Below are 56871 nucleotides of genomic sequence, written 5' to 3' on the forward strand. Positions count from 1 at the left end.
AATGCGCCATTTTTGATAAAAAGAACGCGGGGATTGTTGAGGGTTGATCGCGAGGGGTTGTAAGCATTGCTCCGCAATGCTCGCCATGACACTATGGCCCAGTCGGGTTCTTGCTGCGCTGATACCCGACTTGCCGACCTCAATACGTCCAGAGGTGGCCCCTAGGAAAGTCATGCCTTCAGTCACAATTCGCAGGACTTCCTCCGTATTCACACTGCGATAAAGTGACAGGGCGATCACATACCAAGCCATCACATGGGCGGGCAAATCACGCGTTCGTTGGTCGTGCCGCGCATGTAAGTCTAACGCATTATCAATCGTTGCTATGGGGATAAGGCGTGCCAACAGCCCCACACTTAAGTAGTCAGATATTCGAATCGAATCTTCCAAATGTGCAGCTCTGCTCGCCATACTTCATGATTAATGAAAAAAAGAAATTATCTATCAATTATCCATCATTTGACTATAAAGTGAACAGCATTGCCCTCAATCCCCCTTTTACTAAGGGGGAGGCTAAAGCCGAAGCGATGCTTAAAGTTGTGCAGATCCTTATGCTTGGCCTTCTCCGTGTAACTCTGTGGTTCAAGATTTAGGTTTCTGCGTGAGCAATCGCCCTCACCTGCAATGCTATGGTTCCTTTCCCCGCTCCCGCCCCGTAAACTGCAGCTCCTTTGCCTTTGATTGCCCCGCTCATGAGTAAACGCCGTACTTCCCCCCTACCGCACCGCGATGGCATTGCCCCGAGTTTTTTACAGCTGCCTGCCGGGCAATGGCCAGATTTGCTGACGTTTTTAATCACGCGCTTTCCGCATATGCCGGCCGAAATATTGCGCGGGCGTTTGGAGCGTGGCGAGATTGTTGACCATCAGGGCGAGGTATTGAATGTAGCCAGCAGCTTTCAGCCCAATGGCCGCATCTGGTATTACCGCGAAGTGCCCGAAGAAACGCCGGTGCCCTTTGCCGAGCACATTATTTATCAGGATGAGCGCTTGCTGGTGGCAGATAAGCCGCATTTTCTGGCCTGTATTCCGGCCGGGCGTTATTTGCAGGAAACGCTGCTGACCCGACTACGTAAGTCGCTGGGCGCGCCCGACATTGCGCCGATCCATCGTCTGGATAGAGAAACAGCAGGGATTATGCTGTTCAGCCTCGATCCCGCCTGCCGCGCTGGCTACCATGCGCTGTTTTCTGAGCGGGATGTGGCGAAAGAATACGAGGCGATTGCACCTTTTAGGGCTGATTTAGAGCTACCCCGCGTGCACCGCAGCTTTATGCAGGAGCAGCAGGGCATGTTTACCATGGAAGAAGCACCAGGCGAGCCTAATAGCGAAACCTATATCGAGCTGATCGAGCAGCGTGGTGAATGGGCACGCTATCGCCTCAAACCGCACACCGGCAAAAAACACCAGCTGCGCACCCATTTAAGCGCGCTTGGCGTGCCGATTTTAAATGATCCCTGGTATCCCGAATTGTTGCCCGAAAAAGGCGATGACTTCAGCCGCCCCTTGCAATTATTAGCCAGGGCGATTGAGTTTGTTGATCCGTTTACGGGTGAAAGCAGGCGTTTTGAAAGCCAACGGGAACTGTGCTGGCCTGAATAAAGTCATATCTGATGATTATTCAATGACAGGCAGAACATGTACGAATCCAGACATCATCCTCCGCTGCCATGGGCAAAATTTTGTACCCGGCTGTTGTGGCATGTTGCAGGCGCTTTACTGCTCATTTTGCTCTCCCTGTTTTTAGGGGCGGCAGGCCATGTCTATTTTGAGCTGCACAGCTGGCACGATGGCTTTTTAAATGGCGCAATGATGCTGGGAGGAATGGGGCCGCTGACTCCACCAGTGAGCAATGCCGGCAAATTATTTGTGGGCCTGTATGCGCTCTACGCGGGTTTAGTTTTTGTTGCAGCTATCGGCATGATGCTTGCCCCAGTGGCCCACAGGGTTTTGCATTTATTTCACAGGGAAGGCCACAAAACATAGCGAAAGGCGCATCAGACACTGCGCCTTTCAATCTGATCACTTACTTCTTTACTGGCCGCTGCCAGCCATAAATCGTTACCTGCTTGGCCCGCGCTACGGTCAGCTCGCCAGCCGGTGCATTCTTGCCAATCACCGATCCTGCACCAGTAGTTGCACCTTCACCGATGGTAACGGGTGCAACCAGCACATTATTCGAGCCAATACGTACTTCGTCTTCAATCACGGTACGGAATTTATTCACGCCATCGTAATTGGCCGTAATCGTCCCCGCGCCCACATTCACCTTGCTGCCCATGGTGGTGTCGCCGATATAGCTCAGATGATTTACTTTTGAGCCTTTGCCGATGGTCGCTTTTTTGACTTCCACAAAGTTGCCGATATGCACATCGTCGGCCAGCTCGGCACCGGGGCGCAGACGGGCAAACGGGCCGATCAGATTGCCCTTGCCTACTACAGCGTCTTCCAGATGGCTGAATGGGTGAATGATGGTGTCATCATTGATCGTTACATTCTTTAAAACACAATTTGCGCCGATGCTTACGTTTTCGCCCAGAACAACATCACCCTCAAACACGCAATTCACATCGATAACCACATCCATGCCATGGCGCAGCGTGCCGCGTACATCGATACGTGCCGGATCAATCAGGCTAACGCCAGACAATAACAGTGACTGCGCAATCTCCGCCTGATGAATGCGCTCCAGCTGGGCCAGTTGCACCTTATTATTAATGCCTTCGGCTTCCCAGTGATCCTGAGGATGCACGGTGGCCACTTCAACGCCATCACGCACCGCCAGAGCGATCAGATCGGTGGCGTAATATTCGCCCTGGGCATTGTCATTTTTAAGCTCGGAAAGCCAGCCCGCCAGTTTTGCTGTGGGCAGAGCCAGAATGCCTGTGTTCATTTCTTTAATTGCCGCTTGCTCAGGGCTGGCGTCTTTTTGCTCAACAATGCACGTTACCTTGCCCGCAGCATCGCGGACTATGCGGCCATAGCCCGTGGCATCGTCCAGAATATCCGTCAGAATCCCTAACTTCCCCTGGCTGCTGGCTGCTAACAGCGCCTGCAGCGTGGCTAAGCGGGTTAAAGGCACATCGCCATACAACATCAGCGTGGTTTCACCCTGTAAATGTGGCAAAGCCTGCGCGAGCGCGTGACCCGTTCCCAGCTGCTCGGCCTGATGCGCCCATGTCAGATCAGTGCTGCCGAGTAATTCTTCCTGTACCTGCTTGCCACCATGGCCATAAACCACAACCAGCTTACCGGGCTGCAGCTGTCTTGCCGTATCCAACACATGCCCCAGCAAGGGTTTCCCCGCCAGGCGATGCAAAACCTTAGGCATTTTGGAGTACATACGCTTGCCCTGGCCGGCAGCGAGGACAACAACATCAAGCAAAGCGCTCATGCGACAAGACCTAGTAACTGTAAATGTGGCAAAGCCTGCGCGAGCGCGTGACCCGTTCCCAGCTGCTCGGCCTGATGCGCCCATGTCAGATCAGTGCTGCCGAGTAATTCTTCCTGTACCTGCTTGCCACCATGGCCATAAACCACAACCAGCTTACCGGGCTGCAGCTGTCTTGCCGTATCCAACACATGCCCCAGCAAGGGTTTCCCCGCCAGGCGATGCAAAACCTTAGGCATTTTGGAGTACATACGCTTGCCCTGGCCGGCAGCGAGGACAACAACATCAAGCAAAGCGCTCATGCGACAAGACCTAGTAAGCTAAAAGGCATTATTTTAACCCTTTTTACGCTACAAACCAGCGGCTAAATGTAATGTAAACAATGCAAAGAGGGTGAAGCATATGGCATTTAATTGATTAGCCACTCTGCACCAATCCGGATAAAAAGCCATACTGGCCGGTATCGCCTTGCGATGGCGGGTTGCGCCAAAAAACAAGCTAACCCGCCCTGAATTTCCCGGCCTGATTAAGCCAGATACCGCTGTTCTAAATGCTTGCGGAAATGAGCCGGGTTAAGCGCCTCGCCTGTGGCACGGCTAACCAGTTCACCCGTTTCCCACTGGCTGGCCTGGCTCCAGATATTGGCGTTCAGCCAATTAAATATCGGAGCTAAATCACCAGCCGCAATACGCTCGTCCAGATCCGGATGCAGCTTGCGTATCGTTGCAAAATATTGCGCGGCATACATTGCGCCCAGTGTGTAGCTTGGGAAATAGCCAAACGCGCCATCCGTCCAGTGGATATCCTGCAGGCAGCCATTTTTAAAATTGCCCCTGGTATCCACGCCCAGATAGGCCTGCATTTTTTCATCCCACAAGGCTGGCACATCGTCAGCTTCGATTTCGCCATCAATCAGGGCGCGTTCAATTTCGTAACGCAAAATCACATGGGCCGGGTAAGTCAGCTCATCGGCGTCCACACGAATAAAATCCGGGTGCACACGGGTGTACATTTTGGCCAGATTGGCCGCCTCAAATGCGGGCTGATCACCCAAATGCTTTTTAACCAGCGGGCTGATCAGGGCTAAAAATGCCGGATTGCGGCCTAATTGCATTTCAAACGACAAGCTCTGGCTTTCATGTATGCCCATAGAGCGGGCACGCCCTACCGGCAGGGCAACCGTTTCGCGCGGCAGGCTTTGCTCATAACGGGCGTGGCCGGTTTCATGCACAATGCCCATCATGCTTTGCATAAAATCATCTTCGCGATAGCGGGTAGTGATACGCACGTCTTCGGGCACACCGCCGCAAAATGGGTGATTCGATACATCAAGGCGGCCAGCTTCAAAATCAAAACCCAGTAAAGCCATGACATCCAAACCAAGCGCACGTTGTTTTTCAACGGCAAACGGGCCAGTCGCAGCAATTACCAGCTCTGTTGCTTGCTTCTCCATTGCCTGACGAATCAGCCCTGGCAGCCAGCTTTTCACATCGCCAAAAATACGGTCGAGCTCAGCACAGCTCATACCAGGCTCGTATTTATTGAGCAGCGATTCGTAAGGCGAAAGACCTGTTTCTTTCGCCAAAAGCTGCGCTTCTTCGCGGGATAAGCGCACTACTTCACGGAAATTAGCCAAAAAACCCTGCCAGTCATTATTCTGCCGCTGTGTACGCCACTCATGCGAGCAATGCGATCCCACAAGCGTTTTGGCTTCTACCAGGCTGGCGGGCAATAAATTGGCGTGTTCCCACTGGCGTTTAATCTCGCGCAGGCTGGCTTGCTCTGCCGCGCTTAAATCTTCAGCCTCTGCTGCTTTGATCAGCTCAGCTAATGCCGGATCGGTCAGCGTGTTATGAATCAGCACACCCAGCTCGGCCATCGCCGCACCGCGTGCATCATTGCCTTTTGCAGGCATCATGGCAGCCTGATCCCAGCCTGCCAGCGAGCCCAGATGCTCATAACGATAAATACGGGTAAACGTTGCAACAACAGCTTGGTAGGCGTTTTGGCTCATTGAAATAGGATCTCTGTAGGTAAGAATACTTATCATGCCAGCTTGGATAACAAGTGCAATTGCTTTGAACCCTGGCACTAGTCAGCTAAGCCACATACGTGTTTAAGCAAGGTATAACAGCAGGTAAGCCAGACGCCAGCTAATCTGTATGCAGGGAATAAATTGAGACAACTGGCATGCGGGATCTTAAAATTATCTGGAAAATAATGCTGCCTGCAGGATTACTTACATTGGTTACCCTGGGTATTGTATTACTCTCGCTGCACGCCATCGCATCGATCAGCGGCCTTGCATCATATGCTTTAGATGAAAACGCCCGCAGAGTTTTTCTAGCTAATCAGGCCGCGTTTTACATCACAAGCACCACCACCGACGACCGAAATCAAATCCATGCATGGACAACGCAAATGGAAGCAGCGGCCGAAAAGCAATTTCAGTTAAATCTGGATAAAGGACGCGACGCTTTAAATCGTTTATATGCAATTGAAAAAGACGCCAGCCGCAGAGCCATCATCGATCAGGCACGAAGCCAGCTTCTGCAATTTGAAAAAATTGATAAAGAAGCCTTTAAGCTGACACGGCTGGGGCAGCCCACCGAGGCGTATGCGCTCATAAATGGTGATGCCTACCATGCATATAAAGCTGCAATGAGCCATCTGAGCCAGTTAGTGAAACTGGAAGAAAACGATATTGCTATCGCCCGCAAGCAGATCGATATAAGGGGTAAAAACACCTTCTGGACCGTGCTAATGATTGCCGTTGTCGGGTTTTTAATCAGTCTTGCTGCAGTCTGGCTGAGTACCCAGCAAATTTTGCGGCAGCTGGGTGGCGAGCCGGCTTACGCGGCAAGCGTAGCCCGGCAAGTGGCTGCCGGCGATCTTAGCCTGGATGTGATGGTGCACGCTGAAGATCAAAACAGTCTCTTATTTGCCATGCGCCAGATGGTAGAAAAACTAAGCTCTATTGTCATCAGTCTGCGAGACGCAACAGAGGCGACTTACAACTCATCTTCAGAAGTAGCAAGTGCCGCACAACTGGTCTGCAAGAACACCAGCATCAATGCCGACATACTGAGAGAAAGCAGCATATCGATTGATAACCTCAGTATTCATACCAGCCAGAACACGTATACCGCGCACATCACCGACTCGATGGCACGCCAGTCCACATTGGATGCACGCAGCAGCTGTGAGTCAGTACAAAAAACCACCTCAGCCATGCGAAAAATTGCTAAGGAGATTCAAATCATTGACGATATTGCCTACCAAACTAATTTACTGGCCTTAAATGCAGCCATTGAAGCGGCCCGGGCAGGCACAAATGGTAAAAGCTTTGCTGTGGTCGCGGCTGAAGTCAGAAAACTGGCCGAGCGCTGCCAGCTGGCCGCGCAAAAGATTGGCGACTTATCCCAGAGCAGCGTACAGCTTGCTGAAGCCGCTGGCGAACAGCTCAACAAAATAGAGCCATCCATTAGAAAAACCGCCGGCCTGGTTCAGGAAATCGCCGCCAACAGCCACGAACAGAGCCATGAGCTTGAGCTGATCAACCAGAATATCGGCGAAGTATCACAGCGCGTAGCAACCAACGCAGCTGCATCTGAGCAGCTGTCTGCCACAGCCGAACAACTAAGCAATCAGGCCCGCCAGGTGCAAACGATGCTGGCATTTTTTAAGATTAAACAATCTTAATCAGCCATTGCCAAACAAGCAGCTTACTCACAGCCCCCAACCGGGCATGTGACTTAATCTTCAAACGTAAAAAAGGCAGCCGAAGCTGCCTTTTTTATCACCACACTAAAGCTTAGTGACCACGCTTTTTGAGCTTGTCGATCACGGCAAGTTTTGCTACCGCTTCCACCAGCTCGGCCTGAGCCATCGCAAAGTCCATCGATGAGCCGTGGTTCTTTAATGCTTCTTCGGCGCGGCGTTTGGCGTCCAGCGCCTTGGCTTCGTCGATGTCTTTACCGCGAATGGCAGTATCTGCCAGCACGGTAACCACATGAGGCTGCACTTCTAACATGCCGCCTGAAACATAAAGAATCACTTCTTCATCGCTATTGGCAACTTTGATGCGCACCGCTCCGGGCCTCACACGAGTGAGTAGTGGGGCGTGACGCGGCAGAATACCAATTTCACCTTTTTCGGCGGGTGCCGAGATAAACTCAGCCACGCCGGAGTAAATCAGTGCTTCTGCGCTTACCACGTCCACATGCATTGTCATTGCCATGGCACTAATCCTTATTGCATGGTCTTGGCTTTTTCAACCGCTTCTTCGATGCTGCCTACCATGTAGAAGGCTTGCTCCGGAAGATGGTCGTAATCGCCATTAAGAATGCCCTTGAAGCCCTTGAGGGTTTCTTTCAGTGGCACGTATTTGCCTGGAGAACCAGTAAATACTTCGGCCACATGGAAAGGCTGTGACAAGAAACGTTGGATCTTACGTGCGCGGGATACCGACAATTTGTCTTCAGGAGACAATTCATCCATACCCAGAATCGCAATAATATCCTGCAGTTCTTTGTACTTTTGCAGTGTTTGCTGCACACCACGGGCAACAGCGTAATGCTCTTCACCCACAACTTGCGGATCAAGCTGACGCGATGTTGAATCGAGTGGATCAACCGCAGGGTAGATACCCAGGGAGGCGATGTCACGCGAAAGAACAACGGTTGCGTCCAAGTGAGCAAATGTTGTTGCTGGCGAAGGATCGGTCAAGTCATCCGCAGGCACGTAAACGGCCTGAATCGATGTGATCGAACCAGTCTTGGTCGAAGTAATACGCTCTTGCAGAGCACCCATTTCTTCAGCCAGAGTAGGTTGATAACCCACGGCAGAAGGCATACGGCCCAACAGCGCAGAAACTTCAGTACCGGCCAGTGTATAGCGGTAGATGTTATCTACGAAGAACAGAATGTCACGACCTTCATCACGGAAGTGCTCGGCCATAGTCAGACCAGTCAGCGCTACGCGCAGACGGTTACCTGGTGGCTCGTTCATCTGACCGTAAACCATCGCCACTTTATCAAGAACGTTAGAGTCCTTCATTTCGTGGTAGAAGTCGTTACCTTCACGGGTACGCTCACCTACACCAGCAAACACGGACAGACCCGAGTGTGCCTTAGCGATGTTGTTGATCAGTTCCATCATGTTAACGGTCTTACCCACACCCGCACCGCCGAACAGACCAACCTTACCACCCTTAGCAAACGGGCAAATCAAGTCAATAACCTTGATACCTGTTTCTAACAGATCAATAGATTGGTTCAGTTCATCGAACTTAGGTGCAAGTTGGTGAATAGCGCGCTTGCTTTCGCTTTTCACTTCACCGGCTTCATCAATCGGGTTACCGAGCACATCCATGATGCGGCCCAGTGTAGCGTTACCTACTGGCACCGAAATCGGTGCGCCAGTGCCGCTCACCAACATGCCGCGCTTCAGGCCGTCAGTAGTACCCATTGCAATCGCACGCACTACGCCGTCGCCGAGCTGTTGCTGTACTTCCAGCGTCAGGTCGATTGCGTCGAGCTTGATTGCGTCATACACCTTGGGCAGGCTGTCGTGTGGGAATTCCACGTCAACAACCGGGCCAATGATTTGTACGATTTTACCTTGGCTCATCGTTATTCCTAAATCCCAGTTAATCCGTTGTGCGTCAGGGCCTTACACCGCTGCCGCGCCAGAAACGATTTCGGAGAGTTCCTTCGTAATCGCTGCTTGACGGGTTTTGTTGTAAAGGAGCTGCAGATCGCCGATCACATTGTCTGCGTTATCAGTCGCCGCTTTCATCGCCACCATACGGGCCGCTTGCTCGGAAGAAATGTTTTCCGCTACGGCCTGGTAAACCAGTGCCTCAATGTAACGGCTCATTAATTCGTCGATCACAGTCTTCGCATCCGGCTCAAACAGGTATTCCCAGTTGTAGCCTTTTTTAGGCTCGCCAAATGCGTTGTCTGATAACGGCAGCAGCTGTTCAATCACTGGCTCTTGCTTCATGGTATTCACGAAGCGGGTGTAAACGAGGTGTACTTCGTCTACTTCACCAGCAACAAAGGCGTCGATCATTACTTTGATCGGGCCAATCAGCTGCTCAAGGTGCGGGGTATCGCCGAGTCCGTGCGCAGAGGATAAAACCTTTGCGCCGTAACGGTTCATAAACCCGATACCCTTGTTACCGATTGCGGTTACAGAGGTTTCTACGCCGTCCTGATGCCAATCCTTCATACGGTTCACGGCCAGACGCAGGGAGTTGGTGTTTAAGCCACCACACAGCCCCTTGTCTGAAGTAATCGTAATCAGGCCCGCACGCTTAACAACGTCGCGCTTTTGCAAATAAGGATGCGTGTAATCAACAAAGGCAGCGCTCAGGTGGGCAGCCACATTACGGATTTTTTCACCGTAAGGACGTGCCGCTTTCATGCGTTCCTGAGCCTTGCGCATTTTTGATGTCGCAACCATTTCCATAGCACGGGTGATCTTTTGCGTATTTTTTACGCTCTTGATCTTTGTCCGAATTTCTTTACCGCTTGCCATGATTTGATCCTTGTCTCAACGTATCAAATCAATACGCGGCGCTGGCCTTGAAGCCTTCCACTGCTTTAACGATCACTTTTTCGTCATCAGAAGCCAGGTCACCCTTGTCTTCGATACGAGCCAGTACGTCTGCGTGGTTAGCCTTGAGGTCAGCCAAGAATGCAGCTTCAAACGCCAGTGCTTTTTCAACTTTGATGTCATCAAACACACCTTTGTTGATCAGCAGCAGCGTGATCGACAGCTCAGACACTTTCAACGGGCTGTATTGAGCCTGTTTCATCAGTTCTGTAACCATCTTGCCGCGCTCAAGTTGCTTACGTGTTGCTTCGTCCAGATCAGAAGCAAACTGCGCGAACGCAGCCAGTTCACGATACTGAGCCAGAGCCAGACGTACACCACCACCGAGCTTTTTAATCACTTTGGTCTGCGCTGCACCACCAACACGAGAAACCGAAATACCAGCATTCATCGCCGGGCGAATACCCGCGTTGAACAAGTCAGTTTCCAAGAAAATCTGACCGTCAGTAATCGAAATCACGTTAGTAGGAACGAATGCAGAAACGTCACCCGCCTGGGTTTCAATGATAGGCAGAGCGGTTAAAGAACCGGTTTTGCCTTTCACTGCACCGTTAGTCAGTTTTTCTACTTCTGCTTCGTTAATGCGGGAAGCACGTTCCAGCAGACGCGAGTGCAGGTAGAACACATCGCCCGGATACGCTTCACGGCCCGGAGGACGGCGCAGTAACAGGGAGATTTGACGGTAAGCTACAGCTTGCTTGGACAAATCGTCATAAACGATCAGAGCGTCTTCGCCGCGGTCGCGGAAGTATTCACCCATCGTGCAACCGGAGTATGCAGCGATGTATTGCAGAGCAGCAGCTTCAGAAGCAGCAGCAGCAACCACAATGGTGTGACCCATTGCGCCGTGCTCTTCCAGCTTGCGCACTACGTTGGCAATCGAAGAAGCCTTTTGGCCAATCGCAACATAAATACATGTCACGCCTGTGCCTTTCTGGTTGATGATCGCGTCCAGAGCAACGGCAGTTTTACCGGTCTGACGGTCACCAATGATCAGCTCGCGCTGACCACGACCTACTGGCACCATAGTATCAATCGATTTGATACCGGTTTGCAGTGGTTGCGACACAGATTGGCGGGCAATAACGCCCGGCGCAATTTTTTCGATTGGTGCAGATTCTGTTGTACCCAATGGGCCCTTGCCGTCGATAGGCTGGCCAAGAGAGTTAACAACACGACCAATCAATTCACGGCCGACTGGAACTTCCAGAATACGGCCGGTACATTTGACTTCGTCGCCTTCTTGAATGTGCTTGTAATCACCAAGCACAACGGCACCAACAGAATCACGCTCTAAGTTGAGCGCAAGACCGAAGGTATTACCCGGGAATTCCAGCATTTCGCCCTGCATAGCCTCTGACAGGCCGTGCACACGAACGATACCGTCTGTTACGGAAACTACAGTACCTGTGGTACGTGTTTCTGCTGCAGTCGATAAATTCTGGATCCGAGCTTTAATCAGTTCACTGATTTCGGACGGATTAAGTTGCATGATTTCTCCTAACTCTTCAGGCTCGAGGCGAGAGCGGTTAGCTTGCCGCGGACAGATGCGTCTACGACCAGATCACCTACCGTCACCTTCACGCCCCCGATGAGTTCCGGGTTAACGCTGACTTGGGCCGTGACCTTGCGGTGCAGCTGTTGGGATAAAGTTGCCGATAATTCAGCAACCTGGGTATCGGTCAAAGCAAAAGCAGATTCGATGCTGGCTTCAACTTCGCCTGCATCTGCTGCCTTGTACTCTTCAAATAGCTCTGCCACCGCCGGTAGGACGGTGAAGCGGCGATTTTCAAGTACAGCATCGATGAAGTTTTGTACTTCAGCGCTTTGCTGACCGCCCAATAATCCAAGCAACAGCTCCTTAACCTGAGCCACGGAAAACTTTGGATTAGCTACTACTTCCAGCGCCAGCTCGTTGCCTGCAATCAGGGCGAGCTGAGCCAGCACATCAGACCATAAAGGTAAGGTGCCGGTTTCTTTGGCCAGACGAAAAATAGCTACGGCGTAGGGTCTTGCGACGGTAATGAGTTCTGCCATGACGCTCTTACAGTTCCGCTTTGATGGATGCTAACAACTCGGCATGGGCATTTGCATCAACTTCGCGGCGCAGAATTTGTTCAGTACCTTGTAGTACCAAACCTGCTACCTGCTGACGCAAGGCTTCTTTTACCTGTTGAATTTGCTGGTCAATTTCCGCTTGAGCGCCGGCAACAAGGCGTTCGCCCTCTGCCTTTGCATGGCCCTTGGCTTCTTCAACCAATTGCGCGCCACGCTTTTCAGCTTGCGCAATGATTTCGGCTGCGTGCTGCTTTGCTTCGCGAAGCTTGTCAGCCGCTGCTTTCTCGGCCAGTTCAAGATCTTGCTTGGCACGATCAGCAGAAGCTAAACCGTCGGCGATACGCTTAGCACGCTCGTCCATAATCTGGGTCAGCGGAGGCCACACGAATTTCATCGTGAAGATGACCAAGATCGCAAATGTGATCATTTGGCCAAAAAGCGACAGATTAATATCCACGCTGATGTCCTCCTAAAAGACGGGCTAGATTACTTAGCAACGAGGCTCAGCAGCGGAGTCAGGAACGGGTTGTTGAATGTGTAAAGCATAGCAACACCAACGCCGATCATCGAGATAGCATCTAACAGACCAGCAATAATGAACAGCTTAGTTTGCAGAACCGGGATCATTTCTGGCTGACGGGCAGCAGATTCTAAGAACTTACCGCCAAGCAGAGCAAAACCAAGTGCAGTGCCGATAGCAGCTAAACCGATGATGATCGCGGCAGCGATTACAGTCATGCCTTGAACGCTAGCAATTACTTCTGGTGCAACCATTTCTAATATCTCCAAGAGGAAGGTTGGGTAAAACAAGGGGAAAGCAAAACACTGACAACAGCCAGCCTGAGCTGGCCGAAAGTAGTTTTAGTGATCTTCAACCGCAAGGCTGAGATAAACAATCGTCAACATCATAAATACGAAGGCTTGCAGGGTCACCACCAGGATGTGGAAAATAGCCCATGGTGTACCCAGAACCCACTGCGCCCAGAATGGCAGCAGTGCGATCAGAATAAAGATCAGCTCACCGGCATACATATTGCCGAACAAACGCAGAGCCAGAGAAATTGGCTTAGCAACCAGCTCAACCATCTGGAAAGCAAAGTTAACTGGAGCTAACAACACAGTCATCACCAGGCCTTCAGCATGGAATGGCGCTGTAAATAACTCTTTCAGCCAGCCAACAAGCCCCTTGGCTTTAATTGAAAAGCCAATAATGAGCAGCATCACCGCTAATGACATTGCAAAAGTCTGGTTTACGTCTGCAGTAGGCACAACACGCAGCTTTTCAATCCCAAATACGTGCTGACCAATCCATGGCAACAGATCAACCGGCAAGAAATCCATTGAGTTCATTAAGAACACCCAGCAGAAAATCGTCAGGCTTAATGGACCAATCACTTTTGATTTGCCGTGAAATGCATCTTTGATCTGGCTATCCACCATCTCAACGATCATTTCTACGAAGTTTTGCAAAGGGCCTGGCACGCCAGCGGTCGCTTTACGTGCGGCAAATGCGAAAATACCGACAAACAGGAAGCCTAAAACAAGAGCCACCCAGAATGTATCCAGGTGGAAACCATTGGCGGCCTGATTAAAGGACAAATGGTGCTGGATATACTCGGTAGCGTTAGCGGGTGCGTGATGTTCAGTCATGTTATTTTTTGCCGTCAAATTTTATCAAAAGCCCAAACCAAAAGGCACTGGTGGTGGCAAGATAACCCACAAACGTCCATGGCCAATCTGCCTTTCGGTACAAAATGAACAACGCCGCAAAAGCGACGAGTGTACAAACCAACTTGCACATTTCTGCAGCAAAGTGCTGCTTGAGAAGTACTGCTGGCGGAGCGAGTTCAATGCGATATGCGATGGCTGCGTATAAAACACTGCCCAGCACCGCAATAAATCCGCCCAGTAAACTTGAAATTGCCGGATTTTGTCCCAAGATCAAGAAGAGGAGGAGAGCCGTACTGATGGCGATTCCAATCTTTAGCCGGATGATGCCCCGAACCTGTGCTTTCCCGATCATTACTTCACCACTGGGGAAAAACCCCGCGATTATACTGACCTGATTTGTGTTGCGTCAATTTTACCTATTGATCTTTTTAGTAAAATTTACTTGTCATTCAATTTGTGCAAGAGTATTGGCGGGATAAGCTTTCGCCAAACTTGGTGCATTCTAGTCAGAACTTTGTTACATCTTGCTAAGCAAGCCATCCAATTGTTCCGGGCTGTTGTATTCGATTGTAATCCGGCCACTTCCCTGCTTTCCGGCCCTGATAGACACCCTGGCGCCTACCCTTGTTGATAATTCTGCGGCTAATTCAGAAAGCCGTGGGTCTGCTTGCTTTACTGGCTTTTCTGGTACGGCTTCTTGTTGTTTTTTGACCAAAGCCTCGGTTTCTCTTACCGACAAGCTCTTCAGAATGACCATCCTTGCCGTATCCAGCTGCAATAAATCATCCAAAGGCAGCAAGGCGCGAGCATGCCCCATACTTAGCTGATCGGCCATTAGCATCTTCCGCAGTGGCTCGGACAAACTTAATAGTCTTAATAAGTTTGAAACGCTGGCGCGTGATTTGCCTACTGCTGTGGCTGCCGCTTCATGCGTCATGCCAAATTCTTCGATCAGGCGCGAAATGCCTAATGCTTCTTCAAGCGGATTTAAATTTTCACGCTGGATATTTTCAATCAGGGCCATTGCCAAAGCAGCTTCATCGGCAATTTCACGCACTAATGCGGGTATTTCTACTAAGCCAGCTTTAATCGATGCACGCCAGCGGCGCTCCCCGGCAATAATTTCGTACTTGTCCAGCCCGATTGGCCGTACCAGCACAGGCTGCATCAGCCCTTGGGCACGAATCGAATCAGCAAGTTCCTCTAAAGCCGTTTCATCCATCTGCAAGCGGGGCTGATACTTACCCGGCTGCAAAGAAGTAATCGGCAAATTTTGCAAGGAATCCTGACTATCCCCCATCAGCGCATCTAAACCGCGTCCAAGTCCTTTCATTTTCATGCTGTGGGAGTCTCTTCAAGCAGGTTGTGACGAGCCAGCAACTCTTCGGCAAGCTGAAGATACGCCAGTGCGCCTTTGGAGTTTTTGTCGTAGGACAAGATTGGGCGACCATAAGACGGCGCCTCAGCCAGACGAATATTGCGTGGAATAACCGTATGGTAAAGTTTACTGGTGTAATGCTTAATGAGCTGATCTGACACTTGCTGGGCCAAAGTTGAGCGCGGGTCAAACATGGTTCGCAAGAGGCCTTCGATTTCAATTTTACGATTCATCGATTGCTTTACGCGCTTTAGCGTATTCACCAGATCAGACAGGCCTTCCAGCGCGTAATACTCGCACTGCATCGGAATCAGTACCGCATCCGCAGCCACAAGACCATTCAGCGTAAGTAAGGTCAGAGCGGGCGGGCAATCTAAAATAATGTAATCGTACTGATCAGCAACTTGCGCTAAAGCATCTTTCAGCCGCGACTCTCTGTGTTCCTGGTTGACCAGTTCAACTTCAGCACCCGCCAGATTGCGATTAGCTGGCAGCACATCAATGCCAGCAGATTCTGAGCGCAAAATAATGTCCTGAATCGGTGTGGCGGCCAGCAAAAGGTTATAAACCGAGCTGCTTAATTTTGCCTTATCAATCCCCACGCCCATAGTGGCATTGCCCTGCGGGTCCAGATCAACCAGCAGCACTTTTCTGCCAAGATGCGCCAGACTTGCAGCCAAATTAACGGCTGTAGTGGTCTTACCTACTCCGCCTTTTTGATTGGCAATCGCCAGAATTTTCATTATTTAGCCCTTAAGTAGCCCAGCAAAATGGCGTGCGTCACCCGCCATACGATTACACCTTAACCACATGCACTAAATGGCGTTCTGCATCGATTCCCGGCACTTTTAAATGATCCACAGCCGTTACTTTTACTGTTTCTGGTAAGTGTGCAATTTCTTCAAAAGGGTAAACCCCTTTCAAAGCAGCCCACTCCCCTTCCGGCGCTAACAGGTGCTGAGTCAGTTTTACAAACTCGGCCAATTCAGCAAAAGCGCGTGAGGTAATAATCTGGAATGGCGCTTCTGGTTTATAAAGCTCTACACGCTCGGTAAGCACCGTAACATTGGTGAGTTTTAACTCAGCAATCACCTGACGCAAAAACGTCGTTTTTTTATGATTTGAATCGAGCAAAAACAACTGCCAGTCTGGCCGCACAATGGCCAATGGAATGCCTGGCGTACCAAAACCCGAACCTACATCCAGAATACGAATCTTATCTTTAGCCTCGCCCTTAAAATGAGGCAAAGGCGCAAGTGAATCCAAAAGATGATGCGAAACCATGCGCTCCGGCTCGCGAATTGCCGTCAGGCTGTAGGTTTTATTCCACTTCGCAATCAGCGCCACATAGGCCAGCAGGCTGACCGATTGTGCTGTTGATAAATCAATTTTTAGCTCGGCAAGGCCAGTGGCCAGCTCAGAAAACATGGAATCAGTAGCAGTCATTCTTTACCTTTTTCAAGCATTTGCTTTTTCTTTAAATGAACCAGCATTAAAGCGATGGCCGCTGGGGTAATACCGGAAATTCTGGAGGCCTGGCCCATGGTTTCCGGCTTATGTTTAATCAGCTTTTGCTGCACTTCTTTGGATAAGCCCGATACATCGGTGAAATCCAGATCTGCGGGCAGCAGGAATTCTTCCAGATTATCGCGGTTAGCCACTTCAGATTGTTGCCGCTCGATATAACCCTGATATTTCAGCTGAATCTCTACCTGCTCGGCCACCAGTGGGTCTTCTACTGCAGGTTTGGCGATTTCCATAGTCATCAGGCTATCGTAAGAGACCTGCGGGCGGCGTAGTAAATCGGCCAGCGTGTATTCACGCTCAATCGCTTTACCCAACACACGCTCTGCATCGCTTACCGCAAGAATACGTGGATTTACCCATGTCGTGCGCAAGCGTTCCAATTCTAAATCAATTGCATCGCGTTTTTTGCAGAAAGCGTCCCACTGCGCATCGCCAATCAGGCCCAGCTCGCGGCCTTTTTCAGTCAGGCGTAAATCGGCATTATCTTCACGCAATTGCAGGCGGTATTCGGCGCGGCTGGTAAACATGCGGTAAGGCTCGGTCACCCCATTGGTCACCAGATCATCGGCCAGCACGCCAAGGTATGCTTCATTGCGTTTTGGCGTCCACGCGTCTTTTTCACGCACATAGAGACCCGCATTTAAGCCTGCCAGCAAGCCTTGTGCGGCGGCTTCTTCGTAGCCTGTGGTGCCATTAATTTGCCCGGCAAAAAATAAACCGGCAATGCTTTTGGTTTCAAAGCTGGCTTTTAAATTACGCGGATCGTAGTAATCGTATTCGATGGCGTAGCCCGGACGCAAAATATGCGCGTTTTCCATACCTGCAATCGAGCGCACGGCGGCCAGCTGAATATCAAACGGCAAGCTGGTTGAAATACCGTTTGGATAATATTCGTGTGTATCTAAGCCTTCTGGCTCTAAGAAAATCTGATGGCTGTCTTTGTCGGCAAAGCGATTAATTTTATCTTCGATACTTGGGCAATAGCGCGGGCCAACACCTTCAATTTTGCCGGTAAACATCGGGCTGCGATCAAAACCGCTGCGAATAATCTCATGTGTTTTAAGATTGGTATGCGCCATCCAGCAAGGCAATTGCTTGGGGTGCATGCCCACATTACCGCGCACCGAAAACACCGGCTCTGGCGTATCCCCGTATTGGGCTTCTAATACCGAGAAATCAATCGATCGGCCATCAATCCGTGGCGGCGTGCCGGTTTTCAGGCGGCCAACGGGTAGATTTAAATCGCGCAAGCGAGCAGCAAGCGTTACCGAAGCAGGATCCCCGGCACGGCCACCAACGTGGTTTTCCAAGCCGACGTGAATTTTACCAGAAAGGAAAGTTCCGGCAGTCAGCACCACCGCACCTGCTTCAAAACGAATGCCGATTTGGGTAATCACACCCGTGACACGATCGCCATCTAAAGTCAGATCATCCACAGCCTGCTGGAATAAATCCAGATTCGGCTGGTTTTCCAGCATATGGCGCACCGCCGCTTTATAGCGAATACGGTCGGCCTGCGCGCGCGTGGCGCGAACTGCAGGGCCTTTGCTGGAATTGAGCGTTTTAAACTGAATGCCGCCAAAATCGGTGGCCAGCGCCATTGCGCCGCCTAAAGCATCCACTTCTTTGACCAAATGCCCCTTGCCAATCCCGCCAATCGACGGGTTGCAGGACATCTGGCCAAGGGTTTCAATATTGTGCGTCAGCAGCAGGGTTTTGTTACCCATGCGGGCGGCCGCCAACGCAGCCTCAGTCCCGGCGTGTCCGCCGCCGACAACAATCACGTCGTATCGAGTAGGATAAAGCATAGCGTTGAGCATCCAGCAAGCAAAGGGGCAAGATTTTACGCCGTATTAGCCCTGACGACTATCGCGAAGCGATGAGTGCCTGTGCAAAAACACCTCAGCACATTGAGGCAATACCCCGGAAGACGTTTCTGCCAGCACTTAAAACACAAACGCCCCGATTTTACGGGGCGTTTCACGTGGAACAATTACAAGCCTAAAATCTGCCCTGTGGATAAAGCACAATTAACTTCAACAAAGTAAATATTGGCTGCATATCATTTTGAATGAATATGCGCCTTTAGCACCACCACCGGCCAGTCTTTACAACACACCAAACTCACGAGCCGCCTCTAAAGCCGCCCCTACAATACCCGCATCATTTTTAAGCTCTGCAGGCACCACAGGGAAACGTAAATCGGTAAGCTCCGGAATAAATTTCTCGTGCTTTTTGCTGATGCCTCCGCCAATAATCAATAAATCAGGCGATAACAGTAATTGTAAATGCTGAACATATTCATTTAAACGCTGGCTGTATTCTTTCCATTTTAAATTTAAATCGTCTTTTACTTTTCCCGAACAGTATTTTTCGGCAATTTCATTATTTTTAAAAATCAAATGGCCGAATTCTGTATTGCTGATTAATTTACCATCAACAATTAAAGCGCTGCCAATACCTGTCCCTAAAGTAATAACCAGTACTTTGCCCGCCTTCCCTTTGGCAGCACCAAAAATCCCTTCAGCGAGGCCAGCCGCATCCGCGTCATTAATAAGCTTTAAAGGTAAACCTGTCACCTGAGATAAAATATCCTGAGCTGGCGCATTAAGCCATGAAGCATCGACATTTGCCGCCGACAGGGTTACGCCGTTGTGCACAATGGCCGGGAAAGTACAGCCAATCGGGCCTTGCCAGTTAAACTGATCAACCAGCTGCTTAACTACAGCGCCCACGGCTTCTGGTGTGGCTGGCTGCGGGGTATCAATACGCACCCGCTCGCACAATAACTCTCCCGTTTCCACATTAACCGGAGCACCTTTAATTCCTGTACCGCCAATATCAATACCCAGAACAATTTTTGCGGATGCTGTTTGCTCAGTCATTTTTCACTCTTTTTTAGATCTGTTTATTTTAGCAGATGAATAAGAACAGAATTTCTATTCAAATATTATTTAGATGATTTCAGCTCTAAAAGACGCTTTTTATCTTCTTCAGCCTTGGCTTTAATATTTTCAATATCCTTCTTTTTATTTCTGTTATCTTCCTCAATATCAAAAACTTCTTTTTGTACGGAAACCAAATCTGCAGCCAGATCAGCAGGCACAACACGATTTGCTTTTTTATGGCGGGCAATTTGTGTTTCTATCCGGGTTTTACGCGGAGTAGCATTTTGCATTCGGATTGCATTCGCCGCGATGGCAGATTCCACCACGCCTATCCGCCTGTCTCTGATGAGATCAATTTCTTCAGGCTTAGAAAAAGACTGCAGCAAAGCCCGGTCTTTTCTCTGCTGCTCTTTTTGCTGAGCCTGCTCATTTTGAATTTTATCTTTCTCTTCCCTGCTCAGCGCAGGAGCGGGCGTGGTCTTAACGATGCCGGATTTATTCAGCTCAGTCACACCGCTTGTGGGAGTGGTAACAGGCGGCTTATCACTGTATTGCACCCGTCCAGTCTCATCCACCCAGCGATAAAGCTTGGCAGAGGCGGAAGCAGTTAATAAAGCCAATATAAAAAAAGTACTAAGACCACGCAGCATCAGATAAACCTTTTAAATTCCGTATTGATTACGGTAAGCACTTACTTTAGCCAGCTTCTCATCCATACCAGCCTGAGCACCCAAATATCCCAGTAAATCGTCCAGTGAGGCGATAGGAATCACTGGAATACCAAACTGTTGTTCTACTTCTTGTACTGCTGATAATGCCCCCTGGCCACGCTCCATACGATCCAGCGCAATCAGAACACCTGCTGGCTCTGCACCTGCAGCACGAATCATATTCACCGATTCACGCACGGATGTGCCTGCAGAAATCACATCATCGATAATCATCACACGGCCTTTAAGCGGCGCGCCGACTAACACACCGCCTTCACCATGATCTTTTGCTTCTTTGCGATTAAACACAAAGGGCACATTCCGGCCTTGAGCAGCTAAAGCAACGGCACTGGCCGATGCCAGCACAATTCCTTTATAGGCGGGCCCGAATAACACATCAAACTCTACACCTGACGCTTGTACCGCCTGTGCATAAAATTGCGCCAGAGCGCCTACCGACGCGCCATCGCTAAATAAGCCCGCATTAAAAAAGTACGGCGATTGACGGCCAGCCTTAGTGATAAAATCTCCAAAACACAGCACATTTTGCTCTACAGCAAAAGAAATAAAGTCGCGGCGAAAATCACTCATGCTGCATTTTCCTCATTTATTGATCTCAATAAAGCGAAGCATAACATTTCTTACAAAAGGACACCGAATGCGCATTATCAGTGCTAATTTAAACGGCATTCGCTCAGCTGCAAATAAGGGCTTTTTTGAGTGGCTGGCAAAACAGGACGCCGATGTGGTGGCCTTGCAAGAACTTAAAGCACAAGAGGCTGATATTTCCCAGCAAATGAAAGAGCCTGCGGGGCTAAAAGGCTTTTTTCATTATGCAGAAAAGAAGGGTTATAGCGGCGTAGGCCTTTATTGCCGCCGCGAGCCTGATCGTGTCATTACCGGCCTTGGCATTGCCGATATCGATTTTGAAGGCCGTTATTTACAAGCCGATTTTGGCAATCTTTCGGTCGTTTCACTTTATCTGCCATCGGGCTCTTCATCAGAAGAGCGTCAGCAAGTGAAATTCTCCTTTCTGGAGCGCTTTCGCCCGCACTTAGAGCAACTGGCCGCCAGTGGCCGCGAAGTGGTTCTGCTTGGCGACTGGAATATCGCCCACAATGAGATTGATCTGAAAAACTGGAAAGGCAATCTGAAAAACTCAGGTTTCTTGCCGGAAGAGCGCAGCTGGCTGGGTAAGCTATTTACCGAACTGAACTTTGTAGACGTCTGGCGCAAGCTTTACCCGGAAATCCCCGGTTATACATGGTGGAGCAACCGCGGCCAGGCCTATGCTAAAGATGTAGGCTGGCGCATCGACTACCACATTACCACCCCCGGTATTGCGGCCACGGCACAGAGTGCATCCATCTATAAGGATGAAAAATTCTCTGACCACGCACCGCTGATTGTGGATTACGACTACCAAGTTAGTTGATACTTGCCACTAAACCCACACCTTTAACCACGGAGAGCACAGAGGACACGGAGTTTCACGGAGAAAATCAAAACTATTTAGCGAGATGCCAGCTTTAGGATGCAAATGTATTCATTCATAGAGAATGTAAACAAAAGCCAATTTATCGTAACTTAGTTTTCTCCGTGAAACTCCGTGTCCTCCGTGGTTCACGATTTAGGTTTTTTCCATTCTTGCATCATTGCTGTACTTTAAAATTTGGGTGTTGATTTTTCTGAATTCCACGGTGCTACTTTAAACAGCAGCAGCATTCCCGGAATCGCCAGCGCGGTGCAAAGGAAGAAAAAACTAATCCAGCCCATTTGCTCAACCAGCCAGCCGGTGCTGGCATTGATAAAGGTGCGGGGCACTGCTGCTAGGCTGGTAAACAAGGCAAACTGGGTTGCGGTATAGCGCGGATCGGTGGTTCTGGCGATATAGGCCGTAAATGCAGCCGTTCCCAGCCCAACGCCCAGGGCTTCAAACGCAATCACCATGGCCAGCGCTACTTTATCTGCCCCCACGGTTGCCAGCCATGCAAAACCTAAAATGGATACAACCTGCACCACGCCAAATACCCACAGGGCGCGGTTAATGCCCAGCTTTAACATCCATACACCGCCCACAATACCGCCAAACACCGCAGGCCATAGCCCTGCATTTTTAGCGATCACGCCAATTTCTGTTTTACTAAAACCCAGCTCTAAATAAAACGGCGTAGCCAGTGCGGTGGCCATGCTGTCGCCTAATTTATATAAAAAGATAAAGGCCAGAATCCACATCGCATTCCGCCAGCCGTGGCGGGTCATAAACTCGTGGAAAGGCTCGACCACCGCTTCACGCAGTGTTTTAGGCGGGCGGACTAATTGTGGCTCGCTTACTAGGAGTGTCATCACAATACCCGGCAGCATAAACAAACCGGTAATCATAAACACCTGCGCCCACGGCAAATGATCAGCAAGAATCAGAGAAAACGCGCCGGGAATCAGGCTGGCAATGCGATAGGCATTCACGTGTACCGATGTACCAAGCCCCAATTCTTCATCACTTAAAATTTCACGACGATAAGCGTCGAGCACAATATCTTGGCTGGCGCTAAAGAAGGCTAAAGCCATGGCCAAGTAAGCAATCGACCATAAATCCAGCTTGGGGTTAAATAGGCCAAATGAGGCGATTAAAACCAGCAAGGCGACTTGGGTAAGCAGCATCCAGCCCCGCCGCCGCCCCAGCCCCGGCACCGCATAGCGGTCCAACAAAGGGGCCCAGATAAATTTCCATGTAAATGGAAATTGAATCAGAGCAAAAAAGCCAATCGCTTTTAAATTAACACCTTCGCTTTTTAACCACGCAGGGACTAAGTTAATCAGGATATACAGAGGTAAACCCGAGGCAAATCCGGTAAACACACAGATCAGCATGCGCCGGGAGAACAAGAGCGATTTCCAGTGAGTAGTAGTCATAGTAGCTGGCGGTAAAAAAGAGGCATTACCTTACCTTAAATTCAACATTTCAAGGCCATAGCTTCGCGCATTATTAAAAAATACACAGGCTATTTTTACCAAAATGGTAAGCAAAAACGCCATCTCAGGCTCTCTGCTGGTAAACCCCAATAGGACAAGCAAGAGAAATCAGGCTAATGTTAATTCAAACAATCGTTTAGAAACGCCACAATTTCGGCCTGAACGCAGCTATTAAGCTCCAAGAAAAAAGATAAATCAGCTTGATTTTTAATCAATATAATTGCTGGGAAATATTCCGATGTCGACCTTTACACAGCTATTAAGCCCCCTCGATCTGGGCTTTACCACCCTTAAAAACCGCGTCCTGATGGGATCAATGCATACGGGGCTTGAAGAAGCCGCCGATGGCCCGGAACGCATGGCGGCCTTTTATGCCGAGCGGGCAAAAGGTGGCGTAGGGCTGATTGTAACGGGCGGCATTGCGCCCAATGCAGCAGGCCGTATTTATGAAGACGCCGCCATGCTGGCCGACGAGGCTGATATCCCCCGCCATCAGCCAATTACCCAAGCCGTGCACGATGCGGGCGGCAAAATCTGTTTACAAATTTTGCACGCCGGCCGCTATGCCTATCACACTGCCAGCGTGGCCCCATCGGCTATTGCTTCACCGATTACGCCATTTACACCCCATGCTTTAAGCGAGGAAGAAATCGCCAGTACGATTGCCGATTTTGCCAACACCGCTAAACTGGCCCAAGCCGCAGGTTATGATGGCGTAGAAATCATGGGCTCAGAAGGTTATCTGATCAACCAATTTCTGTGCAGCCATGTCAATCAGCGTGATGACGATTGGGGCGGTGACGCAACACGCCGTCAGCGTATCGCAGTAGAAATCAGCAAGGCTGTGCGTGCAGCGGTTGGCCCCAATTTTATTGTTATTTTCCGCCTGTCTTTGCTCGATTTAGTCCAGGATGGCGGCACACTACCCGAAGCGATTATCCTTGCCCAAGCACTTGAAGCCGCTGGCGTTACCCTGATTAACACCGGTATCGGCTGGCACGAAGCACGTATTCCCACCATCGCCGCAGCCGTACCTCGTGGTGGCTTTAGCTGGGTAACACGCAAGCTAAAAGACCATGTGTCTATCCCGCTGATTGCGGTAAACCGCATCAATACCCCGGAAATTGCCGAGCATATTTTAGCCAGCGGCGATGCGGATATGGTTTCCTTAGCTCGCCCCCTCTTGGCCGACCCTGATTTTGTCAATAAAGCGGCGGGCAAGGCTGCCCATCTCATCAATACCTGTATTGCCTGTAACCAGGCATGCCTCGACCATGTATTTGAAGGCAAAGCGGCCTCTTGCCTGGTTAACCCCCGCGCCTGCCGCGAAACCGAGTTCCCGCAAACCACCAAAACCCAGCAAGCCAAACGCATCGCCGTGATTGGCGCCGGCCCAGCCGGATTATCTTGCGCTACTGCCGCAGCCAGCCGAGGCCATAAAGTTACGCTGTTTGAAGCAAGCGCGGCCATTGGTGGCCAGTTTGGTATTGCCCAGCGCATCCCCGGCAAAGAAGAATTCACCGAAACACTGCGCTACTACCGCAATCAGCTCGATTACCTTGGCGTAAATGTAAAACTCAATCACTTTGCACAAGCCACAGAGCTGGCCGGTGAATTTGATGAAATTGTGATTGCCAGCGGTGTACAACCGCGCGTGCCGGATATTGCAGGCATCACCCACCCAAGCGTGGTTTCCTACCCAGCCCTGCTGCGCGGCGAAGTAAAACCGGGCAAAAAAATTGCGATTATTGGCGCAGGCGGAATTGGCGTAGATACGGCGGTGTTTTTATCCGAAACCCACAGCGATCTCAGCCCTACAGACAACTTTATCCGCGACTGGGGTATTGATTCCAGCATGAAGAGCGCAGGCAGCTTAGCCAAACCCGCCATGCAGCCCAGCGGCCGCGAAATCTGGCTGTTAAAACGCAGCAAGGGCAAGCCTGGCAGCGGCCCCGGCAAGACCACGGGCTGGGTACACCGTGCCACCTTGCAATTACGCGGCGTAAACCTGCTGGGTGGGGTTGAATACCTAAAAATCGATGATGCTGGCCTGCATATCAAGCAAAATAACGAAGAGATCTGCCTTGAAGTCGATCAAATCGTGCTTTGCGCCGGGCAGGAATCGGTAACAACGCTTTGGGATAAACTCAGTGCAAGTGGTGCACCAGTGCACCGCATTGGCGGAGCGCTGCTTGCAGGCGAAGTAGACGCCAAACGCGCCATTGCCGAGGGCTTTAATCTGGCAATGGGGTTTTAAATTATTCAAGCCCCTCAAAAAACCCATCGTCCTTAGGGCGATGGGTTTTTTATACACTTCAATATGAGAGTAAGGGCGTGGACACAGCCAATATTCAACAGCTGAGTAGTGAGCTAATTTAAATACATTTACACAACAAGATCACAATGGATTTGCAGGCTTTCAGTTGAATTTAAGTGAATTCGAAAACCCTCTTTGGCCAGAGCTTCTTTTACCTGACTCAGCGGAAGTGCGTATCGCTCCACCCGGCGTTTTTGCCAAAACAAAGGCGTAAACACGCTCAGAGGCAATAGCCGTACACGACGCCCATGCAGAAGAAAGGACACATCAATATGTGTGCCATCCACGTCGTGACCATTACTTCCAAAAATAGCAGCGATCTCGCCTTGCCTGCAGGAATAAAAAAAACGAAAAACGCTGATACCCAGAGCACGAAACTTATTGCGGGCAAAACCAAGCTGAGATTCTTTTTTTTCGTAAGCCCGGGTCAAAATCAAACCAATATGCTCAGGTAGTTTCATCTGAATTCGCTGCAATTTGCTCAATGTATCTGAATCTACCTGCACCTGCTGAGCAGGCCACCGCGGCCTGATTTGCACATTGGCATAAACACCGCGATTAAGAGTAAGTAAAGTCAAATTCAGCGCCTTTAATTAGAAGCACAATGAAGCCAGATTAAAAATCAGGCACCCTGCTTAGGCATCAAAAACCACAGAATCAAATAAACAAAAATACCTGGAAATGCCGCCGATAAACAAGACACAATCACAAAGATCAGCCGCAGCTTGCCCGAACCTATTCCCAGATAATCTGCCAGCCCGCCCATTACCCCTGCAATCCATTGATCATCACGGCTTCTGCGTAAGACTTTATTCATGGTTTCTTCCTCGTTAATCCTGCGGTTTAACTTCTGACTCACAAAAAATATCACGTTTCTGCACGATCAATAATCAAACAAATACCTCAATCAAACTGTATCGCTCCAACGAAGCCCTAAAGGAAGCGCTGAAGGAGCAAATAGAAAATGCAAAACCCTGCGCTGGCTTGTACCTGATGATTTTGAAGATGAATGCAAAAGTAAGGGCCGCATCAGCAATGCGCTGCCTGCGTCTGCCACACAGACGATTTCTTGCCGGCGGGCATTTGCAGCATCCTCTGCCGTCACCAAGCCCTGCAAATGTGATCTTGGCACAAGGCGCAGCGGGCCATCCTCTGCCCCGCAGCTATCCAGATGTACCCTCACCGCTATCAGCTGCTGCAATACCTCCACAGGGGCTTGTACATACAACTGGTCTTCTTTAACTGACCAGCCCCGCAATGCCGGATGCTCAATGCGCTCTGCCACAGGAATACTTAAATCCTGATGCACTGAGACCAGCCAATTGCGGGAAGCAGATTTTTCAAAAAAGGTGCACTGCACCGCAACCATGCCAGACAGCAATGATGACACAACCGGATGCTGGCGGATTTTTACAGCCAGAGAGCGGCACCCGTCCTGCAATAATAAACGCCGCGTACCTGCAGAGGCACAACGCATTGTTTCAATCTGCCCTGCAATGGCTCTGCATTCAGCAGGGCTGAATATGGCAGAAACCAAAGCAAAGCCATCACGTTCAAATGCATTCATATTTATCTTTGTTTGCAAGATACTTTAACAGCCAGCTTACCATCACTCCGTATTTAAACAAAAAAACCCGCCATCACTGGCGGGTTTTTATAGAGCATTAAGCTTTTATTTTGCTAAGGCACTAGCAACATCACCGGCCTGCTGGCCCACAATCAGGTGGAACACTTGTTCACCCTGTGGCATCACGCCTTCTACCCCCGCTGCTTTTAAAGCGGCTTCATCAAGACGTGAAGCATCTGCAAGCTCTACACGCAAACGAGTACCTGCAATGGCTTCCAGCTTGCGGATATTGGCAATACCACCCAATGCCGCCTGAATTTGCATGGCTTTACCATTGATGTTGCCTGCAGAAGTTGCTACTGCCTGCACACCCGCTGTTGCGGCTTGTTGCACAGGTGCAGTCACTGCATCTGCTTCAGGGCCAGCTACTTTCAGGTAATTAACCATATCGGATTTCAGATTATCTGATTGCGTACCAAAAATAGCCTGAATACCATTGCCCACCACCATTACACCGGCAGCGCCCATGGCTTTCAGCTTAGGCTGATTCACTTTAGAGATATCTTTAACCGAAATACGCAAGCGGGTAATACATGCATCCAGACCACTGATATTGCTGCGACCACCAAAGGCCAGCACTAATTCACGAGCACGGCCATGCTCGCTGCTATCCACAACATGTTCTTCTGCGGTTTCGTCTTCACGGCCCGGCGTTTTCAGATTGAGTTTCACAATCACAAAACGGAATACCGAGTAGTAAATCGCTGCATAAACCGCGCCCAGAGGCAGAATTAACCACCAGTTTTGCGCGTATTTACCCAAGGCGTTAAACATCAGGAAGTCGATACCACCTTGCGAGAAGCTAAAGCCCATATGGATATTGAGCGAGTTAGCAACAAACTGGGTGGATGCAGCCAGGAAAGCATGAATAACGTAGAGCTGTGGAGCTACAAACAAGAAAGCAAATTCAATTGGCTCGGTAATACCTGTCATAAATGATGTCAGCGCAGCTGAAATCATAATCCCGCCGATCTTAACGCGGTTTTCAGGCTTAGCCGTATGCCAGATTGCAACTGCAGCCGCTGGCAAACCAAACATTTTGAACAAGAACGCGCCAGACAAGATACCGGCAGTAGGATCACCCGCAAAGAAGCGTGCAATATCACCATGCACAGCAGGCTTGCCATCTACCACGTAATTACCGATTTCAAAGAAGAACGGTACATTCCAGATATGGTGCAGACCAAACGGCACCAGCATCCGTTCTACAAAACCATAAAGCGTTGCAGCGATACGCGGATCAGCATACGCAGCCCATTGCGAGAAGCTTTTAATCACGCCCTGGATCGGAGGCCAGATCAGCGACAAGATCACGCCAACAAAAATCGCCGCAATACCGGTTGCAATCGGCACAAAACGCTTACCGGCAAAGAAGCCAAGGTAAGGTGGCAGTTCGATGCGATAGTATTTGTTGAACAGGCCAGCCGCCAGAGCACCGGCGATAATCCCGCCAAATACGCCGGTTTCCATTGCCTTCATGCCCATGACCATCGCTGGCTCTGTGCCCAGCACAGGAGCCATTACGCCCATTGTTGCCAACAGCACAACATAACCAACAACAGCCGCAATGGCAGCAACGCCATCATTTTCGGTTAAGCCCAGCGCTACACCAATTGCAAAAATCAGGGCTAAGTTACCAAAAATCGCACCACCACCCGCTGCCATCAGGTGTGAAACCACATCCGGCAAGAAGGAAAAATTGGATGCACCAAATCCAAGCAACAGGCCAGCAACCGGCAATACTGACACCGGTAACATCAGCGACTTGCCGATTTTCTGTAAGAATGCAAATGCGTTCTTAAACATAATTTCTCCGTACGACCCAGCTCAGGCGCAAAAAGCCGCCAAGGCATCAATCAAGATTAAGACAGAATTTCCATATAACGCGGTGCTTCAGGGCCAATCAGCAAATGATAGACATGATTTGCACAAGGCATTACAGCTAATACACCAGCCTGCTGTAAACGCTCTGCATCAAAACGGCTCTCATCGATCAAATCTACCCTTAAACGAGTCAAAGCCACAGTTTCTAAGGAGCGAATATTGCTCCATCCACCAAGGGCTGCCACCAACAGAATAGGAAAGCTATCGCTCATTGTATTTACTTTTTCCACTGTTAATTCTCACGTATGACATGTAATACCACAATCCGTAGAATACCGCATGAACCGTGAAGCAAGACATTGACCTATACGCTTGACAAAACAGGCCGCTTCCGGCCTGTTTTCAGCATAATTTAATCTGTTATTTGCTGAGCTAAGCGGGCACGAACTTCAGCCACAGTGCCCATTTGCAATACTTCTGCAGCCAGCTTCTGGCATTCCACTTTTGAAAGTTTACGTACCAGCGCTTTCACAGCAGGGATCGCAGGAACGCTCACCGACAACTCATCAACGCCCATACCAATCAGTAATGGAACCGCAGCCGGGTCAGATGCAATACCACCGCAAACACCAACCCACTTGCCATGGGTGTGCGCGCCTTTCACTGTGTTGGCAATCAAACGCAATACGCCCGGATGCATGGCATCCGCTTCTTTAGCCAGTTTTGGATGACCACGATCCATAGCCAGTGTGTACTGGGTTAAATCGTTAGTACCAATCGAGAAGAAATCCACTTCACGGGCAAAAATCTCTGCCATCACGGCTGTGGCAGGGACTTCAACCATAATCCCAACCTGCACCTGAGCGGTGATGCCCAGAGCCGCTTTTTCTTCTGCAACGATACGCTTAACTTCACGCACTTCTTCTAAAGACGTAATCATCGGGAACATGATGGCTAACTTGGCATGCTCAGCCGAGCGCAAAATCGCGCGAATTTGTGTATGCAATAATTCTGGCTCTGCTAGGCACAAGCGTACGCCACGTACACCCAGGAATGGATTTTCTTCTGCAGGCATAGGCAAGTAAGGCAGCGGCTTATCGCCACCCACATCCAGCGTACGCACAACAAAGGTGCGGTCTTTACCCAGTGATTTAGCAATATCGCTGTAGATTTTGTCTTGCTCTGCTTCAGTTGGAGCATCTGTACGCTCAAGGTACAAGAACTCGCTGCGAAGTAAACCAACACCTTCACCGCCCAGCTTCACCGATTGCTGAGCTTCTTCAAGGCCACCAATATTGGCCACAACTTCAACACAGATACCATCTGTGGTGGTTGCCGGCTCAAACGCAGATTCCAATTCTTCAGCCTGGCGCTTGGCAAGTTTGACCTGGCGCTCACGGATGCTGCTGATTTCCTCGCTGGAAGGGTTTAAACGCAAACAGCCTTTGCTGCCTTCCAGAATCACAGGTGTGCCATTTGCCAATTGCAAAGCGGCTTCTTCAATCCCACAAATTGCAGGTATATTCAAAGAGCGGGCCAAAATAGCAACGTGGCTGGTTGCACCGCCACCAATCGTACAAAAACCAAGTACTTTGTTGCGATCCAGCGAAGCGGTATCGGATGGGGTCAGGTCTTCTGCAATCAAAATGGCATCATTTGGTACTTCAAGCGCCGCTTCTTTAATGCCAGCAATCAAACGCAAAACGCGGCGGCCAATATCGCGAATATCATTGGCACGGCCAGCTAAAACTTCATTTTTCAGCTTAGCAAGCTTATCTGCGTAATTGGTAAACGCAGCGCGCCATGCAAATCCTGCGCTCTTACCCTGGCTGATACCAGCTGTTGCCAGATCCAGTAAATCAGGGTCTGACAATAATTCCTGGTGAGCAGCAAAAATTTCTGCTTTTGCCGGATCGGCAATTTCACCTTTTAACGCCTCAAGCTGCTGGTACGCTTCTTTCAATGCATTTTCAAGACGGCGTTTTTCCAGCTCAGGCACATCACCTGATTCAACAACATCGATAACTTCTTGCTTAACCTGATAAATATGCCCTACTGCAAGACCTGGTGAAGCAGAAACACCCATCAGCATATTTGGATCATTCGATTTCAATGCAGGACGAGTTTGCGGCTTAGGCAGATGCTTTGCAGCAACCGGCGGCAATACGCCACCACACTCTTCACCGGAACCACTGGCAATCAGCTCAGCCAGGGCTTTTGCAGCCTGAGCAGCATCAGGACCGGTTGCTTTTACAAAGACCGAATCACCATGCTGTACTTCCAGCCCCATGATGGAGACAACCGACTTAGCATTTGCCTCGTCTCCGGCACGTACCAGTTTTAAATCAGATTTAAATGTTTTAGCTGTATTGGCTAACACCGCAGCAGGACGAGCATGCAAGCCTGTTGGGTTTGGCACAATCACAGCAGCAGATTGAATCGCTGCATCAGCAGCAACAGCCTGCCCCACCACAGTGGCACCGGCTAAATCCAGAGACAACACGATATCCTGGCCTGCAGCGATCGTTTTTTTAATCGTTGGAATATATTTAACAACCTTATCGCCTGTTGTAATCACGATTTGGGTCAGCAAACTCAGCGCTTTGCGGGCAACCAAATCGGCATCAAACTCGATCAGAGGCTGACCTACTTTTACTTCAGCACCTTCAGCCACCCTGGCCGTAAATCCTTCGCCACGCAGCATCACGGTATCTAAACCAATATGAATCAGCACTTCAATCCCAGCGGGAGTTGTGATGGTAATGGCGTGTTTTGATGAATGCAGCTGAGTTACTTTACCCGCAACAGGGGCAAGCAGCAGGTTGGAAATTGGATCAATCGATACTCCATCACCCACCATTTTTTGCGCAAACACCGGATCAGGAACCGATTCTATCGCGACAACAACACCTGATAACGGTGCAAAAAGATCCAGCCGAGAGGCTTGAGTCGAATTATTCATGGCAACCTCATTATTGGGGGGCAGTGCTTGTAGAGACTCTATGTTGGCTTTATGGCCAATCGCGACGTAGTTTAGTGCGATGTCAAAAAAAATAACTGTGTATTTATTGCCTTTGTCATGGCAATAATTTGCGTTTTCTCATGAAAATCGTATTTTTGCCGCCAGGTTGCTGAGAGAACTGTTTTTACTTTCTAACAAAGAAAGACTAACAGAAGCAAAATTACAAAAAAACAACATAACTATGGCTTCCGCCAAACTTTTTTCCCAGTCAAGATGTAATCTAGACGTAAATCCCAAGTATCTACGGGTAATTGCTCAAAATACTGCACATCAAATGCAAGGCCAACTAAACGGGGCTTTTTCCAGCTTTGCCGCAAACGTCTGAATTCAAACGTGCAATCATAATAGCCTCCGCCTTGCCCCATTCGCGCAAGACTTGCATCAAACCCCAGCAAAGGCAAAAACACAATATCCAAATCGCGTGGCGAACATATTTCACCACCCAAAGGCTCAAGAATATTTTGCGGCCCCAGTTTCCAGCGATTAGTTGAATCTAAACGCACAAAACTTAATTTTCTTCCCCGCTTTGGCACTTTGGGCAGATACACATCTACCCCACTCACTAACGCATTCAACATTAACAGCCAGGGAGAAAACTCACTTCCGGCAGGAATATACGCGGCGATTTTTAAACCCCGGCGTAATAACCCAAGCTGTTTTGCCATGGCAACAACAGCGGATTCTGCGGAATGTCTTTCTAAAGGGGGGATCAAAGCACGAGCGCGGCGTATAACACGCCGCGCTTCGGATTTAGCAGATTGACTATTGATATTCACGAATAGTGAAACAATGAAGAGCTTCCCGCGAGTGCCGTCCGACGAGCAATCTTGAACCGAAGGTTCAAGCGGTCACCGACCGGATGCCATCAGGTGCATCCAACGGGGGATGCTCACAACAGGCATACTCATGGCAGGCAACCAAAGTAATTATTGGTTCAGAGAGACAAGCCGTAACAAACACCGCAGGAAAGCATTGGTTTACAAAAGCCGCAAATCAGGAAAACAATTCAGTCTGTTCACCCATCACTGCGTCTATTGTTGAATTCATGCTGGCAATTCTACGCTGAATTGTCGCAATGTCAAAACCCCCGTCTACACGCGTATGCAAATATTCATGTGTGATATTCAAAGCCGCCATGATCGCTATTTTCTCAAGTCCTACCACCTTTCCGGAGGCACGGATCTCATGCATACGCTGATCCAGCAGCTCAACAGCTTGTATCAGTGTGGCTTCTTCATCTTCCGGGCACGCCACACGAAATTCACGTCCCATGATAGAAACATCAAGCTGCTTAATCCCCGCCTCACTCATTCTGTATCCTCCGGCAGCTTGGCAAGAATGGCGGCAACTCTTTCTTTGCTGCCATCTATTTTTGCCAGTAAGCCTTGATTTTGCTGTTGTGTCAGCAATAACTTCTGACGCAAGCCCCGATTTTCATCACGCAACTCACGGCAAAGCAGCGCTAATTGAGCCACTTTGTCTTCAAGATTTAAAAGTTCAGCTTCCATCAACGACTTCCATAGGCAGCAGAGCAGACGAATTCTAAGGTACTTAAAGAGAATACGCCGCGCCGATAATGACTCTTTTCATTCTGTAAATTGTGTGCAACACCCAGTTTCGTTTACAAATCCGGATCTGGCAACTCAACTTCATCATTTGGATCGTACACAGGCATTTCAAGGAAATCATCCGGTGTTTCAAGAGTAATACGCCCTAAAGTACCACTGCGAAACTCAGTCAGAATCATATCTGCCGTTTTTTGTGTATCAATACGACCGCCCGACAGCATAGCGCCGCGCTTCTTACCAATAAGCTCAAACAACGGTTCTGCATCACCTAATAAATCTTTCAATTTATACCGATCAAGCAGTAATTGCGGATAACGCTCTACCAAAGTTTCAATCGCATACAGCGCCACATCCACTTCATCATAAGCGTTGCGGCCAATCGATCCCGCCATGGCTAAACGATAGCCTGAATCTTCATTTTGCACTTTTGGCCACATCAGGCCTGGTGTGTCATACAAAATCATGCCTGCCAGCGTTTCTACCCGCTGCTGCATTTTAGTCACACCTGGCGTATCAGCGACTTTTGCGATCTTACGCTTAGCTAAATGATTGATCAGTGTAGATTTACCCACATTAGGAATACCTACAATCATTGCCCGAAGTGGTTTCTCTTCACCATCACGATGCGGTGCAAGCGCCTGACATAACTGAGGAATCAGCTTTGCACCCTGAATCTTATTGTCTTCACCCAGCAACACAGCTTCAGTACCTGGCTGAGACTTAAACCATTCCAGCCAAATTTTATTGAGCCTTGGATCTGCCAAATCAGCTTTATTCAAAACCTTGAGAGCAGGGCGCTGCCTTAAGCGGCGCATAGGCTCAATCATGGGATTGCTGCTGGACAGTGGCAAGCGAGCATCAACCACCTCAATCACCAAGTCTACCTTGGCCATGGTCTCTGCAACCTGCTTGCGGGCAGTGTTCATATGCCCTGGAAACCACTGAATCGCCATCGAACCCCTCCATCAAAACGAGCCATTATACGGTGAAAAATCAAACGATCCATCAAATCAACTACTTGGCCTGTGGATAAAAGTAAGCAGCACTGTGGAAAACCTTCAAGCCTGCAAAACCCAAAAAACTATCTCCAAATTATCCACAGGCCAAACATATTCCGCACCCAGCCTTGTGGATAACTTAAGTTCTTGAAAAAACAGGAGAAAATGACTTATCCACAGAAAACACCGCCCCTTATTAGTTGTTCTTATATCTTTCTTCTTAAATGAAGTATTAAAAGAAAAAAAGGTGTAAATAAATTTTCTACCGCAAACCCAACTGAAAATGTTCTAAAATCGCCCACTTGCATGCTCAGGAAGACAGCTATGAAACAATATTTTCAACATCTGCTTGTTATCACAACCATCATAGCCATAGCTGGTTACTTACTTTTTCAAACACCCAATAAAAAAGCACCTGATATAAAATTAACCAGTATTCAGGGTCAAAACCTAAACCCGTCTACATTAAAAAACCAAATCATCCTGGTTAATTTCTGGGCAACCAGTTGCACAGGCTGCATTCAGGAAATGCCTGAATTAATTAAACTACAAGAAAAATATAAAAATAATAATTATAAAACCATTGCAATTGCTATGGATTATGACAATCCAGAATACATTGCTAATTATGTGGCAGAAAAAAAATTACCTTTCTTTATACAACATGATGTAAATGGCAATATTGCTAAAGCTTTTGGCGATGTAGGATTAACACCCAGTACTTTCTTAATTAATAAGAATGGCGATATTATTAAGAAATACGTAGGTGTTGCTGATATTAATGAAATTGAGAAATTGATTGAAAAAGAAATTAAAAGATCAGTTTAAATATATATTTAAAATCAATAACTTACATTATTATCAGTATGAAATAAAAACTTGTCTGCATTAAAAAGAAACAAAAAAAAACGGCCCAAATGGCCGTTTTTTCTATATCTGAAGAATTACTTAATTTGCATAAAAACTTTTTTAGCTGCTGCAAGAGTAAGCAATATATCCTGATCCGAATGTGCTGCAGAAACAAAACCTGCTTCAAATGCAGAAGGTGCTAAATAAATTCCTTGCTCTAACATCCCATGGAAAAATGCATTAAATTTAGAACGATCTGAATTCATTACATCTGCAAAAGATTTGGGAATATTTTCACTGAAGTAAAAACCAAACATCCCCCCTGTACTTTGCGCAGAAAATATAGTGTTTGTTTCTTTTGCAATTTGAATTAAACCTTCACATAATTTCTTAGTCTGAATTGATAACTGATTGAAAAAACCGTCTTCAGAAATAAGTTTTAATGTAGCCAGCCCGGCTGCTACCGCAACTGGATTACCAGATAATGTACCTGCCTGATAAACCGGTCCTAAAGGTGCCAGCTTAGACATAATGTCGCTGCGGCCACCAAAAGCTGCCAGAGGCATACCCCCGCCAACGACTTTACCCAAGCATGTCAGATCTGGTTTTAAACCATGCAAACCCTGAGTGCAGTGCAAATCAACCCTAAAACCGGTCATGACTTCGTCATAAATCAAAACTGCACCATGATTTTCAGTTAATTTACGCATCGCCTGAACAAATTCCGGGCTGGCTTGCACCATATTCATGTTGCCAGCGATAGGTTCTACGATAATGGCTGCAATTTTATCGCCCATTTCTGCAAACAATGCTTCCAGTGGAGCAACATCGTTATATGGCAAGACTAAGGTATCGGCAGCAACTGACGCTGGAACGCCGGCCGACGAAGGATTACCGAAAGTTAATAAGCCAGAACCAGCTTTTACCAGTAAGCTATCCGCATGGCCATGATAGCAACCTTCAAATTTCACTAATTTATCGCGGCCGGTAAAACCGCGGGCAAGGCGAATAGCGCTCATTGTGGCTTCGGTACCACTTGAAACAAGCCGAATTTGCTCAATAGAAGGCAACATTTCACAAATTAAATCAGCTAATTTTACTTCTGCAGCTGTTGGCGCTCCAAAACTCATACCGTTTTTAGCCGCTTGAATAACTGCTTCAAGCACTTTAGGATGCGTGTGGCCTAAAATAAGCGGCCCCCAGGAACCTACATAATCAATATAACGCTGGTCATCTGCATCCCAAACATAAGCGCCCTCGCCTTTTTTAAAAAACCGTGGAGTACCACCAACAGAACCAAAAGCACGTACGGGCGAATTTACGCCACCAGGAATATGCTTTTGTGCGGCAGCAAATAATTGTTGGTTTTGATTCATGACGAGTTCCACAATAGAAAGCCACATCATAGCGCCATCAATCTTGTGCAGAAACCGCCATTGCCTGTTTGTTCATTGTTTTCTTATATAACGTAGTGTTGTATTTCTTACTACGTAGTTGAAAAACATCAGGTAAAAAATAAGCGCCTTTTGCAAGACGCTTATTTTTGATTAATGCTCATTACCAGCTTGAATAAGGATGTTCTGAAAGATAGCTATTAAAATATCGCGGATCATCTGATACTTCTTCGCCTAACCAAGCTGGTTTGATATAGCTTGCATCGCTGGCGGGTAATTCCAGCTCAGCAATAATAAGAGGTGCATTTTCGCCATGAAATTCGTCGATCTCCCAAATATATCCTGAAAAATCGATTAAATATCGTGTTTTATCTAAGACATTGGGACACAGCGCTAATAATGCTTCAGCATCAGTAAAGGGTATTTCATATTCATACTCCAAGCGTTCAATCCCTGCTGTTTTGCCTTTTATAGTGATAAATCCTTGCTCTGCACGTAAACGTACACGCACTACCCGATCAGGATCGCTGGATAAATAGCCTTGTGCAATCCGGCTGGACTGATGCACTTCTTTACGCCAGTCTTCATTACTTAATAAAAACTTACGTTCAATTTCTGTAGCCATTATTCATTTTTCCCCAAAGCATTTAAAAGGGCTTTACTACAACCAAAATGACGCAAGCCGCTAAAACAAGCACAGGAATTTCATTAAAAAAACGATACCAGCGATGGCTGCGGGTATTTCTGTCTGCTGCAAAATCTTTGCAAATCTTCCAGCAATAAGCATGGTAAGCAATTAAAACGGCCACAAGCGTGAGCTTTACATGCATCCAGCGCCAGCCTGTGCCCATATAAAAATCAAAGTAAGACCAAAGCCAGATACCAAATATCAGTGCCAAAATACCTAAGGGCGTCATAAAGCGGATTAACTTATGCTCCATTAATTTCAGGCGTGCAATGGTTTCGCTATCTGTGCTCATGGCGTGATTGACAAATAATCTGGGCAGATAAAACAGGCCTGCAAACCAACTGGTAATAAAAATAATATGCAGTGCTTTTACCCAGAGCATTAATTTTCCTTTTTATTTGGATATTTACGCGCAGCTGCATCGTATAAGCTTTGTACGGCTGGAATTTTGGCTTGCAAGTCCTGGATACGCGTTTGATTTGAAGGGTGAGTAGATAGGAATTCTGCTGGCTGCCCCTTGCTGGCCGCAGCCATTTTTTGCCATAGGCTCACCGCTGCTTGTGGCTTATATCCAGCCCTTGCCGCCAGCTCTAAGCCCATAGTATCGGCCTCAGATTCATGCTCACGGCTATTAGGCAGGAAGTAGCCTACTTGCATCAGCTCATCGGCCATACCCATATAGCCATCATATTTTCCACCCGTCAGCAGAGATAAGCCTTGCATAGCCAGCTGCTTGTTATACGCACTGCTCATGCGCTCGCGGCTGTGTTCTCTTAAAGCATGGCTGATTTCATGCCCCATAATCTGGGCAATTTCATCATCGGTGAGTTTTAGTTTTTCGATAATGCCGGAATAAAACATAATCTTGCCACCCGCCATGCAATAGGCGTTTAGCTCCGGGCTGTTTTCTACATTGACTTCCCATTGCCACTTGCTGGCATCCGGGCGAAATACGCTGGTTTGCGGAATAATTCGATTAGCAATTGTGCGCACTCTGGCTGTCATTTGCTTATCACTATTGAGCACGCCTTTGCTTTGCGCTTTGTTCAGCGTTTCCTGATAAGACTGCCTGGCCATATTGTCGACTTGTTGTTCAGACAATAGCACGCTCATGCTTTGCTTGCGGTTTATCTGGGTTGCGCCTGATTCTGTTGTACTTACCTGCTGACAGCCTGGTAATAAGGCTGAAAGTACAACAGCGCTAATCAGCTTTTTCATAGCTATCCTTTTAGATTTCTATCATCTCAAAATCATCTTTTCTTGCTCCACAATCCGGGCAAGTCCAGTTTGGAGGAATATCTTCCCATGTTGTTCCGGCTGCAATGCCATCGTTTGGCATCCCTTCAGCTTCATCGTAAATAAAGCCACAAATGAGACACATATATTTTTTCATTCGAGTTACCTATTAAGTAAGATAAAATTTCAATTTTACCTGATTCAGTGAATGTCCCCATGACTACCAGCCCCCCTATTGTGCTTGTATTTGCTGGTAATGATCCATCCGGTGGTGCTGGACTTGCAGCAGATATGCTTGCTTTATCATCCTTGGGTTGCCATGTGGCACCAGTGATTACTGGCATCGTTATTCAAGATAGCGCAGGCGAACAAGATGTTTTACTTATTGAGAGCGAATGGGTAGAAGATCAGGCACGCTGCATTCTTGAAGACATGAAAGTTGATGCCATTAAAGTAGGCCTGATTGGCAGCTTAGAAACACTTACCGTGATAGCCGAGATTGCATCTGATTATCCTGAAATTCCGCTTATATTAGATCCTGTATTTTTCTCTAAGGCAGGGGATCATTTGGCTAACGAAGAATTACTGATTATGACGCGTGAGCTTTTATTACCTCATACCACGCTGGTTACGCTAAATAGTATTGAAGCAAGGCACTTAGCTTCGGATGATTTGGATGAGCAGGAAGATTTAACCTTGGATATTGCAGCAAGCCGAATTTTAGATTGTGGCTGCGAATATGTACTCATTACTGGTGCTCACGAAAATACGCCTAAGGTCATTAACGCTTTATACAGTGATATGGGGCGGGCCAGCGTTGATACATGGGATCGCTTGCCTGGCAGTTTTTACGGGGCAGGCAGCACACTGGCCGCGGCATTAACAGGCGCTTTGGCCAATGGCGCTGAAATTAATGAAGCGGTCAAAGAAGGCCAGGACTACACCTGGCAAACACTGCAGGCCGCTTACCGGCCTGGCATGGGGCAGCAGATACCTGATCGCTTCTTTTGGGCAAGGCCTGCTGATGATGTAACGATCACCCCGCTTGATGAGGCACTTTAATTGTTTCACGTGAAACATGACTAACCCCCCTTGCCTGAGGCTGGAAAAAGCGATTGATCGCATGGTGCGCGGCTTGGCTGCGCCTTTGCAATTGGCTGATTTAGCCGATGTCACTCATTATTCGCCATGGCATCTGGCTCATCGCTTTCAAAGTGAATATGGCGATAGCCCGCAGGCGTTTTTATGGCAATTACGTTTAGAAGTTGCTGCTTCGCTTTTGCAATGGTCGCCACATTTATCCATTGGGCAGGTAGCTGATTTAGTTGGTTTTTCTTCACCAGCGACTTTCAGCCGAGCATTCAGCCGCAGCTTTGGCTTTACGCCCAGTGATTTACGTGCCGGGCGGGCTGTGGCAATTTGCTGGGTTGCTAATAATTTAGGCGCAATGTCTTATCGGCCAGGGCCTGCGATTGCAGGCACCGATGTAGATAGGGTCTGGAGCTGGGATGAAGTTGAGGCCTGCATCGATTTAGAAGAATGGCCGACAGAACGAATGGCCTATCTGCGTGCAGTGGGCGACTATGGTTTTCATTTAGAAGAATTTTTGGCCAGCTTCCAGGAGCAATGCCAAACGCTTGAGATTAAGGCGGATCGATGGTTTGGCCTGGTCTGGAGCGATCCTGCCACAACCCCTGCTGAGCGCCGCCGCTACGATGTAGCCGTACCTGTCTCACGTCAATTTAAATTACCCAGACTATTGGGTGAATATCAGCGCCCCGCCGGGCGCTGGGCTGTTTTCAGGCATATTGGAGAGAGAGCAGATATTGGCCCGCGCTGGCGCGATTTAATGCTGGTATGGCTGCCTTACTCGGGCTGGATGCTGGACCCGCAGCGGCCACGGGTGGAGTGCTATTACGATGGCCGCTATGATCTTTGCCTGCCGCTTTTGCCGGGGCGCAGTATTCAGGACCGCTTGCCAGAGATTTTGCCTGAGCTGTTAAAGCTGGTGACGACGGTGGTGAATGATAAATAGAGTGCTTATTGCATCATTCTTAGGGTGAGTGATACCCATACGCTCTAACTAAAGTCAAAAGACCTATTTTAGTGCCTTCGGCACCTTGATTTGGGTGCGGCATCTACGCAGGGACTCCCTTTCTTGAACGGCCAAGAAAGGAAGCAAAACCGCAAACTCAAAACCACGAAGGCCCCTGCGCTGCGGACAATCGATTCGACGGCGGGCGAGACTCGCTCGTGCCTCACTGCCTCTGGCCGAAACCCCGCCCCGCTTGTTTCAAGGGAGCCTGAACCAAGCCCTATGCAAAGAGCGTGGTTGTTATATTTTTTCGAGGTTTGCTAATGAAAAACAATTTGCTTAGCAAATATGGGGTAAAACCTGCGAGTAATGTTAAATAAAGACACAGGTTTCACCTCTATCCATCATGCCAGCACCAATGCCATGGCTCATAAAGATAGCCGGATGGATTACCGCGTGGGAACGACAGATTAAAACCGAAGCGTGCGGCGTTGAGGTTTAACCAATTAAATGCAGAGGTAGCTTCAAAGGCTTCTTCAACCACAGGCCCGCCGGGCTGGTAGATATCTACAGCCCGGCCGGTGTGGTGCTCACTGCAGCCAGGCGGGGCAAGCACTTGCAAGATCTGCCCGATATCCTGCCCCTGCGATAACTTTCTTTGAATCAGTTCACACTGACGGCTGGATGCCCGGTAAGCAGAAGCGATGCGGATATCGATGCCATCCGCCTGTGCAGCCGCCTGCATCGCCAGCCATGCTGCTGCTGCACTTGGGGTGAGCTGCCACACCCGGCCATCGCTGGCGATGGCCACATCAACCAGCTCGCTCGCCTCTTCAAAAAGCTGCAAAGGTCGATGATCAAGCAGATCAAGTGGAATACCCAACTCAGCCCAAGCCGCTGCAATCAACGCCGTCATGGCCATGATCAGAAACTCGGAAACTTCAGGTTGGAGCTGATTGGTTTACCTTTACGCGCGCGCTTACCCTGATAAGGTGCCATTTCATTTACATTCAGCTTCCATTCCACAGCTTTACCAGCGCGGCCTGTGCCATTGATTTGTAAAGTGACGCCATCGCAAATTGTAATGGCCGAGAGCGTGTCTTTATCATCCAGTGCCATGGTAATCACACCACGCCCACCGCCTGTTAACTGCTTAAACTCACTAAAGGCAAACAGATGTAACTTGCCGCCTTTGGACAGACAAGCAACTTGCGATGTTTCACGTGGAACAAAAGTAGAAACCTTAAGCAGCGTTTCACCATCTTCCAGGTTCAAAAAGCTCTTGCCTGCTTTTTGGCGGCTCATCAGGTTTTCAAACAGACAATAAAAACCGTAGCCGCTGGAGTTGGCAATCACTAAGTGTTCTTGTGGTTTTGCAGCCAGCAGTTGAATAATTTGTGATTTAGCCGCCAGATCGACCAGAGTAGTAACAGGTACGCCATCTCCCCTGCCGCCCGGAATCACCGAGGCTTGAATGCTGTATACCCGGCCATCGCTGGCAAACATCGCCATCGGGTCAACAGAGCGGCATTCAATAAAGGCCAGCATTGCATCGCCGTCTTTAAAGCTCAGGTTTTGCAGATCAAGCCCATGGCCCTGGCGTGCACGCATCCAGCCTTTTTCAGACAAGATAATCGTGAGCGGCTCATCCACTACCGTGACTTCCAGCGAGGCACGTTCTGCTTCTACAATCAGCGTTCTGCGCGGATCGGCAAACTTCTTTTTATCCGCTTCAATTTCTTTAATGATCAGCTTTTGCATGACTTCTGGCGTAGCTAAAAGATGCTCAAGCTCGGCTTTTTCTTTTGCTAAATCAGCCAGCTCTTGTTCAAGCTTAATGCCTTCCAGGCGCGCTAACTGGCGCAGGCGGATTTCTAAAATATCTTCGGCTTGGCGATCGCTTAAATTAAACGCTTCAATCAGCGCCGATTTAGGCTCGTCGCTATGACGAATAATACGGATCACTTCGTCGATATTTAAGAAGACAATTAAGCGGCCTTCTAAAATATGCATGCGATCATTTACCTGCCCCAGACGATGCTCGGTGCGGCGTGTAACGGTATCAAAACGGAAAGAAATCCATTCGGCAATCACTTGCTGCAGTGACTTTTGCCCTGGGCGGCCATCGCGGCCAATGGTTACCATATTGATGGATAAACCACTTTCCAGTGCTGTATGCGCCAGCAGCAGTTTCATCATATCGTCTGGATTTTGCCGCGATGATTTGGGCTCGATCACCAGGCGAACGGCGTTTTCCTTGCCTGATTCGTCCCTTACTCTGTCGATTAAAGACAGGATCAGTTGCTTGGTTTGAATCTGTTCCTGAGTCAGGGCTTTCTTGCCCTTTTTGATTTTTGGATTGCTTAAATCTTCAATCTCTTCCAGCACTTTTTGGGTGGAAGTGCCTTGTGGCAATTCATTAATCACAATTTGCCACTGGCCACGGGCTAAGTCTTCTTTGGTCCAGCGGGCGCGAACTTTTAAGCTGCCCCGGCCATTTTCATAGGCCGTTATAATATCCTTGCGTGGCGAGATAATCTGCCCGCCGCCGGGTAAATCCGGCCCCTGGATATAGGTGAGCAAATCGCTGGTGGAAAGCGTGGGCTTTTTAATCAGCGCAATAGCCGCATCAGCCACTTCACCCAGATTGTGTGCCGGGATTTCCGTTGCCATACCTACAGCAATCCCCGATGCACCGTTCAGCAGCAGCATAGGCAGGCGTGCGGGCAGTAAGGAAGGCTCCTGGAATGCGCCATCATAGTTGGGCACAAAATCGGTAGTGCCCTTATCCAGCTCGCTCAGCAGCAGCTCGGCAATTGGCGTTAAGCGTGCTTCGGTATATCGCATCGCTGCAGCGCCATCGCCATCGCGGCTGCCAAAATTACCCTGACCATCGATCAGCGGATAGCGCAGCGAGAAGTCCTGAGCAATACGCACCAGTGCGTCATAAGCAGATTGATCGCCGTGCGGGTGGTACTTACCCATTACATCACCGACAATACGTGCCGATTTAATCGGCTTGGCGTTAGCAACCAGGCCAAGGCCATGCATGGTGTAAAGAATGCGGCGTTGTACCGGTTTTTGCCCGTCTTCCACTTGGGGTAAGGCGCGGCTTTTAATCACGCTCATTGCGTATTCGAGATAGCTTTTTTCTGCGTACAAGCCTAGCTGTACGGATTCGGCATCGTCCGGAGTAGCTGAGATCTGCGCTTCAACAAAACGGCGCGGGCCTTGATCTGCGATGCTTTCCAACTCGTCGGCATCATTAGGTTCTATATCGTGCTGAGTCATGGTTTCACGTGGAACATTTGAGGATGGGATTGTAGCTAATTATCAAGCCTGCACTCTGCATGCAAAATGTCACAATGTCCTTGCAACTGCTTGCAGAACAGCAGGGGCATTTGCTTTTAGTATGAGTGGGCCTGCATTGAAGGCAAGATAGTATGCCTAGATACTCGCCCGAATCTACTCACTTTTTATGTCTTGTATTATTTCTGTTGAAATTGACGTGTGTAAAAGGTGGAAAAAATAAGAATAATCCATGCAAAAAATAGCGTATTTAATTTTGGTTTTACTCTGGTCCACCACGCCTTTGGCGATTAACTGGAGCGTGCAAGGCGTGCCCTACTCTGCCGCACTCGCTTCTCGTTTTGGGTTGGCGGCTGCCTTAGCACTTCTTGTGCTGATTGTTTGCAGGCAAAAAATACCTGCCAGCAGCTGGCCAGCCAGTGCCTGTGCTGGCATTGCTACCTCTTTGGCCATGCTCTGCGTTTATTGGGCATCACAAACCGTATCGTCTGGTTTAGTTGCGGTGTTGTTTGGCTTGATCCCTTTGGCTACAGCCGGTTTTTCATGGCTATGGCTGGGCTTAAAATTACGTCGTTTTGAAGTGCTGGCGATGGTGATTGGTATCACTGGTTTGCTGATTATATTTGCTGAAAAGTTAAACTCGGCTGGCGTATCGGGTGTGGCGGTGGTGCTGCTCGCGGTATTGATGCAGGCTGCGGCGGCAGTAAAACTTAAAAAACTAGCCGCCGGACAATCGCCACTGGCGGTGAATGCAGGGGCATTAAGCATTGCAACGGTGGTGCTGAGCGCAGTGTGCGTATGGCAAACCGATGTCACAAATTTAACTTTCCCCAAGCAAAGCTTAGCTGCGATTGGCTATTTAGCGGTGTTTGGCTCGGTGCTGGGCTTTAGCCTGTATTACTGGCTGATCCGCGAATGCAAGCCGATTACCGTGTCACTTATATCCCTGATTACGCCAGCGACGGCTTTATGGATGGGATACAGCCTGAATGGCGAAGAAGTTTCGGGATCTTTGATTTGGGGAACAGCGTGTATTTTGCTGGGGCTGGCGGTGCATTTGCTGGCGCAGAGAGGGAGGGGGTGATTGGGTATGTGGTGAAAACCCAAATCTTGAACCACGGAGGTCACAGAGAACACGGAGTTTCACGGAGAAAACCATATGATCAATTTAGGTTTCTCTGTGAGTGGAAAATATTTGCAGAATGAGCACGCCATTGTGCCCACCCTGCATGTCTCTGTATTTCAATATTTTGGTATGCAAGGTGGCAAATAAGAAAGCAGCTTCTGAGTCGCCCCACGATGTGCGCTGGCGAAGGATTTGCCTGCTTGCCCCATGGCTTTGCGCTCGTTGGTGTGGGCTAATAAATACTTGGCTTGCTGGATGATGGCGTGGATGTCTTCGCCTTGCCATGCTGCATGGATGGTGATGGCTTGCTGAGCGGCCTGACTAAAGTTATAGGTGGATGGGCCAAGTAATACGGGTGTGCCCAAGGCGCAGGCTTCGATCAGGTTCTGGCTGCCAAAAGGCAGGATGGAGCCGCCGATAATGGCCAGATCGCTGGCTGCGTAGTAGCGCGTCATTTCCCCCATTGAGTCGCCTAGCAAGACTTGCACATGGTTTGCTACAGGGCCCTCATCCCAAGCGCTACGTTTTAATACCTGCAAACCCCGCTGCTCTAAAAGCGTGGCGACTTCTTCAAAACGCTGCGGATGGCGTGGTACCAGAATTAATAGTAGTGATTCGGGCCAAGTGGCTAAAGCATCAAGCAGCAGTGCTTCTTCGCCATCCCTGCTGGATGCAAATAGCAGCACATTGCGGAGGCCAAAGTTGGAACGCCAGCTTAGCCCATGGGCGATGGCGCTTTCATCAGGCAGATTATCAAATTTGATATTGCCAACAATATGCGTATTGCTGCTGCCTAATTGCTTTAAGCGTGCCGCATCCATTTCGCTTTGTGCCAATACACCGGCAAGGCGGGCGACGGCAGGTGTGATTAAAGAGCGGATCTTTAAATAGCCCTTGAGCGATTTCCCGGATAAACGCGCATTGGCTAAAAACAAGGGCATTTTGTGATCTGCACATGCGTGGATCAGATTGGGCCAGATTTCGGTTTCCATCAGCACGCCAAAGCTGGGCTGAAAATGCTTTAAAAAGCGCCCTGCTGCGCTGGGATAGTCGTAAGGCAGATAGACGATTTCGGCGAAGCCGGCAAATAACTCTTGTGCGGTGGCCCGGCCTGTTGGCGTCATGCAGCTGATTAAAAACCGGTGCTGCGGATAGGCTGTTTTAAGCGCAGCAACTAAAGGCGCTGCGGCACGGGTTTCGCCCACAGATACCGCGTGCAGCCAAATTAATGGAGCGCTATTTGGCTTGCTGTTGTAAAAGCCCAGCCGCTCGCGCCAGTGCTGGCGGTAAGCAGGCTGGCGTTTGGAGCGTTTAAGCAGATATAAAAAGATAAGAGGAAAAGCGCAGCAGAGCAGAGCGCGATAAAGCCAGCGGCTCATTTCATGCCATCCAGCGTGGCTTGCCAGACTGATTCCAGGCTTGGTGGTGCGCCGTTGTGGCCTAAATTAATGGCATAGCTGCTGGCCAGAACGCCGGTGAGCTGTGGATCGGATGCACAAAAAATAGCGACTACAGGCACAGCGACTGCTGCTGCAAGATGGGCAAGCCCAGTATCTACACCCACCACAATCCGGCTGGATGCCAGAAGCGATGCTGCTTCGGCTAAGCTTATCCGTGGCGGGCAAACCGCATTGGGGATGGCGGCTGCCAGGCGCAGGCTGCGTTCTTGCTCTTGTGCATTACCCCATGGCAGAACGCTGCTGATTCCCATTGCATTCAGGCGTGTACCAAGCTCAATCCAGTTGTCTTCTGCCCATTCTTTATCGCTTCGGCTGGTTGCGGAAAGCAGCACCGCATAGCTTTGAGCCGGGCGCCATGGCAAATCAAGCTGTGGAATATTCAGGCCATAATCGATGGTGTCATCAATTTTGTAGTTAAACACCTGCGCGCTAAGCTGGCGGTTTCTGAGAATGGCGTGCTGATTACGTGGCACAGCGTGCTTGTGCTGATACGCCAGGCTGGCTAAGCCTTCCCTTGCTGATGCTTTGTCGTAACCGCTAATTGGGCCAATGGCTTGTTTGGCAATAAAGGCACTTTTAATTAAGCCTTGTGAATCAATAATTAAATCATATTGGTGATGGCGTAATTTGCGGCGAAAGTGAATAAATTCTGCTTTTGATTTAAGCGGTGCTTTACGCCAGCGTCTTAATGCCGTGGGAATTACCGTGCGTATTGCAGGGTGTAAAGCAGGTAGGGCCGCAAAGCTCTCTTCTACCACCCAATCAATGGCAATGTCGGGCCGGTGCCTTGCTAAATCGCTAAGAGCAGGGAAATTATGAATGATGTCTCCCATCGAGGAGAGACGAATAATGAGGGTCTGAAACATGGCAGCATTCTACCCGCACTTGCTTTATAAGAACTACACTGACAAAGACGCATTGTTACTGGATTAGTTAATAATGATCGATAAAATCATACTTTTTATACCATGGGCATTGGTGCTGCTGATGTTTGGCTTATGGCTGTGGAGCGAGCGCGAACGCCGCTTGCAGAAAATAAAGCTCACAGGATTAATCGGTAAAGACCCGCTTACTGGTTTATCCAGCCGGCGGCATTTTTTGGATATTGCCGCGCGTGAGGTTAACCGCAGCCAGCGTTTTTCTAACCCGCTTAGCGCTTTAATCATTGATGTTGATGATTTACGCAACCTGAATAAATCATACGGCCAGATTGGGGGTGATTTGGCCTTGCAGCATATCGCGCAAGCCTGCAGGCAAAGCGTTCGGGATTTTGATTTGATTGCCCGTTTTTCAGGTGAAGAAATCGCCCTGCTGCTGCCTGATACTCCTCTTGACGGCGCCATTGTTGTTGCAGAGCGTATCCGAAGAAAAGCAGAAGAAAAAAGAATAATGATGCCCGATGGTCTGGAATTCGCCATGACTGTATGTATTGGCGTTGCCCAGACACAAACAGAAATGGACAGCACTGAAGATTTATTATTAGCTGCAGATACTGCATTGCAAAAAGCAATGACAACAGGGCCAAATAAAGTGATGTATTAATGCTTTAAGTCAGACGCTCTTTACTATCTGCTTGCATGATGAATGTGCATCGTCTACGGTGCATTCTTTTTGCCTGGCCCCTCCCATGTCTACTCCAAATCAAGCGCTTGCTACTGCTGCACGACTTCATCAGGCCCAATTAACTAAGCCGCAGGGCAGCTTAGGCAAGCTTGAAGAGTTGGCAGTCTGGTTTGCTGCGCGTTCAAATTCGGCGATGCCAGCTCGCTTGCAGCCTGCGATTGTGGTTTTTGCTGCCGATCATGGTGTGGCTGCCGAAGGGGTATCTGCCTTCCCTGCAGAAGTTACCGGGCAAATGGTGGCTAATTTTGTGGCGGGTGGTGCTGCAATTAGTGTTTTGGCCCGTGAAGCCGGGGCAAGCTTGTCGGTAGTGGATGTAGGCGTAGCCAGCCATTACGCCGTAACTGCGGGCAGCAGTGCACAGCTGTTCAGAGTGCCGGTGCGTGCCGGTACGGCTAATTTGCGCCTTCAGCCAGCAATGAGCGAGCAGGAATGCAATAAGGCTTGGGCGATTGGTGTGGGCAGTGCACAAGAAGGCCTGGTGCGCAGCAAAACGCTTTTGATTGGCGGGGAAATGGGCATAGGTAATACCACCGCCGCCGCCGCGCTGATTTGTGCGTTGACTGATATCGATCCGGAAGAAATCGTCGGCCTTGGCACAGGTATTACCCTCCAAAGCCGTGAAAATAAAATTCAAGTGGTAAAAGATGCGCTTGCCCGCGCCCGTGCTGCCGGTGCAGTGACCGCTAAAGACTGGCTGATGCAAGTCGGTGGTTTAGAAATCGCCGCCTTGGCTGGCTTTTATACCGGCGCTGCCGAAGCGGGAATCCCGGCATTACTGGATGGGTTCATTTCAACGGCCGCCGCCTTGGTTGCCGTTAAAAACAAGCCCGAAGTGGCCGATTGGCTGCTGGCCAGCCATTGCTCTGATGAAAAAGGCCATCGCCTTGCACTTGCCGCCTTGCAGCTGGAGCCCATTTTGCGACTGGGCCTGCGTTTAGGCGAGGCCAGCGGCGCAGCGCTCACCCTCCCCCTCATCCAAAGCGCCCTCGCACTGCACCGCGATATGGCCACGTTTTCATCGGCGGGGATTACGACGAAGTAAGCATTTTCTTTTCTGGAAAAACCTTAGTTCTGTAGACACAGAGAGCGGTGAGAACACAGAACACACAGAGAAAGGCATAAGAGTTAATCACTCCTAAAACCCAAATCTTAAACCACGGAGGACACAGAGAACACGGAGTTTCACGGAGAAAACCTTGCTTTGTTTTTCTCCGTGGCCCTCTGTGTTCTCCTTAACTCCGTGGTTTAAGATTTGGGTTTTATTCTGGAATGGAATTTCTGCTGTTGTTTAATTTTTATGTTTTCTCTGTTTTCTCACTGGCCTCTGTGCCTACAAACCTTTTTCCAGCTTTCGGTATTCAATCATGAGTAATTTTCGGCTTACGCTTTTGCGGCATGGCGCTACGGTTGCCCCAAAGGGGATGCTAATCGGCCATACCGATCTGCCCTTATCCCAATTGGGTGAGCAGCAGCTGGCTGGCCGCAATGATTACTTTGCCCGTTTTCCCCCGGGCAGCATTGCCAGCTCTGATCTTGGCCGCTGTGCGGGCTTTGCTTGGCAATTGGCGGCAACAGCGGGGCTGGATTGCCATATCGATCGCAATTTACGTGAAATGCATTTTGGTGAGCTGGATGGTTTACCCAAGGCGCAATGGAGCGAACAGCAGCAGGCTGCCTGGGCGCTTTGGTCACATAATCCTGCGGGTTATACGGAGGCTGGTATTGAAAGCTGGGCGGATTTCTCTGCCAGGGTGAATGCCGCTTTTCGCTTATGGCTGCAAGCTGGCAAGGGGGATCATAGGGTATTGATTACTCACGGTGGTGTGGCGAAAGCACTGTTGCTGGAGTGGCTGGGCCTGCCTGCATCGCGGCATAGCCAGTTTTGGCTGGCGCATGCGGGGATGATTACGCTTTATTGGGATGATGAATATCCGCCTATTTTGCAGGGGATTGATAATGAAGTTGTGTTGGGTTAGTGAGCTTGATGATCTCAGAAATTGGAATAAATCATGAAATTTGACTGGCGCGAGCCCGTGCTCGCGGTGCAGTTTTTAACCCGCCTGCCTACGCCGCAGATTCGTCAGTTTGAGCCGGCTTTACTTGCCGCTGCCGCACCGTGGTTTCCTGTGGTTGGGCTATTGATTGGTGCGTTTTTAAGCGCGGCGGTGTTTGGGGCTGCTAAAGCAGACCCTTGGCTGGCGGCTTTGGCGGGGTTTTTGCTCTGGACATGGATTACCGGCGGCCTGCATTTAGATGGGCTTGCCGATATGTCGGATGGTTTAGGCGCTGCGCATCGTGATCCGGAACGGTTTTTGGCGGTGCTGAAAGACCCGCATCTGGGCAGCTTTGGCGTGTTGGCGCTGATTTGCCAATCTGCCGCCAAGCTGGTGCTCTTAATGCTGCTGGCCAAACAACAAGAGTGGCTGGCGCTTTTGCTGATCCCCGCATGGGCGCGCTTCGGCGTTTTGTATTGGAGCCGCCTACCAGCCTTAGCGCCCGGCATGGCTGAGCAATTTGCATGGCAAAAAACCAGCTACTCGCTGTATATTCTTTTAGCTGCGCTTTTGCTGCTGTCCTATTTTATTGCCCCCGCATTAATGCTGGCTCCCTTGTTGATTTTGGCTTATGCCAAATGGCTGATGTATAAATTGGGCGGGATGACAGGGGATTGCCTGGGGGCGGGAATAGAGATTACTGAAACAGGGTTGTTATTTTGCGTGCTTGCTCTTGTCATATAAGGCGGACCGAAGCGCAGTTGTGTACCCTGTAAAAAAACGTTGATTGTGGTGTTTATAGGAACGGTTTATGAAAATTATCCGCAATATTGAAGTCTGGGAAAAAGGCATGGATGGTGGTTTTATCGGGCATTTGGCCATAGCCGAAACCATCAGCGTTGAGTTTTTATTCAGCATGTTTCGCCATGAGCAAGATAAGCCAGATCCTGAAATGAAGCTCTCTTATATGCTGGATGCCGCCCGTATTGCCCTGCTGCAACCCTATGTGGGTGAGCCGATGGACCTGGCGAAAAACGATTATATTCTGACCGCGCACGGCCAGCCTGATTATTAATTTTACTGATCCGGAGCGGGCATTCTGCCCGCTTTGCAAGCCTATCCTGAAAGTATTTGATTCTGGTCAAATACCCCATATCTAGCTAAGCACATAGGTTTAAAACACCATATATTGTGGTCTGTAAAAATATTCTACCCTAGTCTAGGTGGGGAAAAATGACCATATACCCGCAATATGTGCTGAAACGCGATGGCCGCATCGTGCCTTTTGATATCGATAAAATTCGCCTTGCCCTGCTGAATGCCAGCCGCGTAACCGGTGAGTTTAACGAGGCAGAAGCAATCCGCCTAAGTACGCTGATTAGCAGCCGCTTGCAGGGTGATCTCACCCCCACCATCGAGCAGATTCAGGATCAGGCTGAAGAAGCGCTACTGCAATATCATTATTTAAAAACAGCCCGTGCATTTATTGCTTACCGCAGCCAACATGCCCGTTTGCGCTCGGATGTGCGCACCGTGGTGGATGTTGAATCGTCGATTAATGAATATCTGGATCAATCAGACTGGCGGGTCAATGCCAATGCCAATCAGGGCTGGAGCTTAGGCGGGCTGATTTTAAATACCAGCGGCAAGATGATAGCTAATTACTGGCTAAGCCATGTTTATCCGCCAGAAATTGGCGAGGCGCATCGCTCTGGTGCCATGCATATTCATGATTTGGATATGCTGTCTGGCTATTGTGCAGGCTGGTCTTTACGCCGCCTCTTGCAAGAAGGCTTTAATGGTGTGCCGGGCAAGGTAGAAGCCAAGCCGCCTAAGCATTTCTCAGCCGCCATTGGCCAGATTGTTAACTTTTTAGGTACTTTGCAAAATGAATGGGCGGGCGCGCAGGCATTTAGCTCATTTGATACCTATATGGCAGCGTTTATTCGTGCCGATAATCTGCAATACACACAGGTAAAGCAGTATATCCAGGAACTGATTTACAACCTGAATGTGCCCAGCCGCTGGGGCACGCAAACGCCGTTTACCAATCTGACTTTCGATTGGATTTGCCCGGAAGACCTGCGCGAACAAATCCCCTATGTGGGTGGCAAGGAAATGCCATTTAGCTACGGTGATTTGCAAACCGAAATGGATATGATTAATCGTGCCTATATCGAAGTAATGATGGAAGGCGATGCTCTGGGCCGCGTATTTACATTCCCGATTCCCACCTACAACATCACCAAAGATTTTGCATGGGATCACCCCAATACCGATCTTTTGTTTGAAATGACCGCTAAGTATGGCCTGCCCTATTTCCAGAATTTCTTAAATTCGGATCTGGAGCCGCATATGGTGCGCTCCATGTGCTGCCGCTTGCAGCTTGATCTGCGCGAGCTGTTAAAGCGCGGTAATGGTTTATTTGGCTCTGCCGAGCAGACTGGCTCGCTGGGCGTGGTCACCATAAATTGCGCGCGGATTGGTTACGAATTCAAAGGTAATGAAGCGGGCCTCCTGGCGCGTGTCGATCAGCTGATGGATTTGGCCAAGCAATCTTTAGAAATTAAACGCAAATTGATTGGCCGCTTAATTGATGGCGGCCTTTACCCCTATACCAAGCGTTACTTAGGCACGCTGCGTAATCACTTCAGCACGCTGGGGGTGAATGGCATTAACGAGATGATTCGCAATTTTAGCGATGATCAATACGATATCAGCACGGAAGCAGGTTATGCCTTAGCCATCCGCCTGCTCGATCATATCCGCGCCAAAATGAGCGAATTTCAGGAAGAAACCGGCCATCTTTATAATCTGGAAGCCACGCCTGCCGAAGGCACGACTTACCGCTTTGCCAAAGAAGATAAGAAGTTTTACCCCGATATTTTACAAGCAGGCACGGTGGAGCAGCCCTTCTATACCAACTCCAGCCAGCTGCCGGTTGGCTTTACAGATGATCCGTTCGAAGCCCTGGGCCGTCAGCAGGAATTGCAGCGTAAATACACCGGCGGCACGGTTTTGCATCTGTATATGAACGAGGCGATTTCCAGCCCCGCAGCGTGTAAAGCGCTGGTGAAAAAAGCGCTGACCAACTATCGCCTGCCCTATATCACCATCACGCCAACCTTCTCTATCTGCCCGAAACACGGCTACCTGAGCGGCCACCACGAATTTTGCCCAAAGTGCGATGACGAATTGCTGGCGAAGAAGTGCTGTGCGCTAGGCTAGGAAGTATTTTTTCAAACCCAAATCTTGCACCACGGAGGACACAGAGAACACGGAGTTTCACGGAGAAAACCTTGTTTTGATTTCCTCCGTGTGACTCTGTGTTCTCCTTAACTCCGTGGTTCAAGATTTGGGTTTAGATCTTAATTAAACTTAACAGGAAAAAATCATGAGTGATTTATCGGTTCAAACCAAGCTGGCCCCAGAGCTTAAAGATGAAGAACGCACCCGCTGCGAAGTCTGGACGCGGGTAATGGGTTATCACCGGCCGGTGAGCAGTTTTAATATTGGTAAGAAGGGCGAATTTAAAGAAAGGCAATTTTTTAACGAATGTAATACCGCTTCCTAATGAAGCCCGCGCCCAAGATTGGCGGCTTGGTGCCGTTTTCCAGCTGTGATTATCCCGGCGAGCTGGCTTGCGTGGTGTTTCTGGCGGGCTGCCCCTGGCGCTGTGGCTACTGTCATAACCCGCATTTACAAGCGCGTGAGCAGCAGGATGCAGCACCACAGTGGGATGAAATCCTCATCTGGTTAAAAACGCGCCGTGGTCTTTTGGATGCGGTGGTTTTTTCGGGGGGCGAGCCGCTGATTGAGCCCCAGTTACCAGAGATGATGCATGCCGTAAAAGCACTGGGCTTTAAGATTGGGCTGCATAGTGGCGGCTCCTATCCCAAGCGTTTACAGGAATGTCTGCCCTATCTGGACTGGGTGGGTTTTGATATCAAAAGTGATTTTATGCAGTATGAAAAAATCACGCAGATAACAGGCAGTGGTGCTGTCGCCAGTGCTTCATTAAAGCTGCTGCTGGCTAGCAAGGTGGCACTGGAATGCCGCAGCACTATCCATCCCAGCTTACATAGCGAGGATGAGCTGATTGCTCTTGCTCAAACCTTAAGCAAGGCAGGTGTGCAGCGCTATGTCTTGCAATCCTTCAGGCCTGCTGGCTGTATCGAGCCCGCTTTGATTAATTCTGCTCAGCTTCATTTTCCTCAGCCTGCCACTTTAGCGGCAATTGAGCAGCAGTTTGCATCGTTTGAGTTTGTACTAACACTTGCTGCCTGAAGGCGCGATAAGCCTGTTTTAAGCTGGAGAAAATCAGGAAATTGGCGTGTAATTCATCCAGCTTATGGTGGCGGGCGGCGATAAATTCGGTTTGTTTTTTACGCCCGGCCAGGGCAAGGGCGATGCCGCGCTCTTTTAACTCTCTTTGCAAAATAATGATGGTTTCTATGCCCGCGATATCGATTTGATTGATTGGCACCGTATCCAGCACCACCCATGAAACATGCGGCGATGTACTGTCGGCTAAAGATAAAACCCGCTGGCGGAAGAAATTGGCGTTAAAGAAATTAAGCGAGGCATCAAAGCGATACACCAGCATGCCATCAATGGGGGCTGCGGCTGGGTGGTGGGATAAATCGTGAAAACTGTTTTTGCAAGGATAAACGCCCAGCAGGCTTTCATGTGGCCGGGCCAGCTTAACGAGTAGCCGCAGTGTCGCCATTAACACGGCAAACAGCATGCCCTGCATCACGCCGACGCAGGCCACGCCAATCACGGTAAGGATGGCAATACCGTATTCGCCACGGCTGGCCTGGCGAAAATAAATAAAATTGGCAAAACTCATCAGCCCAAACGAGGCGGTTATCAGCACAGCGGCCAGTGCGGCAATCGGCACATATTGCAGCGGGGCGGTAAATAGCGCGATGGCAATGGCGATGGCTGCTGCCGCAACCAGGCTCACCATTTGTGTTTTACCACCGGCATGATCATTGACTGCCGTTCTGGAATCCGCACCGCTAATCACAAAGCCTTGTGAAAAAGCCGCAGCAATATTCGCTATACCCAACGCGGTAAATTCTCTATCGGCATCGATCTCATAGCGATTTTTGGCGGCAAAGCTACGGGCAGTCAGAATGGCGCTGCTAAAGCTGATCAGCGCTAGCCCCGCCCCTGCCCCGAGTAACTCACCCAGATGGGCTCTGGGGATGGTGGGCCAGTGCAGGGTGGGCAGGCCAGCTGGCAATAAGCCGATGATGGCAATGCCTGCGTTTTGTAAATTCAGACTAAAGATGATTAACCCTGCCAGCCCCATGGCAACAAGGGCAGTGGGCAGCTTAGGCAGCAGGCGTTTAATCATTTGAATGGCTAACAGCGTACCAAGGCCAATGACTGCTGTGGCAGGATGAAGCTCGGGCAGGTGATCTGGCAGCTCGAGAATCCGGCCAATAAAGTCATGCTTTTGAAAAGTAAAACCCAGCAATTTACCCAGCTGTCCCAGCGCAATGCTGATCGCTACGCCGTTTAAAAAGCCAGCCAAAATCGGCGGGGATAAAAAGTCGGCCAGAAACCCTAGTTTAAAACGACTAGCCAGTAGGCAAAATAGCCCGGTAATCAGTGCCAAAGCCACAGAAAGCGAGATATACAGCTCAGAATCCCCCATTGCCATCGGCAGCAAAGTGGAGGCCACCATGGCGCAGGTGGCGGCATCCGGACCAACGATTAACTGCCGTGAAGAGCCAAACAGCGCGTAAGCCACCATAGGCAGAATGCTGGCATAAAGGCCGGCAATCGGGCTCATCCCCGCCAGCTGGGCATAGGCGACCCCTACCGGCAGCGCGACGGACGCCACCGATAATCCCGCCAGCAAATCCTGCCGCCAACAGTCCCTTGGGTAATTAAAGAATATCGCCAGCCCAGGGATGGCACGTAGAAAGAGTTTGTTCAATGCAGGGTCCTGTAGCTTAGCTAATGTTTTTTGCAGGGTGGACAAAATTTTTTATTTTGCCCACGCGGGTGATACATCAGCGTTGTGAATTGATGTGCCGCTTTAGCAAATCATCCCCGCCTGATCCCTGCAAAACTGAATAAATCGGCGTAAGGCTGTGGAGTGATATTTTTGTCTGTGCCACGCAAGATAAAGCTGGCGTGGGAAGCGTTGTTGCATGGCTAGGCAGGCTAATCGTTGGTTATTGATACGGTCTTGTGCTGCCAGCTTGGAGATAAAAGTGATCCCCAGCCCCTGCTCTACCGCAAACATCACCGCCTCCAGGGTATTGAGCTCCAGCCCGATTCGGCTTGTGCTGAGCTGTGGCTGGATCAGTTGCTCAAATTGCTCCCGATTGCCAGACATCGGTTCTCGCAGTACCCATGTTTCGTCGCTCAATGCAGAGATAGTCAACTCAGCCTGCCTGGCCAAAGGGTGAGCTTGGGCCGCCACAATGCACATTTCATCCTGCAGCCAGGGATCGGCGATCAGGTCAGGGTGGTGGTTTTCACCTTCGATTAAGGCGAGATCCAGCTCAAAATGCGCGAGCGCATGGCTCAGAATATGGGTATTGGCAATCGATATGCGTGGCG

The 56871-nt window shown here is 49.3% G+C and carries 59 protein-coding genes and 1 other RNA gene (1 of these 60 only partly in view); 17 read left to right on the forward strand and 43 right to left on the reverse strand.

Annotated features, from left to right (window positions below; all coding sequences use genetic code 11):
• Positions 1-390, reverse strand: a 390-nt coding sequence (locus CSQ88_RS03530; protein ID WP_180273513.1) for a transposase domain-containing protein, incomplete at its 3' end; no start/stop codon positions are given.
• A gap of 302 nt (positions 391-692) precedes the next feature.
• Between CSQ88_RS03530 and CSQ88_RS03535 the strand changes: the two genes are divergently transcribed.
• Complete coding sequence (locus CSQ88_RS03535) at positions 693-1601, forward strand: RluA family pseudouridine synthase (protein ID WP_099396726.1); 909 nt, start codon at positions 693-695, stop codon at positions 1599-1601.
• A gap of 36 nt (positions 1602-1637) precedes the next feature.
• Positions 1638-1985, forward strand: a complete 348-nt coding sequence (locus CSQ88_RS03540) for a hypothetical protein (RefSeq protein WP_099396727.1) — start codon at positions 1638-1640, stop codon at positions 1983-1985.
• A gap of 40 nt (positions 1986-2025) precedes the next feature.
• On the opposite strand, the gene glmU is transcribed toward CSQ88_RS03540, so the two are convergent.
• The 3 genes from glmU to CSQ88_RS03555 all read right to left on the reverse strand — a co-directional run bounded on the left by glmU (position 2026) and on the right by CSQ88_RS03555 (position 5404).
• Positions 2026-3393, reverse strand: coding sequence for a bifunctional UDP-N-acetylglucosamine diphosphorylase/glucosamine-1-phosphate N-acetyltransferase GlmU (gene glmU, locus CSQ88_RS03545; protein WP_099396728.1), 1368 nt, complete (start codon positions 3391-3393; stop codon positions 2026-2028).
• On the reverse strand, positions 3390-3692 hold the full coding sequence (locus CSQ88_RS03550; RefSeq protein ID WP_257212443.1) for an NTP transferase domain-containing protein: 303 nt from the start codon (positions 3690-3692) through the stop codon (positions 3390-3392). The genes glmU and CSQ88_RS03550 overlap by 4 nt, the downstream gene beginning before the upstream one ends.
• Before the next feature lie 224 nt (positions 3693-3916).
• Complete coding sequence (locus CSQ88_RS03555; RefSeq protein ID WP_099396729.1) at positions 3917-5404, reverse strand: carboxypeptidase M32; 1488 nt, start codon at positions 5402-5404, stop codon at positions 3917-3919.
• Between the two features lie 176 nt (positions 5405-5580).
• Between CSQ88_RS03555 and CSQ88_RS22900 the strand changes: the two genes are divergently transcribed.
• On the forward strand, positions 5581-7092 hold the full coding sequence (locus tag CSQ88_RS22900) for a methyl-accepting chemotaxis protein (RefSeq protein WP_099396730.1): 1512 nt from the start codon (positions 5581-5583) through the stop codon (positions 7090-7092).
• Between the two features lie 112 nt (positions 7093-7204).
• Here the strand turns inward: CSQ88_RS22900 and CSQ88_RS03565 are convergent, their stop codons facing one another.
• From CSQ88_RS03565 to pyrE, 16 genes are all read right to left on the reverse strand, one after another.
• Positions 7205-7630: a F0F1 ATP synthase subunit epsilon gene (locus tag CSQ88_RS03565; protein ID WP_099396731.1), complete on the reverse strand. Its 426-nt coding sequence runs from the start codon at positions 7628-7630 to the stop codon at positions 7205-7207.
• A gap of 11 nt (positions 7631-7641) precedes the next feature.
• The gene (atpD, locus tag CSQ88_RS03570) at positions 7642-9021 is read right to left on the reverse strand and encodes a F0F1 ATP synthase subunit beta (protein WP_099396732.1); all 1380 of its coding nucleotides are present in this window, start codon (positions 9019-9021) and stop codon (positions 7642-7644) included.
• Between the two features lie 42 nt (positions 9022-9063).
• Positions 9064-9933 (reverse strand): F0F1 ATP synthase subunit gamma, encoded by an 870-nt coding sequence (gene atpG / locus CSQ88_RS03575; protein WP_099396733.1) that lies wholly within the window; start codon positions 9931-9933, stop codon positions 9064-9066.
• A gap of 28 nt (positions 9934-9961) precedes the next feature.
• The gene (gene atpA / locus CSQ88_RS03580) at positions 9962-11503 is read right to left on the reverse strand and encodes a F0F1 ATP synthase subunit alpha (protein WP_099396734.1); all 1542 of its coding nucleotides are present in this window, start codon (positions 11501-11503) and stop codon (positions 9962-9964) included.
• A gap of 8 nt (positions 11504-11511) precedes the next feature.
• Positions 11512-12048 carry a F0F1 ATP synthase subunit delta gene (locus tag CSQ88_RS03585; protein ID WP_099396735.1) on the reverse strand — a complete coding sequence of 179 codons (537 nt, stop codon included), beginning with the start codon at positions 12046-12048 and terminating at the stop codon, positions 11512-11514.
• Positions 12049-12055: 7 nt separating this feature from the next.
• Positions 12056-12526: a F0F1 ATP synthase subunit B gene (locus CSQ88_RS03590; protein ID WP_099396736.1), complete on the reverse strand. Its 471-nt coding sequence runs from the start codon at positions 12524-12526 to the stop codon at positions 12056-12058.
• Between the two features lie 29 nt (positions 12527-12555).
• A complete protein-coding gene (gene atpE, locus CSQ88_RS03595) occupies positions 12556-12825 on the reverse strand; it encodes a F0F1 ATP synthase subunit C (protein WP_347344034.1) in 270 nt (89 codons plus the stop codon).
• Positions 12826-12930: 105 nt separating this feature from the next.
• Positions 12931-13719 (reverse strand): F0F1 ATP synthase subunit A, encoded by a 789-nt coding sequence (gene atpB / locus CSQ88_RS03600; protein ID WP_099396738.1) that lies wholly within the window; start codon positions 13717-13719, stop codon positions 12931-12933.
• A 1-nt stretch (position 13720) separates the two neighbouring features.
• Positions 13721-14092 carry an ATP synthase subunit I gene (locus CSQ88_RS03605; RefSeq protein ID WP_099396739.1) on the reverse strand — a complete coding sequence of 124 codons (372 nt, stop codon included), beginning with the start codon at positions 14090-14092 and terminating at the stop codon, positions 13721-13723.
• 165 nt (positions 14093-14257) lie between these two features.
• Positions 14258-15079 (reverse strand): ParB/RepB/Spo0J family partition protein, encoded by an 822-nt coding sequence (locus CSQ88_RS03610; RefSeq protein WP_099396740.1) that lies wholly within the window; start codon positions 15077-15079, stop codon positions 14258-14260.
• Positions 15076-15864, reverse strand: coding sequence for a ParA family protein (locus CSQ88_RS03615; RefSeq protein WP_099396741.1), 789 nt, complete (start codon positions 15862-15864; stop codon positions 15076-15078). Before CSQ88_RS03615 ends, CSQ88_RS03610 begins: the two co-directional genes overlap by 4 nt.
• Positions 15865-15913: 49 nt before the next feature.
• Entirely contained in the window at positions 15914-16564 is a 651-nt protein-coding gene (rsmG, locus tag CSQ88_RS03620) for a 16S rRNA (guanine(527)-N(7))-methyltransferase RsmG (RefSeq protein ID WP_099396742.1), read from the reverse strand.
• Positions 16561-18453: a tRNA uridine-5-carboxymethylaminomethyl(34) synthesis enzyme MnmG gene (mnmG, locus tag CSQ88_RS03625; RefSeq protein WP_099396743.1), complete on the reverse strand. Its 1893-nt coding sequence runs from the start codon at positions 18451-18453 to the stop codon at positions 16561-16563. Before mnmG ends, rsmG begins: the two co-directional genes overlap by 4 nt.
• A gap of 300 nt (positions 18454-18753) precedes the next feature.
• Positions 18754-19530, reverse strand: coding sequence for a polyphosphate--glucose phosphotransferase (gene ppgK, locus CSQ88_RS03630; RefSeq protein ID WP_099396744.1), 777 nt, complete (start codon positions 19528-19530; stop codon positions 18754-18756).
• 65 nt (positions 19531-19595) lie between these two features.
• The gene (locus CSQ88_RS03635) at positions 19596-20183 is read right to left on the reverse strand and encodes a DUF4124 domain-containing protein (RefSeq protein ID WP_099396745.1); all 588 of its coding nucleotides are present in this window, start codon (positions 20181-20183) and stop codon (positions 19596-19598) included.
• A gap of 12 nt (positions 20184-20195) precedes the next feature.
• Entirely contained in the window at positions 20196-20834 is a 639-nt protein-coding gene (pyrE, locus tag CSQ88_RS03640; protein WP_099396746.1) for an orotate phosphoribosyltransferase, read from the reverse strand.
• A 67-nt stretch (positions 20835-20901) separates the two neighbouring features.
• On the opposite strand from pyrE, the gene CSQ88_RS03645 reads away from it, so the two are divergent.
• Positions 20902-21678 (forward strand): exodeoxyribonuclease III, encoded by a 777-nt coding sequence (locus CSQ88_RS03645; protein ID WP_099396747.1) that lies wholly within the window; start codon positions 20902-20904, stop codon positions 21676-21678.
• A gap of 230 nt (positions 21679-21908) precedes the next feature.
• On the opposite strand, the gene CSQ88_RS03650 is transcribed toward CSQ88_RS03645, so the two are convergent.
• Positions 21909-23156 carry an AmpG family muropeptide MFS transporter gene (locus CSQ88_RS03650; protein ID WP_099396748.1) on the reverse strand — a complete coding sequence of 416 codons (1248 nt, stop codon included), beginning with the start codon at positions 23154-23156 and terminating at the stop codon, positions 21909-21911.
• A 298-nt stretch (positions 23157-23454) separates the two neighbouring features.
• Here CSQ88_RS03650 and CSQ88_RS03655 point away from each other — a divergent pair, with 298 nt between their 5' ends.
• Positions 23455-25473: an NADPH-dependent 2,4-dienoyl-CoA reductase gene (locus CSQ88_RS03655; protein WP_099396749.1), complete on the forward strand. Its 2019-nt coding sequence runs from the start codon at positions 23455-23457 to the stop codon at positions 25471-25473.
• Between the two features lie 128 nt (positions 25474-25601).
• On the opposite strand, the gene CSQ88_RS03660 is transcribed toward CSQ88_RS03655, so the two are convergent.
• The 11 genes from CSQ88_RS03660 to ylqF form a co-directional block, all read right to left on the reverse strand.
• Positions 25602-26111 carry a hypothetical protein gene (locus CSQ88_RS03660; protein WP_099396750.1) on the reverse strand — a complete coding sequence of 170 codons (510 nt, stop codon included), beginning with the start codon at positions 26109-26111 and terminating at the stop codon, positions 25602-25604.
• Between the two features lie 44 nt (positions 26112-26155).
• Positions 26156-26350 (reverse strand): PspC domain-containing protein, encoded by a 195-nt coding sequence (locus CSQ88_RS03665; RefSeq protein ID WP_099396751.1) that lies wholly within the window; start codon positions 26348-26350, stop codon positions 26156-26158.
• 90 nt (positions 26351-26440) lie between these two features.
• Complete coding sequence (locus tag CSQ88_RS03670; protein WP_099396752.1) at positions 26441-27100, reverse strand: phytanoyl-CoA dioxygenase family protein; 660 nt, start codon at positions 27098-27100, stop codon at positions 26441-26443.
• Between the two features lie 105 nt (positions 27101-27205).
• Positions 27206-28966, reverse strand: coding sequence for a PTS glucose transporter subunit IIBC (gene ptsG / locus CSQ88_RS03675; protein WP_099396753.1), 1761 nt, complete (start codon positions 28964-28966; stop codon positions 27206-27208).
• A gap of 56 nt (positions 28967-29022) precedes the next feature.
• Positions 29023-29256 carry a PTS transporter subunit EIIB gene (locus tag CSQ88_RS03680; protein ID WP_099396754.1) on the reverse strand — a complete coding sequence of 78 codons (234 nt, stop codon included), beginning with the start codon at positions 29254-29256 and terminating at the stop codon, positions 29023-29025.
• A 140-nt stretch (positions 29257-29396) separates the two neighbouring features.
• Entirely contained in the window at positions 29397-31946 is a 2550-nt protein-coding gene (gene ptsP, locus CSQ88_RS03685) for a phosphoenolpyruvate--protein phosphotransferase (protein WP_099396755.1), read from the reverse strand.
• A gap of 239 nt (positions 31947-32185) precedes the next feature.
• Positions 32186-32782, reverse strand: coding sequence for a 5-formyltetrahydrofolate cyclo-ligase (locus tag CSQ88_RS03690; protein WP_180273514.1), 597 nt, complete (start codon positions 32780-32782; stop codon positions 32186-32188).
• Between the two features lie 18 nt (positions 32783-32800).
• A non-coding RNA gene (gene ssrS / locus CSQ88_RS03695) (6S RNA) lies at positions 32801-32977 on the reverse strand.
• 22 nt (positions 32978-32999) lie between these two features.
• A complete protein-coding gene (locus CSQ88_RS03700; RefSeq protein WP_099396756.1) occupies positions 33000-33317 on the reverse strand; it encodes a cell division protein ZapA in 318 nt (105 codons plus the stop codon).
• Entirely contained in the window at positions 33314-33514 is a 201-nt protein-coding gene (locus tag CSQ88_RS03705; RefSeq protein WP_099396757.1) for a hypothetical protein, read from the reverse strand. The genes CSQ88_RS03700 and CSQ88_RS03705 overlap by 4 nt, the downstream gene beginning before the upstream one ends.
• 113 nt (positions 33515-33627) lie before the next feature.
• On the reverse strand, positions 33628-34527 hold the full coding sequence (ylqF, locus tag CSQ88_RS03710) for a ribosome biogenesis GTPase YlqF (RefSeq protein ID WP_099396758.1): 900 nt from the start codon (positions 34525-34527) through the stop codon (positions 33628-33630).
• Between the two features lie 369 nt (positions 34528-34896).
• Between ylqF and CSQ88_RS03715 the strand changes: the two genes are divergently transcribed.
• Positions 34897-35400, forward strand: coding sequence for a TlpA disulfide reductase family protein (locus CSQ88_RS03715; RefSeq protein WP_180273515.1), 504 nt, complete (start codon positions 34897-34899; stop codon positions 35398-35400).
• A 116-nt stretch (positions 35401-35516) separates the two neighbouring features.
• Here the strand turns inward: CSQ88_RS03715 and hemL are convergent, their stop codons facing one another.
• The 5 genes from hemL to CSQ88_RS03740 form a co-directional block, all read right to left on the reverse strand.
• Positions 35517-36797 carry a glutamate-1-semialdehyde 2,1-aminomutase gene (gene hemL / locus CSQ88_RS03720; protein ID WP_099396818.1) on the reverse strand — a complete coding sequence of 427 codons (1281 nt, stop codon included), beginning with the start codon at positions 36795-36797 and terminating at the stop codon, positions 35517-35519.
• Positions 36798-36978: 181 nt separating this feature from the next.
• Positions 36979-37440, reverse strand: a complete 462-nt coding sequence (locus CSQ88_RS03725; RefSeq protein ID WP_099396760.1) for a CYTH domain-containing protein — start codon at positions 37438-37440, stop codon at positions 36979-36981.
• Between the two features lie 22 nt (positions 37441-37462).
• Positions 37463-37885, reverse strand: coding sequence for a CopD family protein (locus CSQ88_RS03730; RefSeq protein ID WP_099396761.1), 423 nt, complete (start codon positions 37883-37885; stop codon positions 37463-37465).
• On the reverse strand, positions 37885-38721 hold the full coding sequence (locus CSQ88_RS03735) for a M48 family metallopeptidase (RefSeq protein ID WP_099396762.1): 837 nt from the start codon (positions 38719-38721) through the stop codon (positions 37885-37887). Before CSQ88_RS03735 ends, CSQ88_RS03730 begins: the two co-directional genes overlap by 1 nt.
• A gap of 10 nt (positions 38722-38731) precedes the next feature.
• The gene (locus CSQ88_RS03740; protein ID WP_099396763.1) at positions 38732-38896 is read right to left on the reverse strand and encodes a rubredoxin; all 165 of its coding nucleotides are present in this window, start codon (positions 38894-38896) and stop codon (positions 38732-38734) included.
• 59 nt (positions 38897-38955) lie between these two features.
• Between CSQ88_RS03740 and CSQ88_RS03745 the strand changes: the two genes are divergently transcribed.
• Both CSQ88_RS03745 and CSQ88_RS03750 read left to right on the forward strand, forming a co-directional pair.
• Complete coding sequence (locus CSQ88_RS03745) at positions 38956-39801, forward strand: hydroxymethylpyrimidine/phosphomethylpyrimidine kinase (protein ID WP_099396764.1); 846 nt, start codon at positions 38956-38958, stop codon at positions 39799-39801.
• Positions 39802-39817: 16 nt separating this feature from the next.
• Positions 39818-40774, forward strand: a complete 957-nt coding sequence (locus CSQ88_RS03750) for a GyrI-like domain-containing protein (RefSeq protein WP_099396765.1) — start codon at positions 39818-39820, stop codon at positions 40772-40774.
• Between the two features lie 397 nt (positions 40775-41171).
• Here the strand turns inward: CSQ88_RS03750 and CSQ88_RS03755 are convergent, their stop codons facing one another.
• Positions 41172-41690, reverse strand: a complete 519-nt coding sequence (locus CSQ88_RS03755) for a D-alanyl-D-alanine carboxypeptidase family protein (protein ID WP_099396819.1) — start codon at positions 41688-41690, stop codon at positions 41172-41174.
• 8 nt (positions 41691-41698) lie between these two features.
• Positions 41699-44065, reverse strand: a complete 2367-nt coding sequence (gene parC / locus CSQ88_RS03760) for a DNA topoisomerase IV subunit A (RefSeq protein WP_099396766.1) — start codon at positions 44063-44065, stop codon at positions 41699-41701.
• 250 nt (positions 44066-44315) lie between these two features.
• On the opposite strand from parC, the gene CSQ88_RS03765 reads away from it, so the two are divergent.
• Positions 44316-45167, forward strand: a complete 852-nt coding sequence (locus CSQ88_RS03765) for a DMT family transporter (RefSeq protein ID WP_099396767.1) — start codon at positions 44316-44318, stop codon at positions 45165-45167.
• A gap of 158 nt (positions 45168-45325) precedes the next feature.
• Here the strand turns inward: CSQ88_RS03765 and waaA are convergent, their stop codons facing one another.
• Positions 45326-46588: a lipid IV(A) 3-deoxy-D-manno-octulosonic acid transferase gene (gene waaA, locus CSQ88_RS03770; RefSeq protein WP_099396768.1), complete on the reverse strand. Its 1263-nt coding sequence runs from the start codon at positions 46586-46588 to the stop codon at positions 45326-45328.
• Positions 46585-47535, reverse strand: a complete 951-nt coding sequence (gene waaC / locus CSQ88_RS03775) for a lipopolysaccharide heptosyltransferase I (RefSeq protein WP_099396769.1) — start codon at positions 47533-47535, stop codon at positions 46585-46587. Before waaC ends, waaA begins: the two co-directional genes overlap by 4 nt.
• A 73-nt stretch (positions 47536-47608) precedes the next feature.
• Between waaC and CSQ88_RS03780 the strand changes: the two genes are divergently transcribed.
• From CSQ88_RS03780 to CSQ88_RS03815, 8 genes are all read left to right on the forward strand, one after another.
• Positions 47609-48211, forward strand: a complete 603-nt coding sequence (locus CSQ88_RS03780; RefSeq protein WP_099396770.1) for a GGDEF domain-containing protein — start codon at positions 47609-47611, stop codon at positions 48209-48211.
• A gap of 85 nt (positions 48212-48296) precedes the next feature.
• The gene (gene cobT, locus CSQ88_RS03785; protein ID WP_099396771.1) at positions 48297-49334 is read left to right on the forward strand and encodes a nicotinate-nucleotide--dimethylbenzimidazole phosphoribosyltransferase; all 1038 of its coding nucleotides are present in this window, start codon (positions 48297-48299) and stop codon (positions 49332-49334) included.
• 322 nt (positions 49335-49656) lie between these two features.
• The gene (locus CSQ88_RS03790; RefSeq protein WP_099396772.1) at positions 49657-50268 is read left to right on the forward strand and encodes a histidine phosphatase family protein; all 612 of its coding nucleotides are present in this window, start codon (positions 49657-49659) and stop codon (positions 50266-50268) included.
• A 33-nt stretch (positions 50269-50301) separates the two neighbouring features.
• On the forward strand, positions 50302-51030 hold the full coding sequence (cobS, locus tag CSQ88_RS03795; RefSeq protein ID WP_099396773.1) for an adenosylcobinamide-GDP ribazoletransferase: 729 nt from the start codon (positions 50302-50304) through the stop codon (positions 51028-51030).
• Between the two features lie 67 nt (positions 51031-51097).
• Entirely contained in the window at positions 51098-51361 is a 264-nt protein-coding gene (locus CSQ88_RS03800) for a hypothetical protein (RefSeq protein ID WP_099396774.1), read from the forward strand.
• A 158-nt stretch (positions 51362-51519) separates the two neighbouring features.
• Positions 51520-53514, forward strand: coding sequence for a ribonucleoside triphosphate reductase (locus tag CSQ88_RS03805; protein WP_099396775.1), 1995 nt, complete (start codon positions 51520-51522; stop codon positions 53512-53514).
• Between the two features lie 166 nt (positions 53515-53680).
• A complete protein-coding gene (gene nrdD, locus CSQ88_RS03810) occupies positions 53681-53860 on the forward strand; it encodes an anaerobic ribonucleoside-triphosphate reductase (protein WP_099396776.1) in 180 nt (59 codons plus the stop codon).
• A complete protein-coding gene (locus CSQ88_RS03815) occupies positions 53860-54573 on the forward strand; it encodes an anaerobic ribonucleoside-triphosphate reductase activating protein (RefSeq protein ID WP_099396777.1) in 714 nt (237 codons plus the stop codon). The genes nrdD and CSQ88_RS03815 overlap by 1 nt, the downstream gene beginning before the upstream one ends.
• On the opposite strand, the gene CSQ88_RS03820 is transcribed toward CSQ88_RS03815, so the two are convergent.
• Together CSQ88_RS03820 and CSQ88_RS03825 are read right to left on the reverse strand one after the other, a co-directional pair.
• Positions 54476-56239 (reverse strand): SulP family inorganic anion transporter, encoded by a 1764-nt coding sequence (locus CSQ88_RS03820; protein WP_180273516.1) that lies wholly within the window; start codon positions 56237-56239, stop codon positions 54476-54478. The genes CSQ88_RS03815 and CSQ88_RS03820 overlap by 98 nt on opposite strands.
• Positions 56240-56341: 102 nt before the next feature.
• On the reverse strand, positions 56342-56871 hold the 3' portion of the coding sequence (locus CSQ88_RS03825; RefSeq protein ID WP_099396779.1) for a LysR substrate-binding domain-containing protein. The gene runs 355 nt beyond the window's last position; the window shows 530 of its 885 coding nt (coding positions 356-885); its start codon lies beyond the right edge, outside the window; its stop codon occupies positions 56342-56344.

The sequence above is a fragment of the Iodobacter sp. BJB302 genome (assembly GCF_002735645.1).
Taxonomy (GTDB): Bacteria; Pseudomonadota; Gammaproteobacteria; order Burkholderiales; family Chitinibacteraceae; genus Iodobacter.

Excerpts from the sequence above, each read along its gene's own strand:
- CSQ88_RS03535 (WP_099396726.1), top strand. The coding sequence starts at position 693 with ATGAGTAAACGCCGTACTTCCCCCCTACCGCACCGCGATGGCATTGCC.
- CSQ88_RS03540 (WP_099396727.1), top strand. The coding sequence starts at position 1,638 with ATGTACGAATCCAGACATCATCCTCCGCTGCCATGGGCAAAATTTTGT.
- glmU (WP_099396728.1), bottom strand. The coding sequence starts at position 3,393 with ATGAGCGCTTTGCTTGATGTTGTTGTCCTCGCTGCCGGCCAGGGCAAG.
- CSQ88_RS03550 (WP_257212443.1), bottom strand. The coding sequence starts at position 3,692 with ATGAGCGCTTTGCTTGATGTTGTTGTCCTCGCTGCCGGCCAGGGCAAG.
- CSQ88_RS03555 (WP_099396729.1), bottom strand. The coding sequence starts at position 5,404 with ATGAGCCAAAACGCCTACCAAGCTGTTGTTGCAACGTTTACCCGTATT.
- CSQ88_RS22900 (WP_099396730.1), top strand. The coding sequence starts at position 5,581 with ATGCGGGATCTTAAAATTATCTGGAAAATAATGCTGCCTGCAGGATTA.
- CSQ88_RS03565 (WP_099396731.1), bottom strand. The coding sequence starts at position 7,630 with ATGGCAATGACAATGCATGTGGACGTGGTAAGCGCAGAAGCACTGATT.
- atpD (WP_099396732.1), bottom strand. The coding sequence starts at position 9,021 with ATGAGCCAAGGTAAAATCGTACAAATCATTGGCCCGGTTGTTGACGTG.
- atpG (WP_099396733.1), bottom strand. The coding sequence starts at position 9,933 with ATGGCAAGCGGTAAAGAAATTCGGACAAAGATCAAGAGCGTAAAAAAT.
- atpA (WP_099396734.1), bottom strand. The coding sequence starts at position 11,503 with ATGCAACTTAATCCGTCCGAAATCAGTGAACTGATTAAAGCTCGGATC.
- CSQ88_RS03585 (WP_099396735.1), bottom strand. The coding sequence starts at position 12,048 with ATGGCAGAACTCATTACCGTCGCAAGACCCTACGCCGTAGCTATTTTT.
- atpB (WP_099396738.1), bottom strand. The coding sequence starts at position 13,719 with ATGACTGAACATCACGCACCCGCTAACGCTACCGAGTATATCCAGCAC.
- CSQ88_RS03605 (WP_099396739.1), bottom strand. The coding sequence starts at position 14,092 with ATGATCGGGAAAGCACAGGTTCGGGGCATCATCCGGCTAAAGATTGGA.
- CSQ88_RS03610 (WP_099396740.1), bottom strand. The coding sequence starts at position 15,079 with ATGAAAATGAAAGGACTTGGACGCGGTTTAGATGCGCTGATGGGGGAT.
- rsmG (WP_099396742.1), bottom strand. The coding sequence starts at position 16,564 with ATGACTGCTACTGATTCCATGTTTTCTGAGCTGGCCACTGGCCTTGCC.
- mnmG (WP_099396743.1), bottom strand. The coding sequence starts at position 18,453 with ATGCTTTATCCTACTCGATACGACGTGATTGTTGTCGGCGGCGGACAC.
- ppgK (WP_099396744.1), bottom strand. The coding sequence starts at position 19,530 with ATGACTGAGCAAACAGCATCCGCAAAAATTGTTCTGGGTATTGATATT.
- CSQ88_RS03635 (WP_099396745.1), bottom strand. The coding sequence starts at position 20,183 with ATGCTGCGTGGTCTTAGTACTTTTTTTATATTGGCTTTATTAACTGCT.
- pyrE (WP_099396746.1), bottom strand. The coding sequence starts at position 20,834 with ATGAGTGATTTTCGCCGCGACTTTATTTCTTTTGCTGTAGAGCAAAAT.
- CSQ88_RS03645 (WP_099396747.1), top strand. The coding sequence starts at position 20,902 with ATGCGCATTATCAGTGCTAATTTAAACGGCATTCGCTCAGCTGCAAAT.
- CSQ88_RS03650 (WP_099396748.1), bottom strand. The coding sequence starts at position 23,156 with ATGACTACTACTCACTGGAAATCGCTCTTGTTCTCCCGGCGCATGCTG.
- CSQ88_RS03655 (WP_099396749.1), top strand. The coding sequence starts at position 23,455 with ATGTCGACCTTTACACAGCTATTAAGCCCCCTCGATCTGGGCTTTACC.
- CSQ88_RS03665 (WP_099396751.1), bottom strand. The coding sequence starts at position 26,350 with ATGAATAAAGTCTTACGCAGAAGCCGTGATGATCAATGGATTGCAGGG.
- CSQ88_RS03670 (WP_099396752.1), bottom strand. The coding sequence starts at position 27,100 with ATGAATGCATTTGAACGTGATGGCTTTGCTTTGGTTTCTGCCATATTC.
- ptsG (WP_099396753.1), bottom strand. The coding sequence starts at position 28,966 with ATGTTTAAGAACGCATTTGCATTCTTACAGAAAATCGGCAAGTCGCTG.
- CSQ88_RS03680 (WP_099396754.1), bottom strand. The coding sequence starts at position 29,256 with ATGAGCGATAGCTTTCCTATTCTGTTGGTGGCAGCCCTTGGTGGATGG.
- ptsP (WP_099396755.1), bottom strand. The coding sequence starts at position 31,946 with ATGAATAATTCGACTCAAGCCTCTCGGCTGGATCTTTTTGCACCGTTA.
- CSQ88_RS03700 (WP_099396756.1), bottom strand. The coding sequence starts at position 33,317 with ATGAGTGAGGCGGGGATTAAGCAGCTTGATGTTTCTATCATGGGACGT.
- CSQ88_RS03705 (WP_099396757.1), bottom strand. The coding sequence starts at position 33,514 with ATGGAAGCTGAACTTTTAAATCTTGAAGACAAAGTGGCTCAATTAGCG.
- ylqF (WP_099396758.1), bottom strand. The coding sequence starts at position 34,527 with ATGGCGATTCAGTGGTTTCCAGGGCATATGAACACTGCCCGCAAGCAG.
- CSQ88_RS03715 (WP_180273515.1), top strand. The coding sequence starts at position 34,897 with ATGAAACAATATTTTCAACATCTGCTTGTTATCACAACCATCATAGCC.
- hemL (WP_099396818.1), bottom strand. The coding sequence starts at position 36,797 with ATGAATCAAAACCAACAATTATTTGCTGCCGCACAAAAGCATATTCCT.
- CSQ88_RS03725 (WP_099396760.1), bottom strand. The coding sequence starts at position 37,440 with ATGGCTACAGAAATTGAACGTAAGTTTTTATTAAGTAATGAAGACTGG.
- CSQ88_RS03730 (WP_099396761.1), bottom strand. The coding sequence starts at position 37,885 with ATGCTCTGGGTAAAAGCACTGCATATTATTTTTATTACCAGTTGGTTT.
- CSQ88_RS03735 (WP_099396762.1), bottom strand. The coding sequence starts at position 38,721 with ATGAAAAAGCTGATTAGCGCTGTTGTACTTTCAGCCTTATTACCAGGC.
- CSQ88_RS03740 (WP_099396763.1), bottom strand. The coding sequence starts at position 38,896 with ATGAAAAAATATATGTGTCTCATTTGTGGCTTTATTTACGATGAAGCT.
- CSQ88_RS03745 (WP_099396764.1), top strand. The coding sequence starts at position 38,956 with ATGACTACCAGCCCCCCTATTGTGCTTGTATTTGCTGGTAATGATCCA.
- CSQ88_RS03750 (WP_099396765.1), top strand. The coding sequence starts at position 39,818 with ATGACTAACCCCCCTTGCCTGAGGCTGGAAAAAGCGATTGATCGCATG.
- CSQ88_RS03755 (WP_099396819.1), bottom strand. The coding sequence starts at position 41,690 with ATGACGGCGTTGATTGCAGCGGCTTGGGCTGAGTTGGGTATTCCACTT.
- parC (WP_099396766.1), bottom strand. The coding sequence starts at position 44,065 with ATGACTCAGCACGATATAGAACCTAATGATGCCGACGAGTTGGAAAGC.
- CSQ88_RS03765 (WP_099396767.1), top strand. The coding sequence starts at position 44,316 with ATGCAAAAAATAGCGTATTTAATTTTGGTTTTACTCTGGTCCACCACG.
- waaA (WP_099396768.1), bottom strand. The coding sequence starts at position 46,588 with ATGAGCCGCTGGCTTTATCGCGCTCTGCTCTGCTGCGCTTTTCCTCTT.
- waaC (WP_099396769.1), bottom strand. The coding sequence starts at position 47,535 with ATGTTTCAGACCCTCATTATTCGTCTCTCCTCGATGGGAGACATCATT.
- CSQ88_RS03780 (WP_099396770.1), top strand. The coding sequence starts at position 47,609 with ATGATCGATAAAATCATACTTTTTATACCATGGGCATTGGTGCTGCTG.
- cobT (WP_099396771.1), top strand. The coding sequence starts at position 48,297 with ATGTCTACTCCAAATCAAGCGCTTGCTACTGCTGCACGACTTCATCAG.
- CSQ88_RS03790 (WP_099396772.1), top strand. The coding sequence starts at position 49,657 with ATGAGTAATTTTCGGCTTACGCTTTTGCGGCATGGCGCTACGGTTGCC.
- cobS (WP_099396773.1), top strand. The coding sequence starts at position 50,302 with ATGAAATTTGACTGGCGCGAGCCCGTGCTCGCGGTGCAGTTTTTAACC.
- CSQ88_RS03800 (WP_099396774.1), top strand. The coding sequence starts at position 51,098 with ATGAAAATTATCCGCAATATTGAAGTCTGGGAAAAAGGCATGGATGGT.
- CSQ88_RS03805 (WP_099396775.1), top strand. The coding sequence starts at position 51,520 with ATGACCATATACCCGCAATATGTGCTGAAACGCGATGGCCGCATCGTG.
- nrdD (WP_099396776.1), top strand. The coding sequence starts at position 53,681 with ATGAGTGATTTATCGGTTCAAACCAAGCTGGCCCCAGAGCTTAAAGAT.
- CSQ88_RS03815 (WP_099396777.1), top strand. The coding sequence starts at position 53,860 with ATGAAGCCCGCGCCCAAGATTGGCGGCTTGGTGCCGTTTTCCAGCTGT.